Genomic DNA, 57,671 nt, shown 5'->3' with positions numbered 1-57,671 from the left:
AGCAGTTGCGCCGTGCCCGCGCCGGCGCTCAAGACGATGCGCTGGGCGCGGATCTCGCGCTCATCGACGATCAGGCCGACCAGCTTGCCACCCTCCAGCAGCGGTTCGATCTTCTGCCCGGCGAGCAAGCCGTCACCGGCGAGGTCGGCGAGGCGCTGGATCAGGCTCGGCACATCGATCACCAGTTCCGCCAGGCGATAGACCTTGCCCTTGAATCGCTTGTCCTGCAGCGCGGGCGGCAATTGGTCGCCCTTGACCTGATCGACGCGACCGCGCACGGCCTTGCTGGCGAAGAAGCTGGTCAGGTTGCCGGCGAGGGTGCCAGGGGACCACAGGTAATGGGCTTCGGAGAGCAGGCGCACACCAGACAGGTCCAGCTCGCCGTCACCGGCCAGGGCTTCCCGCCAGCGGCGCGGCATGTCGGCGATGGCTTCCGAAGCGCCGGTCAGGGCACCGTGCAATGCGTACTTGGCGCCGCCGTGGATAATGCCCTGGGACTTCACGGTCTGCCCGCCGCCGAGGCTGGCGCTTTCCACCAGCACGGTCGAAAAACCCTGGCGGCGCAGGCGCGCGTTCAGCCAGAGGCCGGCGACACCAGCGCCGACAATCAGAACGTCGGTGGAAATAACGGATGGCATGCAGCGACCTCTGTGTTCAAGACGAGGGCGCAGTATACAGAGCTGAGACGGGAAAAAAGATCGCAGCCTTCGGCAGCTCCTACAGGCGCACGCATTCCCCTGTAGGAGCTGCCGAAGGCTGCGATCTTTTCTTTCAGTGCCCCGCGGTTTTGGAAAAGAGTTGTATCACTACAACACCCAGCACAATCAGCGCCATCCCCAGCATCGCCGGCACGTCCAGTTTCTGCCCGTAGATAAACAGCGCCGCGACGCTGACCATCACGATCCCCATGCCGGCCCATACGGCATACGCCACACCCACGGGAACGCTGCGCACTACCAGGGTCAGCATCCAGAAGGCAATGCCGTAGCCGAGGATGACCAGCACCAGTGGCAGCGGGGTGCTGAGGCCTTTGACGGCTTTCATCGAAACAGTGGCAATCACTTCGGCGCAGATGGCAATGGCCAGGTAGTAGTAAGCGGTCATGGGTCAATCCTCGTGTGAAGTGTTGCTCTCTGAGGTCGGCATTCTAGTGATTTGCCAGATGCGGTAAAGTCATTACCTATCTGTTAAAGAGATGGGTTGAGCCATGAGCATGCAGTGGAATCTGGAGCAACTGCGGTTGTTTGTCAGCGTAGCGGAGCAGCGCTCGTTTTCGGCCGTGGCGCGGGATCAGCGCAAGGCGCAGTCGGCGGTCAGCAGTGCGATAGCGTTGCTGGAGGATGACCTGGGCGTCAGCCTGTTCGACCGCAGCAGCGGCCGTCAGCCGAAGCTCACTGAAGCCGGTACCGCTTTGCTGGACGAGGCACGGGAAGTGTTGCGTCAGTGTGAACGACTCAATGGCCGGGCATTGGCGATGATGCGCGGCCAGGAGGCACGACTGCGCGTGGCCCAGGATGAGGCGATGCCTTATCAGCCGATCATCGAAAGCTTCGAGGCCCTGGCGGAAAAATTCCCCAGCCTTGAAGTGCAACTGACCAGTGCCGCCCAGGGCGATGTCGCGCGCAAGCTGGTGGAGCGGCGTGCAGACCTGGGGTTGCTGTTCTTTCACGATCAGATTCCCGAGGCGCTTGAGCGTCGCGTGCTGGGCAGCGTGGAAATGGTCACGGTGTGCGGCAAGGATCATCCGTTGGCGGGCAGAGGCACGGTGGACGGCCAGCAATTGGCGCAGCATCGGCAGTTGCTGATGTCCACGGAGTCGAGCATTTATCCCGGCAGTGATCCCGCCAGCCCGCAAGTCTGGCGCGCCGACAGTTTCTATGTAATGGCCGAATGGCTGGTGCGCGGCCTTGGCTGGGCGTGGCTGCCGCGCCACGTGGTGCAATACCCGACCTATCAGAACCAGATGGTCGAACTGGTCAGCGAATGGACCCCGCCGGCCCTGGTGGTGGAATTGGTATGGCGCCGGGACGAGCCCCTCGGTCCGGCCGCGCGCTGGCTCGCCGAACGTTTTGCCGTGCACTTGCAGACGATTGGCGAAAAAAGCCGATAAACTCCGCCGCCATGAATAGAACTCTCTACACCGCGCTGTTTTATCTGGGGCTGCCATTGGTAGCGATTCGGCTTTGGCTGCGCGCGCGCAAGGCGCCGGCGTATGCCAGGCGCATCGGCGAGCGCTTCTCCTACGGGATGCCGGCGATGAAACCGGGCGGCATCTGGGTGCATGCCGTGTCGGTGGGCGAAAGCATTGCTGCCGCGCCGATGATCCGCGCCTTGCTGGCGCGTTACCCGAATCTGCCGATCACCGTGACCTGCATGACGCCGACCGGTTCGGAACGCATCCTCGCCCTGTTTGCCAATGAGCCACGCATCCAGCACTGCTATCTGCCTTACGATTTGCCGTGCGCCGCCCGGCGCTTCCTCGATCGGGTCCGGCCAAAACTGGCAGTGATCATGGAAACCGAGCTGTGGCCCAACCATATCCATCAATGTGCCAAACGCGGGATTCCCGTAGCGCTGGCCAATGCGCGACTGTCCGAGCGTTCGGCCAGGGGCTATGGCCGCTTGCGCAAACTGACCCAGCCGATGCTGGCCGAGATGAGCCTGTTCGCGGTGCAGACCGAGGCCGAAGCCCAGCGCTTCCGTGATCTGGGCGCGCGGACGGAAACCGTCGAGGTCACCGGTTCGATCAAGTTCGACCTGACCATCGGCCCGCAACTGCTCGAGCGCGCCAGCCAGTTGCGCGGGCAATGGCAGGCGCTGGAGCGACCGGTGTGGATCGCGGCCAGTACCCATGACGGCGAAGACGAGGTCGTGCTGGCGGCTCATCGTCAGTTGCTGGCCAGTCACCCCGATGCATTGCTGATTCTGGTGCCGCGTCATCCGGAACGCTTCAATTCGGTGTACGGGCTGTGCCAGCAACAAGGGTTTGCCACCGTCCGGCGCTCCAGTGGCGAAGCGGTCAGTGCCGATACTTCCGTGTTGCTGGGCGACACCATGGGCGAGTTGCTGTTTCTCTACGCCCTGGCTGACAGTGCTTTCGTCGGCGGCAGCCTGGTGCCGAACGGCGGGCATAACCTGCTGGAGCCGGCGGCCCTCGCCAAACCGGTGCTGAGCGGGCCGCATCTTTTCAACTTCCTCGAAATCGCTGCGCAGTTGCGCAGTGCCGGGGCGTTGCAGGAAGTGGAGGATGCCGAAGGGCTGGCGGTGGCGGTGCAGCGGCTGTTCGAACTGCCGCGTGATGCACAGCGCATGGCAGAGGCCGGGTTGAAGGTGATGCGCGCCAACCAGGGGGCGTTGCAGCGCTTGCTGGATGGGTTGGGGCGGTTGATCGAGCGCTAAGACCGAGTCGTATTCATTCGCGAGCAGGCTCGCTCCCACACTCGAAACACTGTGGGAGCGAGCCTGCTCGCGAAGCTTTTGCTTTTATTGCTCCGGTCGCGCCTTCAACTGTTCCTCTGCCGCCTTGGCCAGGTCCGGTGGCAGGAAATCCTTGTCCGGGTTGTAGTTGGGATTGAGCCAGCGTGCGAGGTTTTGCAGGTCCCCCGGATTCAACGTGCCGGCCTGTTGCTTCAGGCGCAGGTTGTCGAGGATGTAGTCGTAGCGGGTGTTGTTGTAGTCGCGCACCGAGTTGTAGAGCGAGCGCTGCGCATCCAGCACGTCGACGATGTTTCGCGTCCCCACCTGATAGCCGATTTCAGTCGCTTCCACCGCACTCTGGTTGGAGATGATCGATTGCTTGCGCGCCTGTACCTGCTCGACATCGGTGTTCACCGCGCGGTGCAGGTCGCGGGTGTTTTCCACGATGCTGCGGCGCAGGGCTTCGCGTTGCTGCTCGGTCTGGTCCAGTTGTGCATACGACTGGCGCACCTGGGAGTTGATCAGGCCGCCGCTGTAGATCGGGATGTTCAGTTGCAGGCCGACGGTGGTTTGATCGACGTCGCCACCGTACGCCTGGGGCAGGTTGTTCGGGTTGCTGAAGCCCAGAGCATCGTTGTCGCCTTTCTCGTACTTGGCGATCGCATCAACGGTTGGCAAGTGCCCGGACTTGCGTTGCTTGAGGGTTTGTTCGGCGGCGCTGACGGCATAGTTGCTGGCCAACAGATTGAGGTTCTGCCTGCCCGCCGTTTCGACCCAGGCCTTGGCGTCGTTCGGCACTGGTGGCAGGATCGGCAGGTTATGGCTGATGCCCCAGATCGAGTTGTACTGACGGTTGGTCAGGGTGATCAATGCTTCAAAGGCGTCGTCCACCTGGCGCTGCGCAACGATGCGGTTGGCGCGTGCGGTGTCGTAGCTGGCCTGTGAGTTCAATACGTCGGTCTTGTCCGAGAGGCCGACATCGAAACGCTCGTTGGATTGATCGAGCTGGCGTTTGAACGCCGCTTCTTCGGCCTTGGTCGAGGCCAGGTTGTCCTGGGTGCGCAGCACGTTGAAATAGCTGTCGGCGGTTTGCAGGATCAGGTTCTGCTCGGTCGCCGAGAGTTGCAGGGCGGCCTGTTCGTTGACTTCCTTGGCGGCCTGGAACTGGAACCAGCGGTCTGCCCGGAACAGCGGCTGCGCCAAAGTGGCCTGGTAGGAATGAGCATCGCGGTTGGTCGTGCCCGAAGGTTGATCGAGCGAGGTACGCACCTCGGAAACATTCGCGCCGCCCGAGAGGTTCGGCAGCAGCCCGGCGCGGGCCTGGGGCACGACTTCCTTCTGCGCGCCGTATTGGGCGATGGCAGCCGCCAGATCGGCGTTGTTGTTGACGGCTTCCTGATAAACGCTGACAAGGTCCGTCTTGTTCGATAAGGGCGCATCTGCTGCCCAGGCCAATCCGTTGGACGCACAAGACACGGCAAGGGCCAGTGAGAGTTTGCGCAGCATAGACGATCCCTAGAATTGATATTACAAAGGTAATTTGAGCGCCAAGGCTAAGGCCCTGCTTCGACAGCGTCAATGCGCGGCTCAGCGTAGCGAGTGTAGTTGCGCATTGGGGTGGCAACAATCCTGATACTGCGTGTTAATACGCCATTCATCATGGTATTTGCCGGGGGGTTGGCGTTCTCTGCCAGTTGTGTCTAGACTGGCCGGGTTCTTGTCGGGGTGCCTTGCTATGAGGCTGAGATCGAATAATTTCGGATCCCGTTGAACCTGATCAGGTTAGCGCCTGCGTAGGGAACAAGATTTCTCGTCACCCGGCGAGTCCTCTTGTGCTTCGTCCGGGAAATTGTTCGACAATCGAACGCTCCCCGTGTGACGACGCACAGCACCAGTCCTGGTGCGTCCGTGCCTTTCAGGTTCTGCTCCGACAATCCACTGCCTGGATGCTGTCTGGAGAGCCCGTGATGACCATAAAAGCAAAAAACGCGATCAACCTCAGTGAGTCGGCCAAGGTCGATGAGCAGTCGGTTCAACCCTTTACCCGTTCGCAAAAAGTCTACGTCCAGGGCTCTCGTCCGGACATCCGCGTGCCGATGCGCGAAATCACCCTGGACGTGACGCCGACTGACTTCGGTGGCGAAATCAACGCCCCGGTGACTGTCTACGATACCTCGGGCCCTTACACCGATCCCAACGTGGTGATTGACGTGCGTAAAGGCCTGGGCGACGTGCGCTCGGCGTGGATCGACGACCGTGGCGACACCGAACGCCTGAGTGGCCTGAGCTCGAACTTCGGTCAGGAGCGCCTTGCCGATCCAGAGCTGACCAAACTGCGCTTTGCCCACGTGAACAACCCGCGCCGCGCCAAGGCCGGGGCCAACGTCAGCCAGATGCACTACGCGCGCAAAGGCATCATCACCGCCGAGATGGAATACGTCGCCATCCGCGAAAACATGAAGCTGCAAGAGGCCCGCGCCGCCGGCCTGTTGAAGCAACAGCACGCCGGCCACAGTTTCGGCGCGAGCATCCCGAAAGAAATCACCCCTGAATTCGTCCGCGAGGAAATCGCCCGCGGCCGCGCGATCATCCCGGCCAACATCAACCACACCGAACTGGAACCGATGATCATCGGCCGTAACTTCCTGGTGAAGATCAACGGCAACATCGGCAACAGCGCCCTGGGTTCGTCCATCGAAGAAGAAGTGGCGAAACTGACCTGGGGCATTCGCTGGGGTTCGGATACGGTCATGGACCTGTCCACCGGCAAGCACATCCACGAAACCCGTGAGTGGATCATCCGCAACTCGCCGGTGCCGATCGGTACGGTGCCGATCTACCAGGCGCTGGAGAAGGTCAACGGCGTGGCCGAAGACCTGACCTGGGAGCTGTTCCGCGACACGCTGATCGAACAGGCCGAGCAGGGCGTCGACTACTTCACCATCCACGCCGGCGTGTTGCTGCGCTACGTACCGATGACCGCCAAGCGCGTGACCGGCATCGTATCCCGTGGCGGCTCGATCATGGCCAAGTGGTGCCTGGCGCACCACAAAGAGAACTTCCTCTACACCCATTTCGACGAAATCTGCGAAATCATGAAGGCCTACGACGTCAGCTTCTCGCTGGGCGATGGCCTGCGTCCGGGCTCGATTGCCGACGCCAACGACGAAGCGCAGTTCGGCGAACTGGAAACCCTCGGCGAGCTGACCAAGATTGCCTGGAAACACGACGTGCAGTGCATGATCGAAGGTCCGGGGCACGTGCCGATGCAGTTGATCAAGGAGAACATGGACAAGCAACTGGAGTGCTGCGACGAGGCGCCGTTCTACACCCTCGGCCCGCTGACCACCGACATCGCGCCGGGCTACGACCACATCACCTCGGGCATCGGTGCGGCAATGATCGGCTGGTTCGGTTGCGCCATGCTCTGCTACGTCACGCCGAAGGAACACCTGGGCCTGCCGAACAAGGATGACGTGAAGACCGGCATCATCACCTACAAGATCGCCGCGCACGCCGCCGATCTGGCGAAGGGGCATCCGGGTGCACAGATCCGCGACAATGCCTTGAGCAAGGCGCGTTTCGAGTTCCGCTGGGAAGACCAGTTCAACCTGGGCCTCGATCCGGACACCGCGCGTTCGTATCACGATGAGACCCTGCCGAAGGATTCGGCCAAGGTCGCGCACTTCTGCTCGATGTGCGGGCCGAAGTTCTGCTCGATGAAAATCACCCAGGAAGTCCGCGAGTATGCGGCCAACCAACGGATCGAAGCGGTCGACGTGGACGTCGCCCAAGGCATGGCCGAACAGGCCGAGCGCTTCAAGCAGGAAGGCAGTCAGCTGTACAAGAAGGTTTGATCTGACCCCCACCGTGGATTTGTGAACACGCCCTCCCTGTAGGAGCTGCCGCAGGCTGCGATCTTTTGACTTTGTCTTGAAGATCAAAAGATCGCAGCCTGCGGCAGCTCCTACAGTTCTGTGTGGGAGCCAGCCTGCTGGCGATTGATCAACACAACAACAAATGTCCCTCTGAGATAACCCCCTTGAGCATTCAACCCAGCACTTATTCACCCGACATCGCGGTGCCGACCGACAAACGTGTGTTCGGCGGTCGCGATCTGTTTTCCCTGTGGTTCTCCCTCGGCATCGGCCTGATGGTGTTGCAGACCGGTGCATTGCTCGCGCCGGGCCTGGGCCTGTCCGGTTCGTTGCTGGCGATTTTCCTTGGCACCCTGGTCGGCGTTCTGCTGCTGGCGGCAGTCGGGGTGATTGGCAGTGACACCGGCCTGTCGTCGATGGCCGCGCTCAAGCTCAGCCTCGGTACGAAAGGCGCGAGCCTGCCGGCGGTGCTGAACCTGCTGCAACTGATCGGTTGGGGTTCGTTCGAAATCATTGTCATGCGCGATGCCGCCAGCCTGTTGGGCGCGAAGGCCTTCAGCGAAGGCAGCCTGCTGTCCAATCCGGTGTTGTGGACCCTGTTCTTCGGCACCCTGGCGACCCTGTTGGCGGTCAGCGGTCCGCTGACTTTCGTTCGGCAGATCCTGCGCAAGTGGGGCATCTGGCTGCTCCTGGCCGCGTGCATCTGGCTGACCTGGAACCTGTTCGCCAAGGCTGACCTGACTGCGTTGTGGGCCCAGGCCGGGGACGGTTCGATGCCGTTTGCCGTGGGTTTCGACATCGCCATTGCCATGCCGCTCTCGTGGCTGCCGCTGATCGCCGACTACTCGCGGTTCGGCAAGCGGGCGAAAAACGTCTTCGGTGGCACCGCCATCGGATTCTTCATCGGTAACTTCTGGCTGATGAGCCTGGGCGTGGCCTACACCCTGGCGTTCGCGCCGAGCGGTGAAGTCAATGCCTTGCTGCTGGCGCTGGCCGGTGCCGGCTTGGGGATTCCGCTGCTGCTGATTCTTCTGGATGAATCGGAAAACGCCTTTGCCGATATTCACTCGGCGGCGGTGTCCAGCGGGATTCTGTTGCGTGCCAAAGTCGAGCATCTGGCCCTGGCCATCGGAGTCATCTGCACGCTGATTGCCCTGTTGGCGCCATTGGCCCAGTACCAGAACTTCCTGCTGCTGATCGGTTCGGTGTTTGCGCCATTGTTCGGCGTGGTGCTGGTGGACCACTTCATCCTGCGCAAGCGCAGTGGCCAGGTGGCTTCAGCCGCTTTGCGCTGGCCGGCGCTGCTGGCCTGGCTGGGCGGGATCAGCACTTACCATCTGCTCGCCAACCTGTATCCGGACGTGGGTGCAACCCTGCCGGCGCTGGTCCTGGCAGGGTTGCTGCAGCTGGTGCTGGGCCGGGCCTTCAGTTACGGCCGGGAAACAGCTCGGGCTTGATGATGCCGTTCAGGCGAGGGTAGGGGATCTTCAGTTCGACATGGCCCAGCGCGTAAGGCGCAATGGTGCTGGTTTCGTACTTGAGGATCACCCCGCCGTAGGTCAGCGCCACGTTCTGGGTTTTCTGGAACGGCCAGCTCTTCACGAACTCCGGTTCCTGATCGAGCTTGGTGCTGATCAGCCAGCTGTTGTGCGCCACTTGCGCGGCTTTCCAGAACGCGTCTTCCTGCCCCGGCACCAACATGTCGGACAACGTCAGCACTTTATGTTGCTGGCGCGAGTAGTTGATGAAACCCCGCCCCGGCGTGCCATGGGCGCCGCCGGTGTCCAGGTAGCTGGACAATTCGATGATCACCAAGCCGTCATGCTGCTCACGTACCTTTGCTTGCAGATAGCTGCTGTTGCGCGGGCCGGCGGTGCGCAAAAACTCTTCGCGATAGGCCGCCAGGGTCGGGGCGACCGGCGCGTCGGGCGAGGTGCGGGTCATTTGCAGCAGCCGTTTTTCGATGATGCCGTCCAGTGCAGGCTCGTCCGGAAAGTGCAGGGTGTCGATGTTGACCAGCGGGCATTCCGGGTTGCTGCAGCCGGGCTTGAGTTGCTCGGAAGCGTCGCGGGTGGTTTCCAGCGGCGTCCGGTAGTTGGGCTGGAACAGGCTCGCGCAAGCGCCCAGGGTCAGGGCGATGGCGGCCACGGAGGCGATTTTGAAAAGCGACATGGGCGTCCTTTCTGAAACAGGGGAAGGCAAAAAGTTACCGGCTTCGACTCTCAACAAAGCAATCAGTTCGCCACTAAGCTAATTAGAGAGGGTTTCGCCTTCACCGTCCATCCCGCTGACGGGAAAGGGGCTGCATCAAACATCACGGGCGCGTTAGGATGGCGCGAAGTCGAGGCCCAGGAAAAAAGCAGCCTCGTTCAGGATTTGCAGTAACGAGGATAATCATGACGGATTTTGCCAACGCCATTCCGACCGCCGTTGATATCGTGCGGCGCGAAAAATGCTACGAGGGTTTCTACAAACTCGAACGCGTGCACTTGCGCCACGAATTGTTCGCCGGGGGCATGAGCCGTGAGATCAATCGTGAAGTGTTCGTTCGCCATGATGCGGTCTGCATGCTGCCTTACGATCCGCAGCGCGATGAAGTGGTGCTGATCGAGCAGTTTCGCGTCGGCGCCATGGGCAAGACCGACAACCCGTGGCTGATCGAACTGGTCGCTGGTCTGATCGACAAGGATGAAGTGCCGGAAGCAGTTGCTCACCGCGAAGCGCAGGAGGAAGCTGGGCTGGAAATCGGGGCGCTCTGGCCGATGCTCAAATATTTTCCATCGCCGGGCGGCAGTAACGAATTCGTGCATTTGTACCTGGGGCGTTGTGACACTACCGGGGTTGGCGGCCTGCATGGGCTGGAGGAAGAGGCAGAAGACATCCGCGTCACGGTCTGGGCTTTCGAAGATGCCCTGCAAGCCGTGCGCGACGGGCGTATTGCCAACGCGGCGAGCATCATTGCCTTGCAATGGCTGGCTTTGAACCGCGTTGAAGTGAGGGGGTTATGGTCGTAAACAAGCTGCGCGATCGCTATCGGGTAGATCTGGTGGGGCTGCAAGCGTCCTGCGAGGCGAACTACGCGCGCCTGATGCGACTGCTGCCGGACATGCGCAGCGAGCCTGCCGCGCGGCGCATCGCCGTGACCCATGGCGACCAGATGCTCGGCGTGCTGGCCCTGGAGGTATTGCTGACCTGTCCTTACACCACGACCCTGCAAGTGCGCCAGGAACACAGCCTGCCGTGGCTGCCGGTGCCGCAACTGGAAGTGCAGGTGTATCACGACGCACGCATGGCCGAAGTGGTCAGCGCCGAACATGCACGACGCTTTCGCGGCATCTATCCTTACCCGAACGCCTCGATGCACCAGCCGGACGAAAAGGCCCAGCTGAACATGTTTTTGGGCGAATGGCTGAGCCATTGCCTGGCGCTGGGGCATGAGTACGAGGTCGTACGTTAACGGCGAAGCGCAGTTGTGAACTGCGTCAGGTTCACGGATTTCCCCTTTCGATCGTCCCCCAGCATAATTGCGGCACCTACCCATCCCCGTGATCACGCCCTGGGAGAACGCCTTGCCGAGCGTATCCACATTGACCACCGCCGATCCGGCGTTGCTGGTGCAACTCTCCGACAGCCATCTGTTTGCCGAAGCGGACGGTGCGTTGCTGGGCATGAACACCCGCGACAGCCTGCAAAAGGTCATCGAGCTGGTGCGCGCGCAACAGCCGCAGATCGATTTGATCCTGGCCACGGGTGATCTGTCCCAGGACGGGACGCTGGCGTCCTACCGGCAATTTCGCGAGATGACGCGCCAGCTCGATGCGCCGGCGCGCTGGATTCCCGGCAATCACGATGAGCCGCAGATCATGGCCGAGGCGGCGGTGCAGAGCGCTTTGCTCGAACCTGTGGTGGATATCGGCAACTGGCGGGTCACGATGCTCGATTCGGCGGTGCCGGGCTCGGTGCCGGGATATTTGCAGGATGAACAGCTGCAGTTGCTCGCCCGCTCGTTGAGCGAAGCGCCGGAACGCCATCATCTGGTGTGCTTCCACCATCACCCGGTGTCCATCGGTTGTGCCTGGATGGAACCGATTGGCTTGCGCAATCCCGAGGCGCTGTTCGCCGTGCTGGACCGTTTCGAACAGGTGCGCGCGGTGTTGTGGGGGCATGTGCACCAGGAAATCGATCAGAGGCGCAATGGTGTGCGATTGATCGCCTCGCCCTCGACCTGCATCCAGTTCGAGCCGGGCAGCGAGGATTTCAAGGTCGGGGAACAGGCGCCGGGGTATCGCTGGTTGCGACTGCTGCCCGATGGGCGGCTGGAAACCGGGGTAGAGCGTGTCACCGGGTTCGATTTCACTGTGGATTACGGTTCCAACGGCTACTGATAAATCCCCTGTAGGAGCTGCCGCAGGCTGCGATCTTTTGACTTTGTTGTTAAAAGCAAGATCAAAAGATCGCAGCCTGCGGCAGCTCCTACACAGGCGCATTCATTTCAATTCATGCTGGCCCAACATCCACGGACAGCCTGTAAACTGCGCCTTTTTAGCGACGCACAGGGAACTCAAATGTCCGGTTCGATCCTTTATATCCACGGCTTCAACAGCTCGCCGTTGTCGAAGAAGGCCTGCCAGTTGGTCGAGGTGATGGAACGTCTGGGCCTGAGCGAACAGTTGCGCGTTCCGGCATTGCACCACCACCCACGCCAGGCTATCGAGCAACTGGAGCAGGCGATCGCCGAACTGGGACGGCCACTGCTGGTCGGCAGCTCCCTCGGCGGCTACTATGCCACTCACCTGGCCGAGCGCCATGGCTTGAAAGCCCTGTTGATCAACCCTGCCGTCAGCCCGCACCGGATGTTCGACGGCTATCTGGGGACGCAGAAAAACCTGTATACCGAAGAGGCCTGGGAGTTGACCCACGACCACGTGACGGCCCTGGCCGAGCTGGAAGTGCCGGCACCCCGGGATCCGCAGCGTTATCAGGTATGGTTGCAGACAGCTGACGAAACGTTGGACTATCGTCTCGCCCAGCAGTATTACCGGGCATGCGCCTTGCGTATCCAGGCCGGTGGCGACCACAGTTTCCAGGGTTTTGCCACGCGATTGCCGGCCATGTTGAGTTTTGCCGGCATTGGTGCCGATTTGTATCAGGCAATCGATTTCAGCGCATTGTGAGCGATAGCCCCATGAATTCTTTTTTCACCGAACACTGACGACGAGACCCCATGGCCACTCCCAGCGCTAGCTCTTATAACGCCGACGCCATCGAAGTCCTCTCGGGCCTCGACCCGGTGCGCAAACGCCCCGGCATGTACACCGACACCAGTCGGCCGAACCACCTTGCCCAGGAAGTCATCGACAACAGTGTCGACGAAGCCCTGGCCGGGCATGCCTCATCGGTACAGGTGATCCTGCATGCCGACCATTCCCTGGAAGTCAGCGATGACGGCCGTGGCATGCCGGTGGACATTCACCCCGAGGAAGGTGTTTCGGGCGTCGAGTTGATCCTCACCAAGCTTCACGCCGGTGGCAAGTTTTCCAACAAGAACTACCAGTTCTCCGGCGGTTTGCACGGGGTGGGTATTTCCGTGGTCAACGCCTTGTCCACCGAAGTGCGGGTGCGGGTCAAGCGTGACGGCAACGAGTACCAGATGACCTTCAAGGATGGCTACAAGGCCACCGAACTGGAGATCGTCGGCACTGTCGGCAAACGCAACACCGGCACCAGTGTGTTCTTCGCACCGGATCCGAAATACTTCGACTCCCCGAAATTCTCCATCAGCCGCCTCAAGCACGTGCTCAAGGCCAAGGCCGTGTTGTGCCCGGGGCTGCTGGTCAGTTTTGAAGACAAGGCCACCGGCGAGAAAGTCGAATGGCATTACGAAGACGGCCTGCGTTCCTACCTGGTGGACGCGGTCAGCGAATTCGAGCGCCTGCCGGACGAGCCGTTCTGCGGCAGCCTGGCCGGTAATAAGGAAGCGGTGGATTGGGCGCTGCTGTGGCTGCCCGAAGGTGGCGACGCGGTACAGGAAAGCTACGTCAACCTGATCCCGACCGCCCAGGGCGGTACCCACGTCAACGGCTTGCGCCAAGGCCTGCTCGACGCCATGCGCGAGTTCTGCGAATTCCGCAGCCTGTTGCCGCGCGGCGTGAAGCTGGCGCCGGAAGACGTCTGGGAACGCATTGCCTTCGTTCTGTCGATGAAGATGCAGGAGCCGCAATTCTCCGGCCAGACCAAGGAGCGCCTGTCGTCCCGTGAGGCGGCGGCGTTCGTCTCCGGTGTGGTCAAGGATGCGTTCAGCCTGTGGCTCAACGCCCACCCGGAAACCGGCATGCTGCTGGCGGAACTGGCGATCAACAACGCCGGCCGTCGCCTCAAGGCCAGCAAGAAGGTCGAGCGCAAACGCATTACCCAGGGCCCGGCGCTGCCGGGCAAGCTGGCCGACTGTGCCGGGCAGGACCCGATGCGTTCCGAGCTGTTCCTGGTGGAAGGTGATTCCGCCGGCGGCTCGGCCAAGCAGGCGCGGGATAAAGAGTTCCAGGCGATCCTGCCGTTGCGCGGCAAGATCCTCAACACCTGGGAAGTCGACGGCAGCGAAGTGCTGGCCAGCCAGGAAGTGCACAACATCGCCGTGGCCATCGGCGTCGATCCGGGTGCGGCCGACATGAGCCAGCTGCGCTACGGCAAGATCTGCATCCTCGCCGACGCCGACTCCGATGGTCTGCACATCGCGACCTTGCTGTGCGCCTTGTTCGTCCAGCACTTCCGCCCGCTGGTGGATGCCGGTCACGTCTACGTGGCCATGCCGCCGCTGTACCGTATCGACCTGGGCAAGGAAATCTACTACGCCCTGGATGAAGCCGAACGCGACGGCATCCTCGATCGTCTGGTGGCCGAGAAGAAGCGCGGCAAGCCACAGGTCACCCGATTCAAGGGTCTGGGTGAAATGAACCCGCCGCAGTTGCGTGAAACCACCATGGACCCGAACACCCGGCGTCTGGTGCAGTTGACCCTGGAAGATTTCGAGGCGACCTCGGAAATGATGGACATGCTGCTGGCGAAGAAGCGCGCTGGTGACCGCAAGACCTGGCTGGAGTCCAAGGGCAACCTGGCCGAGGTGCTGGGCTGATGCGTCTGGGCTTTGCCCTGGCCTGTGCGTTGCTGCTGACGTCGATTACGGTATCTGCCGAGCCGGCGCCACAGCTGCGCCTGTTGTCCGGGCATGTCGTCGACAGCATGCGCGGTGGCAACCTGTCCGGGCTGGCGCAGTGCGGCAATGACCTGTGGGCTGTTTCCGACCGCGACGATGATCAGATCTATCGCCTCGATACCAGCGGACCCGCCTGGCAGGCCGAAGCGGTGCATATTGACGTACCGCCGGTGCCTGACAGCGGTTTGCCCTGGGGGTTGAGGTCTAGTGTCTGGGGGGCTTCGTTCGTGCGTGGCGGCGATCTGGACTTCGAAGGCATCACCTGCGACAGCGCCGGCAATCGCTACATCGTCAGCGAAGGCCATGCCGCGGTCTTGCAAGTGCCGCCCACGGGGCCTGCTACCTGGCTGAAAATTTCGCCGATGATGGTTCGCGAGGCGCGGGCCAGTGGCCTGTTGTTGCAATTCAACGCGCTGTTCGAAGGGCTGACGGTCAATCCGGCGGGTGATCAGCTGTGGCTCGCCGCCGAGCGTCAAGGCCGTGGGCTGCTGATGATCAAGCGCAAACAGACGTTGTGGGATTGCGACGGTGGCTGCGTGCTGCTGAGCGAGGCGGGCATGGAAATGCAACCCGAGCAGTTTCCCCGCGCCAAAGCTGTCTCGCAGGATTTCTCTGACCTGTCGCTGTTCAACGGCAAGCTGTTCACCCTTGAACGCAACGCCTATCGGATTTGTCGCCGGGATCCGCAGACGGCCAGGGTCGAGCGCTGCTGGTCGTACGCCGCCGAGTTGCTGCAGGAAAACCGTCGTTATCCACAGAACTACGGGTTGGAAGAAGCGTTGATCGTGGATGCCGATGGCGCCTGGATTGGTGTTGACAACAATTTTGGCGCCCGTGTCGATGGCGAAGTGCGTCCGGTGGTCTGGCGTTTCGCTGCGCCGGAAGGTGGCTGGAGTGCCAAGCCATGAGCCGACAAACGCCGGGTCAGCGCATCGGCCGGGTGTTCATGGTGCTGGCCTGGTGCGCAGCGCTGTTTCTGGCCACGCGGTTTTTCGCTCAGTGGGAAGCGCGGCAGCAAAATCCGAACGTGGTGGTCAGCTCGGAGCAGGGCGAAGGTTTCATCGAGGTGAAGCTGGTCAGCAATGTGCAGGGGCATTTCGTTGCCAGCGGTCAGATCAACGGCCAGCCGGTGGACTTCATGCTCGATACCGGGGCGACCGATGTGTCGATTCCGGCGGACCTGGCCAAGCGTTTGAAGCTCGAAGAAGGATTCGGCGTGACCCTGAGCACAGCCAATGGCCTGAGCCAGGGCTATCGCACCCGTATTGAACGCCTGCAACTGGGCGACATCGTGCTGCGGGATGTGCGCGCACTGGTGGCCCCGGGGCTGCATGGCGATCAGGTGTTGCTCGGCATGAGCGCACTGAACAAACTTGAATTTACCCAGCGCGGTGGCACCATGCTGCTGCGCCAGACAACGAACCGATGAGGCCCGCATGAGCGACTCCCTTGATCTCAGCCTTGACGGTGTAGAACGCCGGTCACTGGCTGACTTCACCGAAAATGCCTACCTCAACTACTCCATGTACGTGATCATGGACCGTGCCTTGCCGCATATCGGCGACGGTCTGAAACCGGTACAGCGGCGTATTGTCTACGCCATGAGCGAGCTGGGGCTGGACGCCGATTCCAAGCACAAGAAATCGGCGCGTACCGTCGGTGACGTGCTCGGTAAATTCCACCCCCACGGCGACTCGGCCTGCTACGAAGCCATGGTGCTGATGGCCCAGCCGTTCAGCTATCGCTACACGCTGGTCGACGGCCAGGGCAACTGGGGTGCGCCGGATGATCCCAAATCCTTCGCCGCCATGCGTTACACCGAAGCGCGGCTGTCGCGTTATTCCGAAGTGCTGCTCAGCGAGTTGGGCCAGGGCACGGCGGACTGGGGTCCGAACTTCGACGGCACGCTGGACGAGCCGCTGGTCCTGCCGGCCCGTTTGCCGAACATCCTGCTCAACGGCACCACCGGCATCGCCGTGGGCATGGCCACCGACGTGCCGCCGCACAACCTGCGCGAAGTCGCCACGGCGTGCGTGCGTTTGCTCGATGAGCCCAAGGCCACGGTCGAACAGCTCTGCGAGCACATCCAGGGCCCGGATTACCCGACCGAAGCGGAAATCATCACCCCGCGCGCCGACCTGCTGAAAATCTACGAAACCGGTCGCGGCTCGGTGCGCATGCGCGCCGTGTATCACATTGAAGACGGCGACATCATCGTCACCGCGTTGCCGCATCAGGTCTCGGGTGCCAAGGTGCTGGAACAGATCGCCGCGATGATGCAGGCCAAGCCGTCCAAGGCGCCGCAAATCGCCGACCTGCGCGACGAATCCGACCACGAAAACCCGTGCCGGATCGTGATCATTCCGGGGGCGCGCAAGAACTTCGACCACGATGCCTTGATGCAACACCTGTTCGCCAGCACCGAGCTGGAGTCGAGCTACCGGGTCAACATCAACATCATCGGCCTGGACGGCAAGCCGCAGCTGAAAAACCTGCGGGCGTTGCTGGTCGAATGGCTGGAGTTCCGGGTGCAGACCGTGCGTCGTCGCCTGCAATTCCGCCTCGACAAGGTCGAGCGTCGCCTGCACCTGTTGGACGGTTTGCTGATTGCCTACCTCAACCTGGATGAAGTGATCCACATCATCCGTACCGAGGAGCAGCCACGGGCCAAACTGATCGAACGCTTCGCCCTGAGCGAGATCCAGGCCGACTACATCCTCGACACCCGTCTGCGTCAGTTGGCGCGACTGGAAGAGATGAAGCTGCGTGCCGAGCAGGATGAACTGCTCAAGGAACAAGCCAAGCTGCAAGCCCTGCTGAGCAGCGAAGCCAAGTTGAAGAAACTGGTACGCACCGAGCTGATCAAGGACGCCGAAACCTATGGTGACGACCGTCGTTCGCCGATTGTCGAGCGCGCCGAGGCCAAGGCCCTGACCGAGCACGACCTGCTGCCGAACGAGAAAGTGACGGTCGTACTGTCGGAAAAAGGCTGGATTCGTTCCGCCAAAGGCCACGAGATCGATGCCACCGGGCTTTCCTACAAGGCCGGGGACGGTTTCAAGGCGCTGGCCGCCGGGCGCTCCAACCAGTTTGCCGTGTTTATCGACTCCACCGGCCGCAGTTATTCGGTGGCCGCCCATACCTTGCCGTCGGCCCGTGGCCAGGGCGAACCGCTGACCGGTCGCCTGACACCGCCGCCGGGAGCGAGTTTCGAATGCGTTCTGATGCCGGAAGATGACGCGTTGTACGTGATCGCCTCCGACGCCGGCTACGGTTTCGTGGTCAAGGGCGAGGACCTGCAAGCCAAGAACAAGGCGGGCAAGGCCCTGTTGAGCCTGCCGAACAACGCCAAGGTCATGCTGCCGCGCCCTGTGGCCGATCGTGAGCAGAACTGGCTGGCGTCGGTGACGACCGAAGGTCGCCTGTTGATCTTCAAGATCAGCGACCTGCCACAATTAGGAAAAGGCAAAGGCAACAAGATCATCGGGATTCCCGGTGAGCGAGTGGCCAGCCGCGAAGAGTATGTGACGGACATCGCCGTATTGCCGGACGGTGCAACACTGGTGTTGCAGGCCGGGAAACGTACCTTGTCACTGAAAGCGGACGACCTCGAACACTACAAGGGTGAACGTGGCCGTCGTGGCAACAAGCTGCCGCGTGGCTTCCAGCGGGTAGATGCGCTGCTCGTCGAAAACCTGAATTAGGCGACTTAGAAGCGCCGAACTACGATTTAACCCGTAGTTCGGCGCTTTGCGCTGGAGTCGGAACGAATATTCACGGATGATATGGCCTTTCAAGCGCCGGCACTGCCGCGCGTTCTTCATATTTGTTGAGTATTTTCACTGTGATCAGCCTTTTAGCGATCACCTGGATGGGACGATGACTGCTCTGCGCCTTCCTTTTATTCTTATGCTCGCCGGCATTCTTGGCCTGGCGGGTTGCAGCGTTCACCAACCGGTGTCGTTGTATCAGCTGGACGCTGGAACCCCGGTTCAGCCTGCACAGAACGCGGGCATGGCGGTATTGTTGGGCCCGGTTACCGTGGCCGACTACCTGCAGCGCGAAACCCTGTTGCAGCGTCAGCCGGATGGCAGCTTGCAAGCATCGACCGACGGTCGTTGGGCCGGGAGCCTTTCGTCGGATATCGATCAGTTGCTGCTGCGTCAAGTCGCAGGTCACCTGGACAGCCAGCGCGTAGTGCTGGCTCCGGCAACATTGGGCTTCACCCCGGACGTTCAGGTGCTGCTGACCATCACGCGCCTGGATTCCGGTGCAAAACAACCGGCGATCCTTGATGCGCAATGGCGCCTGATCGACCGTCGCGGGCAGGTCCGTGATAATCGCATCATCCATTTGCAGGAACAGCATGCCGGTAGTACGGCGGCTCAGGTCCAGGCACAGGGCGTGTTGTTGCAACGCCTGGCCGAGGAATTGTCGGTGGCGCTCAAGCCGCTGGCCAATCAGCCGCCGATCGCCGAAGTCCCGCGTAAAGCGCCAGCCAAGGCGCCTGCACCTGCGGTAGAACAGGAAAAGCAGCCGAAGATCCCAATGGCCGCGCCTATTCGTACGGATATGGAAGTGTTCCGCTTCTAAGCCTGAACTGAAGCTGCCTCCCTTATAAAGCCCGCCTTGTGCGGGCTTTATTGTTTTTGCAGGCTGGTGATCTTTAGTGTGGCTGGTGGCCTCATCGCGAGCAGGCTCGCTCCCACAGGGGATCTTCAGTGAGCACTCCGTTGTGGTAAGCCCGGATCAATTGTGGGAGCGAGCCTGCTCGCGAAGGCGTAGGTGCAGACAACAAAAAAGCCCGCAGACGATCACTCATCTGCGGGCTTCTTCATAACGGGGCGATTAAGCCCGGCGTTCGTGCATCCGCGCCAGTTGCCGTTCAAGCATCGATGGATACGGCTCCATCAACCGCTCCACGCAGCATGCACCTTCAGGGCTGGCAATCGGGCGGATCCGTGCGCGCTGACGGATCAACGCGTCGTCGCTGATCTTGCGCTCCACCAGCAGCAGGTTGCGGCTGTGCTGCGACAGGGCCAGGGCGTCCTGGGCGGAGTCGGTCAGCAGCAGGTCGATCTGGCTCAGGCCAAACAGTTCGTCGCCCAGGGTCAGGCCCAGCTGCAATTGCAGGGTGATGCCGCTGTCCGCGACTTCGATCTGCAGCTGGTGCCCCAGGGCCCGTAGCAGCTCGCCACAGCAAATGGCGTTGGTCAGGTAATCGTCGCCGCTGTCTTCGGTGTGGAACAGCATCAACGTGCTGCCATCGTTCAAAGTCTCCACTTCGCCTTGATACAGCGATGCGGCCTGGTCGAGGCAGTCGCGATAGCGCTCCAGCAGTTCTTCAAGGCGCGCCCGCGGCAGGCGTCGCAGTTGCTCCTGGGAACCCAGTTGTACCGCCAGTACCGCGCTGTGTTGCGGCACGCTCGGCGTGGCCTTGCGAATCACCGGTTGCGGGGTGCTGTCCAGCGACTCGTCGCGCAGATCGGCGAACGGGTCCTCGTCATCGTCGTCTTCGACGGTGCTGACGATCTGCCGTGGCGCCGGCTTGAGCGCCGCTACCGGGCGGCTCTCGTCGAAACTCGGATCGCGCAGGTTGCGGACTTCGAAGGCCGGGTCGGCCTCGTCATCGACGTCGTCGAATTCCGGTTCCGGCACAGGGGCGGGCTCCGGGGCGAAGTTGGCGTGCAGCTGACGCGCCAGGTCGCCGATTTCGTCCTGGCGGTCGGTGGCCGGGGTGTATTCATCGATATTGCGCAGCCACACCCGCAATTGCAGCAGGGGTGTTGAGAGATACCGCCCCATGCGCAGGCTCAGGGCCAGGGACAGGGCCAGCAGGATGGCGCTGAGGATGCCCATGCTTTGCAGGCTGATGGTCATCGGCTGCTGGAACTGGTCCATGTCCAGGCTGATGCGCAATTGCCCGGCGGTCACGTCCTGGAAGGTGATCTTGCTCTGGTACATGCCTTCGGCTTCGCCCAGCAGGCCATGCTTGGGACGCTGGCCGGATTCGGCAAGGATGCGGTTGTCCGGACTGTAGATGGCGGCGTGGGCCACCAGCTTGTTCTTGGTCAGGTTATTGAGCAGCACATTGAGGCTGAGGATGTCGTTGGACACCAACAGCTCCGTGGCCGAAGTGGCCGTCTGCGTCGTCAGGCTTTCGCCCAGCGCATCCGCCTGCTCGTGCATGGCCTGCTTGAACTGCAAGCCCATCACACCGGCATAGATGACCAGGGCCAGGGCGACCAGGATCACGTTATGGCTGGCGATGCGCAATGCAATCGGTACACGGCGGTGGCGCAGTGCCCGGAAGATCAGCAGGAAGAAGTTATCGGTTTTTACTGGCGTGGGCCGGTTCACTTGAGCTCGGCTCTTTTGTCCGTGAAGTTGACGCGCAGTATAGCGACAGGCCCTAGACCGTCAAAGCGCTCACGGTGCCCGATGGTCACTGAAAGTGGGTAGAATGCGGTTTTTTTCCACCTGCGGGGGTGCGCCTTGCGCGAAATCGTCCTGATAAACATCACGGGAGTCGACCGTCCGGGTCTGACTGCGGCCATTACCGGCGTTCTGGCCCAGGGTGGTGTGAACATTCTCGACATCGGTCAGGCGGTGATCCACGACACCTTGTCGTTCGGCATCCTGGTTGAAATTCCCGATACCGAACAAGGCAAGTCCGTGCTCAAGGACATCCTGTTCAAGGGCTACGAGCTCGATCAACAGGTACGTTTCACGCCGGTGTCCGAACAGGATTACCAGCAGTGGGTCGGCAACCAGGGCAAAAAGCGCCACATCGTGACCCTGTTGACCCGCAAGGTGACAGCCGGTCAGTTGCAGGCCGTGAGTTCGATCACCGCCAAATATGGCCTGAACATTGACCACATCGATCGTCTGTCCGGGCGCATGCCGCTGGACACCCCGGCCGACAAGGGCAAGGGCTGCATCGAGTTTTCAGTGCGTGGCGAGGCGGCTGATCCGCAGGCACTGCGGGCCGAATTCCTCAGCGTCGCCCAGGAACTGAACGTCGACATCGCCTTCCAGGAAGACTCGCTGTTCCGTCGCAACCGTCGCCTGGCGGTGTTCGACATGGACTCGACCCTGATCGAAGCCGAAGTGATCGATGAGTTGGCCAAGGCGGCTGGCGTGGGTGACAAGGTTTCGGAAATCACTGAGCGGGCGATGGCCGGCGAACTGGACTTCCGCGCCAGTTTCAAGGAGCGCCTGGCCCTGCTCAAAGGTCTGGACGTTGGCGTGCTGGACTCCATCGGTGCCTCGCTGCGCCTGACCGAAGGTGCTGAAACCCTCTTCGCCGAACTCAAGCGCCTGGGCTACAAGACCGCGATCCTGTCGGGCGGCTTCACCTACTTCGCCAAGCAATTGCAGGCCAAGCTGGGTATCGACTATGTGTTCGCCAACGAACTGGAAGTGGTCGACGGCAAAGTCACCGGCGTGGCGGTCGAGCCGATTGTCGATGCACAGCGCAAGGCGGATTTGCTGAAGGAGTTGGCACACAAGGAAGGCTTGCGCCTGGAGCAGACCATTGCGGTCGGCGACGGTGCCAATGACTTGCCGATGCTGGCGATTGCCGGGTTGGGCGTGGCGTTCCGCGCCAAGCCGCTGGTCAAGCAGTCGGCCAAGCAGGCGATTTCCACTTTGGGTCTGGATGGTGTGCTGTACCTGCTGGGCTTCCGCGATCGCGACGGCCAGCTGTAACACCGAAAAACACCTGTGGGAGCGAGCTTGCTCGCGATGAACCTGAGAACAACGCGGGTATTCAGGAAGCCCGCGTCATCGTTGGCGACCATCGCGAGCAGGCTCGCTCCTACAGTGAATGGCGGTGTCTATCAGGCTTTTGGTGAGCCCATGCCCTGACCCATCTGCACCGCTGTACCCGCAGTCATTTCCTCAGTCCACTTCACCTGATCCGGTCCGAACAGCACGACGGCGGTCGAACCCAGCTTGAAGCGACCCAGTTCCGCACCTTTTTCCAGATGGATCGGCGCGCGCGCGGCTTCGTCGTAGCGGAAGGTTTTCAGCTCGCGCTTCGGCGGCGTGACCAGGCCGGCCCAGACGGTTTCAATCGATGCAACGATCATCGCACCCACCAGCACCACGGCCATCGGGCCGCGCTCGGTGTCGAAAATGCACGCCACGCGCTCGTTGCGGGCGAACAGTTCCGGAACGTTTTCAGCGGTGGTCTGGTTGACCGAGAACAGGCGACCCGGGATGTAGACCATCTCGCGCAGGGTGCCGGCCAGCGGCATGTGCACGCGGTGGTAGTCCTTCGGCGACAGGTAGATGGTCGCGAAGTCACCGCCCATGAACGGCGCAGCATTCGCCGCATCGCCACCCAACAGTTCCAGCACGCTGAAGCTGTGACCCTTGGCCTGGAATACACGACCGTGCTCGATCGGGCCGAGCTGGCTGATCGCGCCGTCGGCCGGGCTGAGGATCGCGCCCGGCGTTTCGTCCAGCGGACGGGCACCGTCTTTCAGTGCGCGGGTGAAGAACGCGTTGAAGTGCTCGTAGGCAGTCAGGTCTTCGACCAGCGCCTGGGACATGTCCACCTGATAGCGCTTGGCGAACCAGGCGGTAAAGGCATTCTTGAACCAGCGCACGCGGCATTCGGCGATGCAGCCGGCCAGTCGCGAGAGCAAGTTGTGGGGCAGCAGGTACTGGCCGAGGAGAAACAGACGCTTGTTCATTAACAGTCCTTAAAAATCTTGAATTTCTACCGGGGTATCGGGATGGTTGCCCCATTCGCCCCAAGAGCCGGCGTAGCCCTTGACCCTCGGATAACCGAGAGCCTTGGCCACCAGATAGGTGAAGCCAGAACGGTGGTGGGTCTGGCAGTGGGTAATCACTTCTTTGTCTTTGCTGATCCCGAGTTGTTCGAGGATCTGCGGCATGTCGGTGCGGATGCGCAGCTGGCGCGACTGATCCATGCCGGCGGTCCATTCGAAATTGACCGCGCCGGGAATGTGCCCGCCCTTGGCCGCCAGGACCTTCTCGCCGGAATACTCCAGCGGCCCGCGTGCGTCCCAGATGGCCAGGTCGGCGGCGCCGAGGCGGCTTTGCAGGTACTCACGGGTGGCGGTGGGTTCGTCGTGCAAGGTCAGAGAAACCGGGCCGCCCACGGCTGGCGGGATCTGGATCGACATGGGCAAACCTTCTGCCAGCCAGGCCGTCAGGCCGCCGTCGACATAGTGGTACTTGCTGTGGCCGATGACATCCAGCAGCCAGATGAAGCGTCCGGCCCAACCGCCGCCTTCATCGTCATACACCACGTAGACCGCATCGGGATTGTGTCCCAGCTCGCCAAACAGTGTTTCGAGTGCTGCCTGCGGGGGCATCAGTCCCGGGGCGGGTGCCTGCCCCAGCTGTGTGCGTTTCGGATCGACAAAGCGCGCGCCGGGAATGTGCCCCTCGGCGTAGCGGGCGGGACTGGTCAAGTCCACCAGAATCAGTTCGCGGGCGTCGAGGCGAGGGAGCAAGTCGCTCGGCTCGATCACCAGCGGCAAGCCAGAGAAGTCAGACATGTGAGGTCTCCAGAGCACAAAAGGGAGGATTGTAGCGCAGCCTTATTGGCCTCGGTTGCTAAAGCTGTGCAGGGCTTTCTCGATGCACTGCGCGGTTTTGCCGAAGGCCTGTACGGAAACTTCCGAAAACGGCCCGCCGCCCTGATCCGCCACGACGATCATGATCACCCGGCCATTATTGACCAGCGAGCGCAGCAGCAGGTGTTCGCCACTGAACTGTAAGCGCAGGCTGTTGGGCAGCAGGGCCGAGAGTTGCGCGTTGTTGGCCGGCGTCAGGCGGACCTGGGCCTGTTGCGCGAGCAGGCGTTGCAATACGTTGCTCTGGCTGACTACGAAGTTCAGCCCGGCCGTTTCCTTCGGCAGGCCGGCCGTCTGGTGCACGCGCAGGTTGGCATGGGTACGGTCGGCCATCAGGATCATCACCCGACGCATGCCGCAGGCCACCAGAGCATCGCGGGCGGCGATGGTCAGGTGCATGGCGTTGGTGAACCGACTCGGCTCGACCAGCAATTCGGCGCATTGCTTGCGCCATTTCGCCAGATCTTCGGCGGTGGGTGCCGCGGCCGGTAGCAAACCTGAGTGGACACGGTTCATGCCCCACGGCCAGATCAGCGATTCGGCGGGGTGCCAGAGGTCGGGCATGGCGTGATGGCGCGCGCTGTTGGCGGCTTGCTGGTGCAGTTGTTGTTGCACCTCATCCATCGGCATTTGCAGGTAAAGGCTGGTCAGGTACTGCCAGCGTTCACTGTGCGGGCTGTCCCAGGCGTGTTGTGCCGACAGCGCCAGACCGTTGGCCAGCAGCACCGTATTGGCCGGTTGATTGAGCCAGCGGCGCAGGGTCGGATCGTCATCGAGGCGGTTCTGCTGGCGCAACGGGTGCTCGCTGTCACGGGCGATGCGCAGGACTTTCACCAGCTCCCGCTGCTCGGTGAGCAACAGGCGATAGCCCTGTTGCACCCAGATCGGCAAGCGCCAGACTTCCACCAGCGCCTGACCGATGTCCAGCAGGCGTGCGCCAAACAATTGCTTTTCGACTTTACGTGCCGACTCACCTTTATGGATGACCCGCAGCTCCCAGTCTTCGAGCAGTTTTGGATGGGTCAGCGCCAAAGGCCACAGGGGCGAAAGAAACAGCAGGCTGCCCCAGTGGATGTCCTGCCACAGGCGCGCCAGGCGACTGGCAAAAAAACCATTGGCCTGTTGCGTGGCGTGCTGGCTGATCATCTGCAGCTGACGCAAGGCTTTGGGGATTTCGAACTGGGGTTCGGCGGGCAGCCGCGCGAGCAATTCTTCGGTGCGTTTCAGGCCGAGGCGATTGATCGCAACCTCAAGGTTTTCCGCCGGCTCGGTCATGCCGCCGTGGGTGTGCCGGTTGGCTTCGCGAATCACGCTCAAGGCCAGGGCGGGGCTGCCTTGCATGAGGTCGGCGATATCGCGCAGCGAGCTGCGATTGTCGCGGATGGCCTTGCAGACACGGTCGTGGCTGGCTTGCGGGACGGGAAGGCGTACGCCATCGAGCAGCTTGACCCAGCCTTCGAGCGTCGTCGGTTTTGGTGTTGGAACGTTCGTTTCGTTAACCATGGTGGGAGGCGATCATCGTCAACAATACCTGTGCCCGGAAGGGGTCAAATTAGCTTTTCGCCTGAACTGGCTATAGTCTGGCGCAGTTTTGCCGATAAGTAGAAGAAGAGATTTTTTAACTTCCGAATATGACCTTGAACCCGACTCAGTAAGTGCTCTCCTAACCTATGGCTAAAATTATCGGCATCATCGTCGTATTCGCGAGCGTGCTCGGCGGATACGTGCTTTCCCACGGCAAGATTGCCGCTCTGATCCAGCCTTTCGAGGTCATGATTATTGGCGGTGCAGCCCTCGGCGCATTCTTGCAGGCCAACCCCGGCTACATGACGATGCACGTGCTCAAGAAGTCCCTGGGCATGTTCAGTTCGCGTTTCAACCACGCCTTTTACCTTGAAGTGCTGGGCCTGATCTACGAGATCCTCAACAAGAGCCGCCGCGAAGGCATGATGGCCATTGAGGGCGACATCGAAGATGCCGCCGCGAGCCCGATCTTCGCCAAGTACCCGGCGGTCCTCAAGGATGAGCGCATGACCGCGTTCATCTGTGATTACCTGCGCATCATGTCCTCCGGCAACATGGCCCCGCACGAGCTGGAAGGCCTGTTCGACATGGAGCTTTTCAGCCTCAAGGAAGACCTGGAACACCCCTCCCACGCGGTCAACGGCATCGCCGACGCCATGCCCGGTTTCGGTATCGTCGCGGCGGTACTGGGTATCGTGGTGACCATGGCTTCGCTGGGTGAAGGTGACCAGAAGTCCATCGGCCTGCACGTCGGTGCGGCACTGGTCGGTACCTTCTTCGGTATTCTCGCCGCCTACGGTTTCTTCGGCCCGCTGGCCCATTCCCTGGCCCACGATGCCAAGGAAGAACTGAACGTCTACGAAGCCATCAAGGCCTCGCTGGTGGCTTCGGCTTCCGGCATGCCGCCATCGCTGGCCGTTGAGTTCGGGCGCAAGGTCCTGTACCCGGCGCACCGTCCAAGCTTCGCCGAGCTGGAACAAGCGGTTCGCGGTCGTTAAGTCATGGAAAATAATCAGCCGATAATCATCAAGCGCGTCAAGCGCTATGCCGGCGGGCATCACGGCGGGGCGTGGAAAATCGCCTTCGCCGACTTCGCTACGGCGATGATGGCGTTCTTCCTGGTGTTGTGGCTGCTGTCCACCGCCACGCCGGAACAGAAGATCGCCATCGCCGGTTACTTCAAGGACCCGATCGGCTTTTCCGAAAGCGGTACGCCCTACATCATCGATCTGGGCGGTACGCCGACCATGGCGCCGGAAAACACCCTCAACCCCGAGGTGAAGTCCCAGCCGCAGCCAGACAAGGTCACTGTGGATACCGACCAGGTCGAAGGCATGGCCGAGCAGGTCGAAAAGGAACGCCTCGAGTTGCTGCTGCAGGAACTGCAGAACAAGGTCGAAGAAAACCCGCAGATGCAGAAGTTCAAGGATCAGATCCTGTTCGAAATTACCCCGGACGGCCTGCGTATCCAGATCATGGACGCGGAAAACCGCCCGATGTTCGACTCGGGCTCAGCTCGCTTGAAGCCGTATTTCGAAGACATCCTGCTGGCCATGGCCGACACCATCAAGGCGGTGCCGAACAAGATCAGCATCAGCGGCCACACCGATGCCAAGCCGTACACCGGCACTGGTGATTTCGGTAACTGGGAACTCTCGGCCAACCGTGCCAACGCCGCACGGCGTGCTCTGGTGGCGGGCAGCTATCCAGATGCACAGGTGGCGCGCGTGGTCGGTTATGCCTCGTCGGCGTTGTTTGATCGCGAACATCCGTTCAATCCGGTGAACCGCCGAATCGACATCGTGGTACTGACCAAGAAAGCCCAGCGGGCCATCGAAGGTTCGCAAGGCGCGGAGCCAGCTCCCGATGCACCGCAAGGTTCGGCTGCACCAGGTGCAGCACCGACCGCGCCGGTCGACCCGAATGCGTTGCCGGCGGACAAGGAACCGCTGCCGGCTCACGAACTGCGCGAGCGTCTGAACCTGTTCGATGACCCGGCACCGAAAACGGGTGAGCCAGCCAAACCGGGTGAAGCGCTCAAGCAGTGATGTCCAGTCCTGAAACAGGTTCACGCCTGCTTCAGGACTCGCCCCCGGTACCCACGTATCTACCGCCGCCCCCCAAAAAAACGTACAGGGCCACTAGGTCATTCGCGATTGCGCTGACAAATCCTCATCTAAAAAAGGAAGCGTCCTACATACAAGCTATTTCACAAGCGACTTAATTGCCGCCTTTGGGTTTCGCCAGGAGCATGGACGTGCAGGTCCTGGGGCGACCACGGGTTGCTTATGCCGCAGGAAGCTTGTTAATGGAACTGACAAAAATATCCTCGCCACAGAACCGGCGTCTGATCAAGTTCACCTCCCCGATTGCGAACCAGAAGGAGCTGTTGCTCGAGCACTTTTCCGGCGTCGAGGGCGTGTCGACACTATTCAGTTTCGAGTTGTCGCTGATCAGTCAGGATGCGCGACTGGAACTCAAGTCGTTAATGGGGCAGCCGGCGTCACTCGAGATTGAATTGGCGAGCGGCGAGGCGCGTTACATTCACGGCTACATCAGTCGATTCAGCCTGCAGAACAGTGACGGCGGTCTGGCTTATTACTCGGCCACCTTGAGCCCCTGGCTGTGGATGCTGTCACGACGTGTCGACTCGCGGATCTTTCAAGAGCAGAGCATCGAAGACATCCTGCGCACGGTGTTCGCCCACTATGGCGTGCTGCCCAGGTTCGAGTTCCGCCTGGAGCAGCCGCTCAAGTCCCACAGCTACATCACGCAATACCGCGAGAGCGATCTGGATTTCGTCCTGCGCCTGCTGGAGCGTGAGGGCTTGTTGTTCTACTTCGAGCATACGAAGCAAGAACACCGCCTGATCATCACCGACCATTCGCGCCACCTTGAGCCGCTGGCCCGGCAACCGCGGATCCGCTACCACAGCGCGGCGGTCACCGAGACCGCCGACTCGATCACCCGATGGAGCAGCCAGCGGATTTTGCAGTCCGGCAAGATGGCCATCCAGACCTTCGACTACCGGCAACCGCGCAATCCGCTGCCGGTCAGCATGCCCAGCCTTAACGTCCAGGGTGATGTGCCAGCCTACGAGATCTACGACTTTCCCGGTCATTACAGCCACGGTATGCCTGCAGATGGCGAAGCGCTGGTGCGGCATCGACTCGAAGCCCTGGAGGTCCAGGGCAAGACGTTTGAGGGCGCCAGCAACTGTCGCGCCATGCTGCCGGGCTACACCTTCGAACTGACCCAGCACTTCGATCACGATGCCGATCCCGTGGAGGAACGCCAGTTCCTCCTGCTCAAGGTGGAGCACCAAGGCCGCAACAACTACCTGACGGATCAACCGGCGAGCTACGACAACAGTTTCGTCTGCATCCGCCACAAGATTGCCTTTCGCCCACCGATCATTACCCCGCGGCCGACGATTTCCGGGCCGCTCACCGCCATTGTGGTGGGCCCGGAAGGTGAGGAGGTTTTCACCGACGAACTGGCGCGCGTGCAAGTGCGCTTTCATTGGCAGCGGGCGCAGGACCCGGCCCAGGGCACGACCTGGCTCAGGGTCGCCATGCCCAGTGGCGGCGCCGGCTTCGGCCACCAGTTTTTGCCGCGCATCGGTCAGGAAGTGCTGGTGACGTTCCTCGGCGGCGACATCGACCGTCCCCTGGTGACGTCGGTGCTCTACAACGCCGACCATTTTCCGCCGCACTTCAGTAACGCCACGGGGTTGCCGGGCAATCGAACCTTATCCGGGATCCAGACCCGGGAACATCAGGGCCAGGGCTTCAACGAACTGCTCTTCGACGATACACCCGGCGCGGTGCGCGCCCGACTGGGCACGACCCATCAGGCCACCGCGCTGAACCTGGGCAAGCTCGTCACGCCGCGAACCGACGGGCAGGCCCAGGCGCGCGGCCAGGGCGCCGAACTGCGCAGCGACGCCGCGATTGCCCTGCGGGCGGCCCAAGGGCTGTTGTTGACCACCTACGCTCGCCACGAGGCTCAGGGCTCACAGCTGGACCGCGAAGAATTGCTCAAGCTGTTGGCCGAGTGCGGCGAACTGTTCCAGTCCCTCGGCCAGACCGCCGCTGCCCGTGGCAGCCCGAAGATCGACACCCAGGGCATCGAGGCGTTGCGCCAGTCGTTGAGTCAATGGCCGGCACCCGAAAGCAACAGTCCGGGCGAGCCGGTGGTCGCGGTGGCGGCTGCAGCCGGCATTGCCAGCGCCACACCGCGCTCGCAGGTGCATTACGCCGGTGAAAACCATGACACCACCGCCCAGGATCATTTGCAGCTGAGCAGCGGCGCGGCCATGCGCCTGCAAGCCGGCAAAGGCATCAGCGCCTTCGCCCAGGACGAGGGCATCAGCGCCATCGCCAATCGCGGCAAGGTGCTGGTGCAGGCCCAGGACGACGACATGGTGCTCAACGCGCAAAAGAACCTGCACCTGTCGGCCGCCGAAGGCGAGGTGCTCATCACCGCCCCCACCATCCGCCTGGTGGCCGATGACGGCAGCTACATCAGGATCGGTGGTGGGGTCGAGATCGGTACCCAGGGCAAGGCGATTGTGCATGCCGGCGAGCATGACTGGGTGGGGCCCAAGACCGACAGTGCTGCCGTTCCTGTTTTCGGTCGGGACGGCGCGGACCAACGGCATCGACTGCACTACGACGGTGATCCAGCCGCAATTGTTCAAGGCCAACCCTACAAAATTGCCCTGGAAGACGGCAGCTCGGTGCAAGGCATCACGGGGACTGATGGACTAACCGAGTTGCTCCAGAGAACAGAGATGCAGCTCGCCAATCTCGAGGTTTTTCGCAATACATCCCACCTGGCAGCGAACCCGAGCTCCAACAGTACAGGGGTGGACGCATCAGGCCCTTTTGACCCCAGCATCGGACCAGACACCCGTACCGACGGCAGCTAAGGAAAGTGTCGACCCAGTGATCGACGACAGGAACATGATTTCAAAAGGATATGGAAAGCATGAGCTATACGGATAACGCAGTGATCGCCACCGGCACGAGTCGTTTGCTGCCGAATAGATCCACGGATCGCAACACTGCTGTGCCGCGAGACCTGCCTGGCGTGGTGATTTTCCTGCACGGCGTGAATGACCCCGGGGCGTCCTATGAGTCGGTGGAGACCGGGTTGTGCCAAGGGGTTAACGAGCGGCTGGATCGGCCGGATCTCAAGGCGGGGCGGTATGGGGCAGATTACAGTGCAGCCGAAGCGTTACCTCCTGAGCTGCGGGAGGATGAGCACAAGGCTGCGCTCGATGATCCGGACACCTACCTCTATCAGCGCGATACAAATGCCCCGAAGACCCGCAGCCTGTTGATTCCTTTTTATTGGGGCTACCGGGCCGAACCCGGGGAAATCAAACGCGATAAAAATGGCGATCCAGCCCGCTTGCGCGATCAATTCCTGGACAGGTTCGACAACCGTCTGGACCGCCATTTCGCCAAAGGCGGCGGATTTTTCGCTAACGCCACCAACAATTTGCTGGAAATGTACGAAGAAGGGTTCGGCAAATGGCTGCGCCATTGGGTTCAACCCACCATGCCTAACTCCCTGTACATGGGCAAGGCGCCGCATCGGCGGTACTTCGTGCTGGCCGCGACCCGGCTGGCGATGCTGGTCAGCGAGATCCGCCGCGTCTCACCCGACGAGACCATCACCATCATGGGGCACAGCCAGGGCACGCTGATCACCTTGCTCGCCCAGGCCATGCTGGTGGATCGCGGTGAACGCTGTGCCGACTGCGCAATCATGGTGGCCTCGCCCTATTCGGTACTGCCGGACGCGACGCCGAAAAATATGCGAACCCTGCAGACCCTGGTCGACATCGTGCAACACACCACTCAATCCCCCCATACGCAACCACCCCTCAGTGCCGTGCGCTGTGGCGTACCGGGTTATGGCGGTCGCACGGGGCCGCGCTGGTCACCCGAACAAGGCCAGCGCCTGGGCGCAGACGGGAACACCCTGGTGTTTCCCGAGCGCGACAACCGCGGCAAGGTTTACCTGTATTTCTGCCCGGACGACACCACCGTAGCGCTGGATGATGTGCAAGGCATCGGCACTTACGGCGTGCCGGACGAACTGCCCGATGGCCAGCCGGCCATGACCGCGCTGCAGTCCATGCGCTTCTACCAGCGCCTGTGGACCAAGCGCCTGCGTGACGGCGAGCCGGTACTGGTTGGCAAACCGCCGCAAGCGGACCTCACCCGTGCAGAAGGCGAGCCGCGCTATCCCGGTGGCGGCTCGGTCGCAGCGATAGCCTCGCAAACAGGGATCCGTGAAGGCCAGGAACGCACCATCAATGCCGAACAACTGCACCCACCCCATGCACCGCAGATGTTTGGCGGCGAAGCCGTGACGGGGTCTACCCATCAGGCCGGAAAGGATCGACCGGATGCGGTGTCGCAAAACGCGGCATTGGGCAACCCCGGTGCCACCTTCAAGTGGATTCACGTGACCAACAGTGACACGCGACTCGACCTGGACGAGGGGCTTGTTCGCTGGAATCACGGCAAAGAGCCGAACGACCAGACCCGGGCCCTGCGCCAGACGCCAGTGTCCGGCAACCCGATGCTCAATCGTAAGGACCACTACCGCATCTACCGTGAGGAAACTCCTAACGAAATCCGTGCACGCATGCAGGTTGATCAGAAGGAATGGACTGACAACAGCTATCACTCGGCTGTATTGCGCAGCCCGGAGAACCATCGTTGGGTGACGGCGATGGACATTGCAATTGGGCAGGCCAAGTGCCTGGATGATCCGGTGATGCGGGAGGTGTTGGTGGCGATTGCGGATTGGAAGATGGACAAAAAGCGGTTCGTTGATGAAGTCATGAAGATGCAGGGTTGGTCGCGACTGAGCGCAGAGGCTCAAGCATTGGTGGAGGCCAGCTATTTGAATTACGACAAAGGTAAGTTTCCTTCAATCGACCTGGTTTCACTGACGCCTCCGCGGTTGGTTGTAGCTTCATCAGGAAAAGGAGTACGTCCGTGAAGAGGCGCTGGCAGGACAAATCACAGCAGCCGAAGCTGAAGGGTTATCTCTGGACTGCCGGAGTACTGATAGCTGTTTGGCTTGTTTTTTTGCTCGTCATCATTTACTTGGCACAGGCTGAAAACAGGGAGCTTAGGGACATGGGAGCCGCTATGCGTTGGGGAGTCGCAAGTATTTTTGGCGCGCTGGCAATGATTTACAGCTGTCACTGGCTCGGCAAGACCGAAGCCTACCAAGACGCAGAACTCGAGGCCTACAAATCAAAAGTTATGGCCGAGAGAGCCGAGCACAATGCTACCCAGGAACGCACCTATGCGTTGGAAATACGGGGGGTGGGACTCGCGGTACAAGGGTGGCATCAATCATCGGTGTGGCAAAAAATAGAGAAGAAAGCAGACAACTTTGCTTCAATTTTTTCGAAGGACCCCAATGATTACAAAGCCTCATTAACATCCAGAACAAACACCAACCGCCTTGCTGTGCGAGCTGCTTTCACCTATTCAGCCAGCGACTCAGTGGCCTACTGGCCAATTCCGGTGTTTGCGATAGCACCACCCAAACAGCCTGAAGACGTGGGCGCCGCCGCAAATATTTCAGATGGACGCAACGCCGCGACTCTGGGCGTGACGCTGTTTCTCTGGCAAGACGCGGACAATACCCCGCATGCCCAAAACATGATCGAGCGGCTGTACAAGTTTTTCGACGACAATCCAGAGGTACCGCAAGCATTGATTGTGAGCGAGGATGGTGATGTTACTCGAAACGGCTATCGTGTGGCCGGCACGCCAGGATTGCAAAGCGTGCAGGTTGTGCCAGCGGTGTACACAAGCGTAACCGGTCTTCTGGTCACCCGTTCAGATCGGGTAGACCGCTACATCCGTCCCTTTGCCACCCAAGACTCGGAAGACAACCAGAACACAAGCACCGACATGGGCAAGTTGTGGGCGTTCTACTGGAGTCGTGATGATGCATTTCTTGATTGGTATAAAGAGAGTGAGCGTGCGAAAGGCACTACAGGTCATATTCGTCCTATTACCACCATGTCCTCCACCTACTGGCAATCCCAACTCCCCACTCTCTGGCAAACCCTGAGCAACCGAGGCCCCGGTCATTTCGAACCCTCCCCATGGCTACCGGTGCGCTGGGCCGAGCATCAAGTCAAGGAATTCGATAAAGCCCCGGTGTTGGGTTACCTGCACCGGCCGATCAAAGTCCCGATGCGTGACGAAAACGGCAAACCGCTCAAACCCGCGCTACAGGCCAAGGCCCTGCAAGCAGGCTGGCTGCAGGCTCTGGAAACCCTGCCCAACGGTGAAAAACCGGCGCGGGTGTTTTACGACAGCACCGACAACACCCCTGGCGAGATCGCTCTGACCATTGCGTTGCACGGTCTCAATGTCGATGGAGCCGGTCTCGAATTGGGCAATGTCGACGAGGGCTACGACATCGGCCGACGCTTGGGCAACACCGGCGTCAGTAGCGCCTTGGTCGAAATCAACCTCGCCACGATTGCCAGCTATCAGGAAGGTGGTGTCAGCGCGGTGGTGTACACCGGCGAAGACGGCAGTGTCACCGTGCAAATGGTCCGCCCGCCAGACGAAGCCCGCAAAGCGAAGAACCAGCAAACCCACGGTGTCGACCCGTTCAGGTTTCGTATGCCGGGAGACAAACCATGAGCCATCCCATTTGCCTGGGTGATGCCACCAGCAGCGGTGGCACCGTGGTTTCCTGCCAGCTCGAAGGCACGCATACCCTCAATGGAAAAACCCCGGCGGTGTTGGGCGACAAGGCTTACTGCCCGCTGCATCTGGGCGAGTTTGCCTTCGTCGAAGGGCATCCGCGCCGGCGTATGAACGGCATTCCGGTCGTATTGCAGGGCCATCTCCTGGCCTGCGGTTGTCATGGCGTGGCGGGTACTGCTCAGAATGTGCAGGTGGTCTAGGCCGAAACTCCGGGCTATCTCTTGATTGCGCGGCGGCTGGTGGCTTCAGTTTTTTGCAAAAAAGCCGACAACGATGTCGGCTTTTTTGTCGGCGTTGTCTGTATTAAAAGCCGCGGATGATTCGGGACTTGAGCTCGGCGTGAAAGCGATCCGCATTGGATCTGTTGACGCTGCGCACCGACTCGCTGCCGGTTATGGACTCCAGTGACATCGAGCGCTTGAGTGTCGCTTCATTTCGATAGGCATCGATAAAGAACTCGATGTCCCGGTCGCTGGTCAGCTTCGGCCATTTGTCCAGGTACAGCGGCAGCTCGGTCGGGCCGGTCTTGAAGGAGCAGATGCGTCGGTGGGTGATGGTCGCTTCGCCGATTTCGAACGGCACCCACCAGGACAGTGCGGTTTTCTCCGAGACCACTGCCAGCAGGTGCGTGCATTCGCTGATGTTGCGGGTAATCACCCCGGTGATGTCGTCGGTGGTCTGGGATTCGGCATCCAGCACATCGAGGTAGGTCTTGATGTTGGCCTGGATCAGGCGCGCGTTGATCTTGACCGCGTGGGCGCGGTCCATGTGGCGGTAGCTGATAAACACTGGCATCAGAAGTGTCCCTTGATCGCGAGTTCGCGGTAATAGGCGCCGAGGGCGGTGAGGCGGCAGCCGGTGGAGTGGATGGCGGCGTAGTACATGTGTTCGGCGTCCACCGGTTCGACCAGACTGTGGCGGTTGCACTTTTGCAACTGGGCGAAGACGTCGCCGTGTTCCGGGTTGAATTCAGGCTCGGTGGGCTCAAAGCTGGGGGCGAGGGGGTACACCGACTCCGCTTCGGCAAACCATTCGGGGAGTTTGCGCAGGATCTCCTTGGGGATCAGCGGCGACACTTCGCGCAGGGAAATAAACTGCGAGACGTTGGTCTTGAACACCGGGCGCTGTTCCCAGGCATCGAGGGCGTTGTCGACAAACGAGTAGAGGCTGCCGGGTGTGATCTTGCCCAGGATGTTCGCTGCTCCGCCGTGCAGGGCCTGGAGCAAAAGTCCGGTGAACACGCCGTGTTGCACACCCTCCATCGCCGGCTCTTCCTTTTTGCAGGCGGTCAGAATGGTCATGCCTTCGCCGACCACACTGCCCTCACTGCGCAAGGCGCGCAGTTCGCCGGCCGAGCCGCTCTGGCAGCAATCGAGGATGATCACTTTGTTTTTGATCTTCGTGGCCTTGCTCGCCCAGTTGAGAATGTCGCTGAGGCGAATCCCGTCCTTGGCGCTCTTGTAATCCTGCGGGATCAACATGCCTTCGTCGGTGTCGGTGTCGAAGCTGCCGTGGCCGGCGAAATACAGCAGCGCGACATTGCAGTCCCCGGAAAACAGCTCGCGGATCTGGTCTTCGAGCTTTTCCCGGCTCAGGTAGTCCTCGGCGGAGGTCAGCACGATGTTCTTGAAGTTCGGATCGCCATTGGCGTCGGTCTTCAGCACGGAAGCCATGGCCATGGCGTCATTGCTGCAACCGCTCAGCCGCGAAACGTGGGTGTAGTCGTTGATGCCGATAAACAGTCCCTTGCGCATGGTTACACCGCCGTATGCTGGCGAATTGCACTGATGATGCTGTTGGTGTTCCAGGCACACTCGGCATGTGCCGCCTCACGTACCACCGTGGAAATCCGCTCGGCGCCGAACGGTTTGATCGCAATGATCACCTTGCCCATGCGCTTGGCGATCTCGATTTCCTTGTTGATCCACTTGCTGTAGGTGGAATACATCCCGGCCATGATCAATACCGCCGAACACGGACGGATCTTGTTTTCGATGGCCTCCTCAAGTTGTTTGTCGGTTTTCGCGCCGACAATCGGGTTGTCCGGCGGTACCGAAAAATTCTTGTAGGTGAAACCGGGCTTGGCGTTGAGCAGGCGCACGAGATTGTCGTGGGCGTCGGAGTAGTTCCACGAGTGGCTGATGAACAGATGGTAGGTTTGCATGGGTGTCCCTCGGTGTCGCTGGAGTGCGAAGAGGGTTTGAAACTAGGCGATTACAGGGCGGCTACAAGAGGTCGGCGCGGAAAGAGAAATGTCCTACAAGCGAGCGTGCGCACGTCTTACAGAAAGGTCTGATGTTTAAGCGGGGGAAGATCCAGCCGCCGACCACCCCGCGTAAAGCTGGGCGGTCGGCACGTCTGTTTAGTAGCCGTTTTCCGGCAGACTGGCGATGATCGAGCGGTAGCTGTTCATCCGTTGCTGCTGCACGCGGCCATCTTCAAGGGCCTTGAGCAGGGCGCAACCGGGTTCGCGGTCATGCTTGCAGTCGCGGAAGCGGCAGGTGCCCAGCAGGTCGTTGAACTCGATGAAGCCGGCTTCGACGTCGGCACGGCTGACGTGGCCAAGGCCGAATTCGCGGATACCCGGGGAGTCGATCAACTCACCGCCGCCGGGGAAGTGGAACAACCGCGCGGTAGTGGTGGTGTGGGTGCCCTGGCCGGACAGCTCGGACAGCGGGCCGACGCGGGTCTCGACATCCGGCAGCAGGCTGTTGACCAGCGACGACTTGCCGACACCGGACTGGCCGACGAACACGCTGATGCGTCCGTCCAGTTGCGTCTGCAACTGCTCCATCCCGTTGCCGTGATGCGCCGACACTTCCAGCACCGGGTAACCGAGGGTGCGGTATACGGCGAGCAAGGCATTCAGCGCAGGGGCGTTGTTTTCGTCGATCAGGTCGAATTTGTTCAGCAGCAGCAGCGGTTTGATGCCCGCATGTTCGGCCGCCACCAGATAGCGGTCGATCAGGTTGGCGTGGGGCTCGGGCAGCGGTGCAAACACAATGACGATCATGTCGACATTGGCCGCCACCGGCTTGAGCTGACCACGGCTGTCCGGGCGGCACAGCTCGGTGTTGCGCGGCAGTTGCGCCACGATCACACCGATGCCCTGGTTGCCGGCGCGCCACACCACCTGATCACCGGTCACCAGCGCCGGCAGGTTCGCGCGCAGGTGGCAACGGAACACCTGGCCGGCGAGCTCGCCGTCGCGGGCCTCGACCTCAACCTGCACACCGAAGTGCGCGATCACCAGACCGTGCTGTTCCGGGCCCAGATCGCCGCCCTCAAGTGCCTCGACAGCCGAGGACTCGCGTTTGGCGGCGCGGGCAGCGCGTTCGCCCTGAATCTTTTCGATGCGCCAGTTTTGGCGGCGATTGAGTTGGCGTTTGGCCATGGGTGTTCCGTATAAAGAATGCAGCGATTAGGTAAAACGGCCGCGAGTTTAGCACGCCCGGCCACCGGCCTAGGCTAAACTGCGCAGCATTGCTTAGGAGCCGAACATGCAAAATCCGCAGAACCTGATCTGGATCGACCTGGAAATGACCGGTCTGAACCCTGACACCGACGTCATTATCGAAATGGCCACCATCGTCACCGACAGTGACCTGAACACCCTGGCCGAAGGCCCGGTGATCGCCATTCACCACAGCGACGAAATCCTCGCCGGCATGGACGAGTGGAACACCCGTCAGCATGGCGGTTCCGGGCTGACCCAGCGGGTTCGCGATAGCCGTATCAGCATGGCCGAAGCCGAAGCCGAAACCATCGCCTTCCTGGAGCAGTGGGTGCCAAAGGGCAAATCGCCGATCTGCGGCAACAGCATCTGCCAGGACCGTCGCTTCCTTTATACCCACATGAAATCTCTGGAAAGCTACTTCCACTACCGCAACCTCGACGTGTCCACGCTCAAAGAGCTGGCAGCGCGCTGGGCGCCGGACGTGCGTGACAGCTTCAAGAAGGGCAGCACCCACCTGGCGCTGGACGACATCCGCGAATCCATCGCCGAGTTGCAGCACTACCGCAAGCATTTCATCAAGTCCTGATCGGGCTCCCCTGTAGGAGCTGCCGCAGGCTGCGTTCTCTTGATCTTGATTCTTGAAAAACAGGATCAAAAGATCGCAGCCTGCGGCAGCTCCTACATGGGAATTGTGAAAGTGGGTAGACTGCGCGCCTTTTCGCAAGGACCGCCACCATGTTGCTGATGCTCTACCTGATCGCCATCACCGCCGAAGCCATGACCGGCGCCCTGTCTGCCGGGCGTCGTGGCATGGACTGGTTTGGCGTGGTGCTGATCGCTTGCGTCACGGCGCTGGGGGGCGGTTCGGTGCGCGATGTGCTGCTCGGGCATTACCCGCTGACCTGGGTCAAACACCCTGAATACCTGGTGCTGACCACGGCTGCGGCGATGATTACCGTGTTCACGGCACGCTGGATGCGGCATTTGCGCTCACTGTTTCTGGTGCTCGATGCCATGGGGCTGGTGGCTTTCACCCTGATCGGCTGCATCACCGCCCTGGAAATGGGCCATGGCATGTTGGTCGCGTCGGTCAGCGGCGTAATCACCGGAGTATTTGGCGGCATCCTGCGGGACATTTTCTGCAACGATATTCCGCTGATCTTCCGGCGTGAGCTGTATGCCAGCGTCTCGTTTGCGGCGGCGTGGTGCTACATGCTCTGTCTGTACCTGAACTTGCCAGGGGAACAGGCGATTCTGATCACCCTGTTCGGCGGTTTCCTGTTGCGCTTGTTGGCGATCCGTTTTCACTGGGAAATGCCCAAGTTCGTCTACAACGACGAGGCCTGACGCCGCGATCCCCGTAGGAGCTGCCGCAGGCTGCGATCTTTTGATCTTAAAGATCAAGATCAAAAGATCGCAGCCTGCGGCAGCTCCTACATGAGGCCGTGTTGTTTCAGGGCCCACTCGACGTGTTCGCGGACCAGTTCGGACGGATGCTCGCGCCGCGCTTTCAACGCCTCCAGCACCGGAATCGTCGAAGGCGCATTGCCCAGGCCTACCGCCAGGTTGCGCAACCAGTTTTCGTAACCGGTCCGACGCAGCGGCGAGCCTTCGGTGCTGCTCAGGAATTTCTCCTCATCCCACATGAACAGTTCCGCCAGTTCGGCGTTGTCCAGGTTGTGCCGCGGCTTGAAGTCGCTTTCACCGGACGGGCGGGCGAAGCGGTTCCAGGGGCAGACAATCTGGCAATCATCGCAACCGAACACCCGATTGCCGATCAGCGGCCGCAGGTCTTGCGGGATTGCGCCTTTGAGTTCGATGGTCAGATAGGAAATGCAGCGCCGGGCATCCAGCACGTAAGGTCCGACGAACGCATTGGTCGGACAGATGTCGAGGCAGGCACTGCAGCGACCGCAGTGTTCGGTGGCGTGGGGCGGGTCTACCGGCAGCGGCAAGTCAACGAACAGCTCGGCGAGGAAGAAATAACTGCCTGCCTTGCGATTCAACACCAGGGTGTTTTTGCCAATCCAGCCGAGGCCGGCCTGTTCGGCGATGGCTTTTTCCAGCACCGGTGCACTGTCGACAAAGGCACGGAACCCAAACGGGCCGATTTCTGCCTGAATCTTGTCCGCCAGTTGTTGCACGCGCTTGCGGATCAATTTGTGGTAATCGCGACCCAGGGCATAACGCGAGACGTAGGCTTTTTCCGGTTGGGCGAGCATTTTCGCCATGTGGGTGTCGCCCGCCAGGTAGTCCATGCGCAGCGAAACAACGCGCAAAGTGCCGGGCACCAGCTCCTCCGGGTGTGAGCGTTTGCTGCCATGGGCGCCCATGTAGTCCATCTCGCCGTGGTAGCCGGCGGCGAGCCAGCGCTCCAGGTGTTGCTCGTGCTCGCCCAGGTCGAGGCCGCTGATGCCGACTTGCTGAAAGCCCAGCTCGCGGCCCCAGTCCTTGATGGATTGGGCGAGGGCAGGCAGGTCTGTGGTAATAGAAGGCATGAGGCGAGAGAAACCGGAGCTGAGGTGCGTATAATTCTGCCAGACATCGGAGCCCGAAGACGCATGCCGCACACTAAAGATGAATTACCCGACGCGCTGTACAGTGCCGCCCAGGTGCGAGCACTCGACGCGAGCCTGATTGCCGCCGGCACACCGGGTTTCGAATTGATGCAGCGCGCGGCGCGGGCGACCTGGCGGGCGCTGGTGCGGCAATGGCCGACAGCGAACGAACTCAGTGTACTCGCCGGTCATGGCAACAACGCCGGGGACGGGTACCTGGTGGCCGCGCTGGCCAAGCGGGCCGGTTGGGCAGTACGGGTTTTGGCGGTAGGGGACCCGCAGCGCTTGCAAGGCGATGCAGCGTTGGCCCACGTCGAGGCGGTGTCCGAGAACGTGCTCATCGAGCCTTGGACCGCACAATCCGGATTGCGCGGCATCGTCCTGGATGCTTTGCTTGGCACCGGACTGAGCGGCGATGTACGTGAGCCGTATGCCAGTGCCATCGCCGCGATCAATGTGAGCGGGCTGCCGGTCGCGGCGGTGGATATTCCTTCAGGACTGTGCGCCGATACCGGTCGTATCCTCGGCGTGGCGGTGCAGGCCGACCTGACAGTGACGTTTATCGGCTTGAAATTGGGATTGTTCACCGGCGAGGCGGCGGATGTGGTTGGCGAACTGCTGTTCAACGACTTGCACGCAGACCCCCGGTTGATAGAAAACGCTGCTTTTACCGCCCGTCGCCTGACTGCGGCTAACCTGCCGCGTCCAGCGGCGCGGGCGCCGGCTTCCCACAAAGGCAAATTCGGCCATGTGTTGCTGATTGGCGGCGATCGCGGGTTGGGTGGCGCGATTCTGCTTGGCGCGCAAAGTGCGCTGCGCAGCGGTGCGGGCATGGTGTCGGTGGCGACCCGCAGCGAGCATGTCGCGGCCGCGCTGGCGCGGATCCCCGAGGCGATGGTGCTGGGCACTTCCTCGGCCAATCAGCTGATGGATTTGCTGCAAAAGGTTTCCGTGTTGGTTGTCGGTCCGGGGCTGGGGCAGGCGGGGTGGGGGCGCAGCTTGTTGTCGGCCGCCGCTAACGCAGCGTTGCCGCAAGTCTGGGACGCCGATGCGCTGAACCTGTTGGCCGGGGAGAGTGTGAGTTTGCCCAGGGATTGCGTGATCACCCCGCACCCGGGCGAAGCGGCGCGTTTGATCGGAATGAGTACGGCGCAGGTTCAAGCCGACCGACCGGCAGCAGCCCATGCATTGAGCAAGAAATATTCGGCAGTCGTGGTGCTCAAGGGGGCCGGGAGCCTGGTTGCCTGTCCCGACGGGCGGCTGGCCGTCTGTCATCAGGGCCACCCGGCGATGGCTACTGCCGGTTTGGGAGATGTACTGGCCGGTTTGCTCGGCGCATTGCTGGCCCAGGGCATGGAGCCCTTCGACGCGGCCTGCCTGGCGGTCTGGCTGCACGCCAATGCCGGCGAGCAACAAGGAAAATTGGGCCGTGGGCTGGCGGCCAGTGATCTGATTCCAGTCATTCGTCAGTTGTTGGAGGAGCAAGCACCGTGTCTGAAGTAACCCTGTACCTGGCTGATGAGCAGGCCATGAGCGACTTTGGCGCACGCATTGCCCGAATCACCCAAGGCCATGGCCTGATCTTCCTCGAGGGCAACCTGGGGATGGGCAAAACCACGTTGTCCCGAGGCATCATCCGCGGCCTGGGGCATGTCGGGGCAGTAAAAAGTCCGACCTTCACCCTGGTTGAACCCTACGAGATTGGCGACATTCGCGCCTTCCATTTCGATTTGTACCGTCTGGTCGATCCGGAAGAGCTGGAGTTCCTCGGTATCCGCGACTATTTCGAAGACGATGCCCTGTGTCTGATCGAGTGGCCCGACAAAGGTGCAGGCTTTTTGCCAAAGCCGGACCTGACCATTACCATTAGCCCGCAAGACAGCGGGCGTTCGCTGAAAATTTTATCCCAGGGCTCGCGTGGCGAGGCCTGGTGTGCCGCTTTGGCATTGGAATCCAAATAAATGATGGGGTTAGGTATGCGCTTTCGCGCGTTGGTTGCTGCCGTAGGGGTGTTGTTTCTGGCGGTGACCGTCGACGCTGTGGCCGATTCGAAGGTCAACAGTGTTCGTCTGTGGCGGGCACCGGACAACACACGTCTGGTGTTTGACCTGACCGGCCCGGTGCAACACAGCGTGTTTACCCTGACCGCGCCGGATCGCCTGGTCATCGACATCAATGGTGCGACCCTCGGTGCGCCACTCAACGTCAACACGTCGAACACCCCGATTACCGCCATGCGCTCGGCTCAACGCACGCCGACCGACCTGCGGGTGGTCATTGACCTGAAAAAGGCGGTGACGCCAAAAAGCTTCTCCCTGGCGCCGAACGCCCAGTACGGCAACCGGTTGGTGGTCGATCTGTTCGATAACGCCGCGGATGCCGCGCCTCCTCCAGCGCCGACACCGTCGGTCGCCACGGTGCCCGCCGTGCCGGTCACGCCTGCCGAACCTGCAATCAAGCTGCCACCGGCCCCGGCCGGCAAGCGCGACATCATTGTGGTGATCGATGCCGGACACGGTGGCGAAGACCCGGGCGCATCGGGTTCTCGTGGTCAGCGTGAGAAAGACGTGGTGTTGCAGATCGCCCGCGAATTGCAACGTCAGATCAACGGCATGAAAGGTTTTCGCGCTGAGCTGACCCGTACCGGCGACTACTTCATTCCGTTGCGCGGCCGTACCGAAATTGCCCGCAAGAAGGGCGCCGACCTGTTCGTCTCGATCCACGCCGACGCAGCGCCTTCTGCCGCCGCATTCGGTGCCTCGGTGTTTGCCCTGTCCGATCGCGGTGCGACCTCGGAGACGGCACGCTGGCTGGCTGACAGCGAAAACCGTTCCGACCTGATCGGTGGTGCCGGCAACGTCAGCCTCGATGACAAGGACCGCATGCTCGCCGGCGTGCTGCTCGACCTGTCGATGACGGCCTCCCTGACGTCCAGCCTGAACGTTGGCCAGAAGGTGCTGAGCAATATTGGCCGGGTCACGCCTCTGCACAAGCAGCGGGTTGAACAGGCCGGGTTCATGGTGCTGAAGTCGCCGGATATTCCGTCGATCCTGGTCGAAACCGGGTTCATCTCCAACGCCAACGAAGCCTCGAAACTCGCGGCATCGAACCACCAGCAGGCGTTGGCGCGTTCGATCAGCAGCGGCGTGCGCCAGTTCTTCCAGCAGAACCCGCCGCCGGGCACTTACATTGCCTGGCTGCGCGACTCCGGCAAGATCGTGCAGGGTCCGCGTGACCACCGCGTCAACCCGGGCGAGACCCTGGCGATGATCGCCGTACGTTATCAGGTGTCGCCCGCGTCCCTGCGCAGTGCCAACAACCTGTCGAGCGATGAGCTCAAGATCGGTCAGCACCTGACCATTCCGGGCACTGAACTGGCGGCCAAAGAATGAATCAGGTCGTGAACAGCGGCGCTCGCATCGAGCTGCTCAGCCCGCGACTGGCGAACCAGATTGCCGCCGGTGAGGTGGTTGAGCGCCCGGCTTCGGTGATCAAGGAGCTGCTGGAAAACAGCCTCGACTCCGGTGCCAGGCGCATCGACGTCGATGTGGAGCAGGGCGGCGTCAAGTTACTGCGGGTGCGCGACGACGGTAGCGGCATTTCCGCCGATGACCTGCCGCTGGCCCTGGCCCGACACGCCACCAGCAAGATCCGCAACCTGGAAGACCTCGAACAGGTCATGAGCCTGGGCTTTCGTGGTGAGGCCCTGGCATCGATCAGCTCCGTCGCGCGCCTGACCCTGACCTCCCGCACCCGCGACGCCGATCAGGCCTGGCAGGTCGAGACCGAGGGTCGTGACATGGCGCCCCGCGTGCAGCCTGCGGCGCATCCGGTGGGCACTTCGGTTGAAGTGCGCGACCTGTTCTTCAACACGCCGGCGCGGCGCAAGTTTCTCAAGACCGAAAAAACCGAATTCGATCACCTGCAGGAAGTGATCAGGCGTCTGGCCCTGGCGCGCTTCGATGTGGCGTTCCATCTGCGCCACAACGGCAAGACCATCCTCAGCCTGCACGAGGCCCATGATGATGCGGCCCGTGCCCGGCGCGTGGCGGCGATTTGCGGGCCGGGTTTCCTGGAACAGGCCTTGCCGATCGAAATCGAGCGCAACGGCCTGCATCTATGGGGCTGGGTCGGACTGCCGACCTTCAACCGCAGCCAGGCCGATTTGCAGTATTTCTTCGTCAATGGCCGTGCCGTGCGCGACAAGCTGGTGGCCCACGCGGTACGCCAGGCCTATCGCGATGTGCTGTTCAACGGTCGGCACCCGACCTTCGTGCTGTTTTTCGAAGTCGATCCGACCGGGGTCGACGTCAATGTGCACCCGACCAAACACGAAGTGCGCTTCCGCGAAGGACGCATGGTCCACGATTTCCTCTACGGCACCTTGCACCGTGCCTTGGGCGATGTGCGACCGGACGATCATCTGGCGGCACCGGTTGCCACGGCCATCGTCCGGCCTACCGGCCTCGAAGCCGGTGAATTCGGACCCCAGGGCGAAATGCGCCTGGCCGCCAATGCGTTGCTGGAACAGCCTCAGGCGCAGCCCTCGTTCAATGCGCCGGCGGGTTCGGGTGCTGGCGCGGGTTATCAGTATCAATACACGCCGCGCCCGCAATCCGGTGTGCCTGTCGCCGAAGCGCAGGCCGCCTACCGCGAGTTTTTTGCGCCGCTGCCCGAGGCCAATGCCGTCGCGCTACCGGCCGGGCAGGACGACATCCCGCCGCTGGGTTATGCGCTGGCACAACTCAAGGGCATCTACATCCTTTCGGAAAACGCCCAGGGCCTGGTGCTGGTGGACATGCACGCCGCCCACGAGCGGATCATGTATGAGCGTCTGAAGGTGGCGATGGCCAGCGAGGGCCTGAGTGGTCAGCCGTTGCTGGTGCCGGAGTCCCTGGCCGTCAGTCAGCGTGAAGCCGATTGCGCCGAGGAACATGTCGCCTGGTTCCAGCGCCTGGGCTTTGAGTTGCAGCGCCTGGGCCCGGAAACCCTGGCCATCCGACAGATCCCGGCACTGCTCAAGCAGGCCGAAGCCAACCGGCTGGTCGCGGACGTCCTGGCTGATCTGATGGAATTCGGCACCAGCGACCGCATTCAGGCGCACCTGAACGAGTTGCTCGGGACCATGGCCTGCCACGGCGCGGTTCGGGCGAACCGGCGTCTGGCCCTGCCGGAAATGAATGCCCTGCTGCGTGACATGGAAAACACCGAGCGCAGCGGTCAATGCAACCATGGCCGACCGACCTGGACCCAACTGGGCCTGGACGATCTGGACAAACTGTTCTTGCGCGGTCGTTGATGAGCCAGCTCCCACCTGCGATTTTCCTGATGGGCCCGACCGCCGCCGGCAAGACCGACCTGGCCATCGAACTCACCAAGGTCCTGCCTTGCGAGTTGATCAGCGTCGATTCGGCGCTGGTCTACCGTGGCATGGACATCGGCACCGCCAAGCCTTCCAAAGAGCTGCTGGCGCAATATCCGCACCGTCTGATCGATATTCTCGACCCGGCCGAAAGCTATTCGGCCGCGGATTTCCGCCGTGACGCCCTGCAAGCCATGGCCGAGATCACTGCGCGCGGAAAAATTCCGCTGCTGGTAGGCGGCACGATGCTCTATTACAAGGCTTTGCTTGAAGGCCTGGCGGAGATGCCGGCCGCCGACCCGCACGTGCGCGCCCAGATCGAAGAAGAGGCTGCACGCCTTGGCTGGCAAGCCCTCCACGACCAGTTGGCAGTGATTGACCCGGTTTCTGCCGCGCGTATTCATCCGAACGATCCGCAGCGTCTGAGTCGAGCGCTGGAAGTTTATCGGGTAAGCGGTCAGAGCATGACTGCGCTACGCTTGCAACAATCTGCGCAAAGTACCGAAGCAGCCGCTTCGGGACAGCAACAATTGCCCTATACTGTCGCGAACTTGGCTATTGCCCCGGCAAATCGCCAGGTACTGCACGAGCGAATTAAACAAAGATTCACTTTAATGTTGGAACAGGGATTCATTGACGAGGTCGTAGCCCTGCGTAATAGAGGTGACCTGCATGCCGGGATGCCGTCTATACGTGCAGTAGGCTACCGCCAAGTCTGGGACTACCTGGATGGCAAGCTGACGTCAGCCGAGATGCAGGAGCGTGGAATCATTGCCACGCGCCAATTGGCGAAACGCCAGTTCACCTGGCTGCGCAGTTGGACTGACCTGCATTGGCTGGACAGTCTGGATTGCGACAATCTGCCGCGCGCCTTGAAATACCTTGGGACCATCTCCATATTGAGCTGAGTCCTTGCAATTGCCGTCTATCCTTGGGGGTGTGGCGGCTAAAGCCATCTGTTTACCTATTTTTTATATTGAATCCTTAAAGGAGTGCGGCACATGTCAAAAGGGCATTCGCTACAAGACCCTTACTTGAATACTTTACGTAAAGAGAAAGTTGGGGTGTCCATCTACCTGGTCAACGGTATCAAACTGCAAGGAACGATCGAGTCGTTCGACCAGTTCGTCATCCTGCTGAAAAACACCGTAAGCCAGATGGTCTACAAACACGCTATCTCTACAGTGGTACCGGTTCGTCCAATTCGTCTGCCTAGCGCAACCGAATCCGATGCAGGTGATGCTGAGCCAGGTAACGCCTGATAGGAGTCTCCTTTGTTCTTTGAGCGCCACGGTGGTGGTGAGCGAGTGATCCTCGTTCACTTGGATGGACAGGACCCTGAGGCGCGCGAAGATCCGCAGGAGTTTCAGGAATTGGCTAATTCGGCCGGCGCCGAGACCGTTGCGTTTTTTAACGTGCCGCGTCATCGGCCAACCGCCAAATTTCTGATTGGCAGCGGCAAGGTCGAGGAGCTACGCGATCTGGTCCATGCCGAAGAAGCAGACCTGGTCATCTTCAATCACGTCCTCACACCCAGTCAGGAACGTAACCTCGAACGTGTCTTCGAGTGTCGCGTGATCGACCGCACCGGTCTGATTCTCGATATTTTCGCGCAACGCGCCCGCACCCATGAAGGCAAGCTCCAGGTAGAACTGGCCCAGCTTGACCACATGAGCACCCGGCTGGTTCGTGGCTGGACCCACCTTGAGCGCCAGGGTGGCGGTATCGGCATGCGTGGCCCGGGTGAAACCCAGCTGGAAACCGACCGTCGTTTGCTCCGGGTTCGCCTGCGGCAGATCAAGGGCCGCCTGGAAAAAGTGCGCAGTCAGCGCGAACAGTCGCGACGCGGCCGTTCGCGTGCGGATATTCCTACCGTGTCCCTGGTGGGCTATACCAACGCCGGTAAATCCACGCTCTTCAATAACGTGACGAAATCCGACGTATACGCGGCTGACCAGTTGTTTGCCACGCTGGACCCGACCTTGCGCCGTCTGGAACTGGACGACCTGGGGCCGATTGTCCTGGCTGACACTGTGGGTTTCATTCGCCACTTGCCCCACAAGCTGGTCGAGGCATTTCGGTCTACGCTCGAAGAGTCGAGCAACTCCGACCTGCTGTTGCACGTGATCGATGCGGCCGAACCGGATCGCATGTTGCAGATCGAGCAGGTGATGGTGGTGCTGGGCGAGATTGGTGCCCAGGACTTGCCGATCCTCGAGGTCTATAACAAACTCGATTTGCTTGAAGGCGTTGAGCCACAAATCCAGCGCGACGAAACCGGCAGGCCCCAACGGGTCTGGCTCTCGGCACGTGATGGCACAGGTCTGGAATTGCTTGAGCAGGCCATTGCCGAGTTGCTGGGCAGTGAATTGTTTGTCGGTACCTTGCGCTTGCCTCAGCGCTTCGCGCGTCTGCGTGCACAGTTTTTTGAGCTGGGCGCGGTACAGAAAGAAGAATACGACGAAGAAGGTGTCAGCTTGCTGGCCATTCGATTGCCGCGCGCGGAGCTCAATCGACTGGTCAGTCGTGAAGGCGTTGTGCCGACGGAGTTTATCGAGCAACACACTTTGCAATAAAAGCCTGAGAAAGCGGTTGTGCCGTGGTGACAGGCATTCTGTAGCATTGGTCGGCGCGCCGTGGGTGCGTCTTTGCTTTATCAGATGGAGAGCGCTATGGCTTGGAATGAGCCGGGTGGCAACTCGAATAATCAGGATCCTTGGGGTGGCAAGCGTCGTAACAACGGCGACCGCAAGGGGCCACCGGATCTCGACGAGGCCTTCCGAAAGCTGCAGGAAAGCCTGAACGGTTTGTTCGGTGGTGGTAAGAAACGTGGTGGCGACGACGGCGGTGGTCCGGGCAAGAGTGGCGGCTTTGGCGGCCTGCTCGGCATCGGCCTGGTCGTGTTGGCCGCCGTTTGGCTGTACAGCGCGGTTTATGTCGTCGACGAGCAGGAGCAAGCCGTGGTGCTGCGCTTCGGCAAGTACTACGAAACCGTGGGTCCTGGCCTGAATATCTATTTCCCGCCGATCGACAAGAAGTACATGGAAAACGTCACGCGTGAGCGTGCCTACACCAAGCAGGGCCAGATGCTGACCGAAGACGAGAACATCGTCGAAGTGCCGCTGACCGTGCAGTACAAGATCAGCAACCTGCAGGACTTCGTGCTGAGCGTCGATCAGCCGGAAATCAGCCTGCAGCACGCGACCGACAGCGCCTTGCGCCATGTGGTGGGTTCCACCGCAATGGACCAGGTACTGACCGAAGGTCGTGAGTTGATGGCCAGCGAGATCAAGGAGCGTCTGCAACGCTTCATGGACACCTATCGCACCGGCATCACCGTTACCCAGGTCAACGTTCAGAGCGCAGCGGCACCGCGCGAAGTCCAGGAAGCCTTCGATGACGTGATCCGTGCCCGGGAAGACGAACAGCGTTCGCGCAACCAGGCCGAAACCTATGCCAACGGCGTTGTGCCGGAAGCCCGTGGTCAGGCCCAGCGCATCCTTGAGGATGCCAATGGTTACCGTGACGAGACCGTCTCGCGCGCCAAAGGTGAGGCCGATCGCTTCACCAAGCTGGTCGCCGAGTACCGCAAGGCGCCTGAAGTCACCCGCCAGCGTCTGTACCTGGACACCATGCAGGAAGTCTTCAGCAACACCAGCAAGGTGCTTGTGACCGGCAACAAGAACGGACAGAGCAACCTGTTGTACCTGCCGCTGGACAAGATGGTCGAAAGTGGTCGCAACACCAGCACTCCGGTGACCAGTGCGGCAGCCACCAGCAATGAAGCGAATGCGCGTGCGGCAGCTGATCTGCAGCAACAGCAAGCACGTACCAGGGAGAGTCGCTGATGAGCAATAAATCGCTGATCGCCCTTATTGTCGGCGTCGTCGTGGCGATCGCTGCCTGGAACTGCTTCTACATCGTGGCTCAGACCGAGCGTGCGGTGTTGCTGCAGTTCGGTCGCGTGGTCCAGACCGATGTTCAGCCAGGCCTGCATGTGAAAGTGCCCTACGTTAACCAGGTGCGTAAATTCGACGCACGCCTGATGACGCTGGATGCACCGACACAGCGCTTCCTGACGCTGGAAAAGAAAGCCGTGATGGTCGATGCCTACGCCAAGTGGCGTGTGAAGGACGCAGAGCGTTACTACACCGCGACTTCCGGCCTCAAGCAGATCGCCGACGAGCGTCTGTCCCGTCGTCTGGAATCGGGCCTGCGTGACCAGTTCGGTAAGCGCACCTTGCACGAAGTGGTCTCCGGTGAGCGCGATGCGTTGATGGCGGACATTACTGCTTCGCTGAACAAGATGGCTGAAAAAGAACTGGGCATCGAAGTGGTCGATGTGCGGGTCAAGACCATCGACCTGCCGAAAGAAGTGAACCGCAGCGTGTTCGAACGTATGAGCACCGAGCGTGAGCGTGAAGCTCGCGAGCACCGCGCCAAGGGTAACGAGCTGGCCGAAGGCATCCGTGCCGACGCCGATCGTCAACGCCGCGTGCTGCTGGCTGAAGCCTATCGTGAATCCGAAGAGGTTCGCGGTGACGGCGATGCCCAGGCCGCTGCGATCTACTCCAAGGCCTACGGTCAGGATCAGGAGTTCTACGCGTTCTACCGTAGCCTGCGTGCCTACCGTGAAAGCTTCGCGAACAAATCCGACGTCATGGTCCTCGACCCAAGCAGCGACTTCTTCCACTACCTGGAAAAAGCCAAGCCTTGATACGGCGTTGACCTGATTTATCCCCCGCCGGGCGGCTAAAACCTCTGGCGGGGTGATCCTTTGGGAAAACGTGTGTATGATGCGGCAGCCGGGAAATTCCCGGCTTTTTTGCGTCTGCATGTTTGATTGCTGTTTTAAAGCAGATGCCGGGCCGATTGGCTCGACAGTTTTTCGAGGAAAGTGGTTGGCGAAGCCGGTAGAAGGGCTTTTCGCTCCGTCGCTCATGCGCGTGGTTTGTGCGCAAGCCGATCATTTTCTGCTTCACTCAAGGCTCGCCGACAGGCTGGTCGCCCGGAGATAGGGGAAGGCGTAATGGCAACGGTAGACCGCTGGCTTCTGCCAGATGGCATCGAAGAAGTACTGCCACCGGAAGCTGCGCGTATTGAAGTCGCGCGTCGTCAGGTGTTGGATCTGTTCCAGAGCTGGGGTTACGAGTTTGTCGTGACTCCCCATATCGAGTACCTGGAATCCCTGCTGACCGGCGCGGGCCAGGACCTGGATCTGCGCACCTTCAAGGTCATCGACCCGCAATCGGGCCGCCAGATGGGTTTCCGTGCCGATATCACGCCGCAAGTGGCGCGCATCGATGCGCATACCCTGCGTCGTGAAGGCCCAAGCCGCCTGTGCTATGCCGGCAGCGTGCTGCATGCTCAGCCGCGTGCCTTGTCGTCCTCGCGCAGCCCGATTCAGCTGGGTGCCGAGTTGTACGGCGACGGCAGCCCGAGCAGCGACGTCGAAGTCATCAGCCTGATGCTGGCCATGCTGCAACTGGCCGATGTGCCGGATGTGCACATGGACCTCGGTCATGTCGGCATCTATCGCGGCCTGGCCCGTGCGGCCGGTTTGTCCGGTGAAGTCGAGCAACAGTTGTTCGATGCCTTGCAACGCAAGGCCATCGACGAGGTCATTACCTTGACCGAAGGCTTGCCTGCCGATCTGTCGGGCATGCTGCGGGCGTTGGTCGACCTGTGTGGCGGCCGTGAAGTGCTGGCTGCGGCCCGCGAGCGCCTGGCCAAGGCGCCTGCCCCGGTTCTGGCGGCGCTGGACGACCTGCTGGCGATTGCCGAGCGGTTGTCCGTACGTTTCCCTGAGCTGCCGCTGTATTTCGACCTGGGCGAGCTGCGCGGCTACCACTACCACACCGGTGTGGTGTTCGCCGTGTTCGTGCCGGGTGTTGGCCAGTCCATTGCCCAGGGCGGTCGTTACGACGACATCGGCGCCGACTTCGGTCGTGCCCGTCCGGCGACCGGCTTTTCCACCGATTTGAAAACCCTGGTGACCCTGGGGCGTGCTGAGATCGAGCTACCGTCTGGCGGTATCTGGATGCCTGACAGTACGGATGCGGCACTCTGGCAGCAGGTTTGCCAGTTGCGCAGTGAGGGTCAGCGTGTCGTTCAGGCCTTGCCTGGACAACCTTTGGCCGCCGCCCGTGAAGCGGACTGCGACCGGCAATTGATTCAGCAGAACGGGCTTTGGCAAGTATCGCCACTGGCTTCTTGAGTTTTCCTGCCGGCTGCCGCCGGCACCAAGTTTGCGCGAATGAGGACAAGTGTTATGGGTAAGAATGTCGTAGTCCTGGGCACCCAATGGGGTGATGAGGGCAAAGGCAAGATCGTTGATCTGCTGACCGAACATGCTGCCGCCGTAGTGCGCTACCAGGGTGGCCACAACGCGGGTCACACTCTGGTGATCGATGGCGAAAAAACCGTCTTGCACCTGATCCCGTCGGGCGTGCTGCGCGAAGGCGTGCAGTGCCTGATCGGCAACGGCGTGGTGGTTGCACCTGATGCCCTGCTGCGCGAGATCACCAAGCTGGAAGAAAAAGGTGTGCCGGTGCGCGAGCGCCTGCGTATCAGCCCGTCCTGCCCGCTGATCCTGTCCTTCCACGTTGCGCTGGACCAGGCCCGTGAAAAGGCTCGTGGCGAGCTGAAGATCGGTACCACCGGTCGCGGCATCGGCCCGGCCTACGAAGACAAGGTTGCACGTCGTGGCCTGCGTGTGGGCGACCTGCTCAACATGCCGCGCTTTGAAGACAAGCTGCGTGAACTGGTGGATTACCACAACTTCATGCTGGTGGGTTACTACAAAGAGCCAGCCATCGACTTCGACAAGACCCTGGCCGAGTGCAAGGAATACGCTGAGCTGCTCAAGCCGCTGATGCTGGACGTGACTGCCGAGCTGCACGACCTGCGTCGCGCTGGCAAAGACATCATGTTCGAAGGTGCCCAAGGCTCCCTGCTGGACATCGACCATGGTACCTACCCGTACGTGACCAGCTCCAACACCACCGCTGGCGGCGTAGCTACCGGTTCGGGTGTCGGCCCGATGTTCCTGGACTACATCCTGGGCATCACCAAGGCTTACACCACGCGTGTAGGTTCGGGTCCATTCCCGACGGAGCTGTTCGACGAAGTCGGTGCGCACCTGGCCAAACAAGGTCACGAGTTCGGCGCGACCACCGGCCGTGCTCGTCGTTGTGGCTGGTTCGATGCTGTTATCCTGCGTCGTGCTATCGATGTGAACAGCATTTCGGGCATCTGCCTGACCAAGCTGGACGTGCTCGACGGTCTGGAAACCATCAACATCTGCGTCGGCTACAAAGACGCAGAAGGCAAGGCCGTTGCCCCGACTGATGCCGACAGCTACGTGGGCCTGCAGCCTGTGTACGAAGAAGTGCCGGGCTGGACCGAGTCGACCGTGGGTGCCAAGACCCTGGAAGAGCTGCCAGCTAACGCCCGTGCTTACATCAAGCGCGTTGAAGAGCTGATCGGTGCGCCGATCGACATTATTTCGACGGGCCCGGACCGCAACGAAACCATCGTTCTGCGTCATCCGTTCGCTTGATAAGTCGTTGATGTAAAACACAAAGGCTCCTTAATCGGGGCCTTTGTCGTATTTGTCTGCAGGACGGCATGACCTTTGCTGTAAATATCTTCAAAAGAATGCCATCAAATTAATGGCGTCCAAGTAGAGGGATTCACAGTGTCGGCCGTTCTCTCACTGTTACAAAGCCGTTTGTTGCGGCCTGTGTTCGTTACCCTGGGTATCGCCCTTTTGGTGCAGGTGCTGGTGGCTGTTGCTCTGACCCGGAGCACGGTGACCGCGCTCGAAGCCGATCTGGGCACGCGCCTGGGCGCGGACAGTCAAAAACTTTCCGCCGAGCTTGAGCAGGCCGGGCGTGAAGTCACGTCCAGTCTGGACAGCCTTTCTACCAGTACACGTCAGCGCCTCACGGCCGGTTTGTCCTCGCGTCTTGAGGAAGAGCAGGCGCAATTGCGTTCGACCCTGGAAAAGGACCTGAAGGACTCCGCCAACGATATGGCGCAGCTTCTGGCTTCGGTCGCGCCCCGCGCCATGTGGGACAACGACATTCCGACGCTGTCCGAATTCGCCCGCCGGGCCCAGCGTAATCCCAATGTGCTGTTCGTGGTGTATGACGACGCTACCGGTCAGCACCTGACGCGCTACCTCAACCGGGAAAACCCGATCAACAAGGCGCTGCTGGAAAAAGGCCAGGGCGAGCGGGCGCTCGACAAGGTGCTGGATGCAGCGAAGAACGATCCTTCGGTCTTCTACATCGAGGCCTCGATCAATCCCAATGGCGTGGAAATCGGCAAGGTCCTGATGGGGGTCTCGACGGCGTCGGTGGAGACTGATCTCGCGGCCCTCGACAAGCGCTTCTCGGCCTTGATCGCCAGCAGTGATCAACTGGTCGGCGACAGCCTCAAAGGCGCCGCCGCCGACAGCGCAACGGCGATGCGCGCGCGTCTGCAGTCGGCGCAGTCCACAGCGGCTGAAATGAAAGCCAACACCACCAGCACCGTACAGGAAGCCGCTGCAACACTGCGCTGGCGCATCGGCGTGTGTCTGGCAGTCGTGGGTTTTGGTGTCCTGCTGTTGCTGGCGGTGGTGCTCGGTCGTCGAGTGGTCAATCGCCTGAAAATGCTGATCGTTGCCATGGATGACCTGGCTGCGGGCGAGGGCGATCTGACCAAGCGTGTACAGATCAACAGCAAGGACGAAATCGGTGACATGGCCTCGGCGGTCAATCGCTTTGTGGATAAGTTGCAGCCGATCGTGCGCGAGGCGGGCGATGTGGCTCAGCGTACCGGCGTCGAGATTGGTGCCATGACCCTGCGCAACGCGGGTGCGGACGCAGCGGCTGGCATGCAGCGTGACGAAGTGGCGGAGAGCTTGCGTGCCCTGTCGCAAATGGCGGATGAGGCGCAGTCGGAAAGCCACGCCATGCAGGCGGCGCTGAAGCAGGTGGTGGAGATTCGTCAGGCCACCGATGAAAACACCCGGACCTCGGCGAAAGTCGGCAGCCTGATCGAGGAGTTGGCGGGGCAGGTCAATACCGGCGCCCAGGTGATCGAGCGCCTGGCGCAGCAAAGCCAGCAGATTGAAGTGGTGTTGACGGTGATCCACGGCATCGCCGAGCAGACCAACCTGCTGGCGCTGAACGCGGCGATTGAAGCGGCGCGTGCCGGCGAGACCGGGCGCGGGTTTGCGGTGGTGGCAGATGAGGTGCGGGCACTGGCGAGCAAGACGCAGAGCTCCACTGGCGATATCCAGGCGCATATCGTGGCCTTGCAGCAGGGCGCGCGCGAGGCGGTCGCGGCAATCGGTCAGGCCGGGCGCCAGGCCAACGAAGGTTTGGTGGTACTGCGTGACAGTGCACGGTTGCAGCAGTCGGTGCAGGTGTCGGTTGAGCAGGTGCATGCGGCGATCGGTCTGGCGACCCAGGCTGCGGCGCATCAGGCGCAGGGGGCGCAGGCAGTGCGTGGTCGGGTCGAGACCATTCATGCCCAGGCCGAGAAAGCGGCTCAGGCGGTGGTGGAGACCACGGCCAGCGGCAAGGTGCTGGATGGGTTGGCGGCGCAGTTGAAGGCGAGCCTGGGGCAGTTCAGGGCTTAAAAGATCAAAAGATCGCAGCCTGCGGCAGCTCCTGCATGGAAATATGCGTTTCCTTGTAGGAGCTGCCGCAGGCTGCGATCTTTTGCTTTGTCAGCGGCTCAAATACATCCGCGTCGTCAGTAGATAAACCGGTAACCCCGACACCACGATCAACAACGCCGCATAAGGCGCAGCCGCCGCAAACTCCACATTCGCGGTGTGTGCCCAGACTTCCGTTGCCAATGTATTGAGCCCCGTCGGACTCAGCAGCAAGGTCGCCGTCAGTTCTTTCATCGCATCCAGGAACACCAGGGCAAAAGCCGCGCCCAGTGCCGGGAAAATGATCGGCAGTGTCACTCGACAGAACGCACTGAAAGACGAGGCGCCCAGTGTGCGTGCCGCTTCTTCAAGCTGCGGTGCCGCCTTGTTCAGGGCGGTGCGAATCGGCGCCTGGGCCAGCGGCAGAAACAGCAGGGCGTACGCGATCAGCAGCAATGCCGAAGTCTGGTAAAGCATCGGCACGTAGTGCAGGGCGAAATACACCAGGGTCAGGGCAATGACCAGTCCGGGCAGGGCGTGCAGCAGATACGGCAAGCGCTCGGCCCAGATCGCCAGTTGGCCCTTGTAGCGCACGACCAGCAGGCCGACCGGCACCGCCAGCACCAGGCACACCGCAGCGCCACCCAACGACAGTGCGAGGGATGACAGCAATGCTTCGCCGATGGCTGCCATTGGAAAGGCCGCCGATGATCCGACGGCCAGCCAGTAAGCCAGCATGCCCAGCGGAATCCCGCTGCCGACGATTGCCAGCAGCAGGCAATAAAGCTGTCCTGCCACAGCCCAGGGTCCCAGTTGAACCTGTTCCGCGCGTCGCGCCGCACCCTGGCCAGTGCGCACGTGTCGCCCCTTGCCGCGCACGCGCAACTCCAGCCACAACAGCGCCAGGCACAGCATCAGTAGTACGGCGGAGAGCATCGCCGCATTGGCATTGCTGAATTCCAGCTCGAACTGCTGGTAGATCGCCGTGGTGAAGGTTTGCAGGCCGATGATCGACAGCGCGCCGAATTCCACCAGCATATGCAGGGCAATCAGCAAGGAACCGGCGAGCAGCGACGGCCAGAGCAGGGGCAGGGTGACCTTGAAGAATACGCCCCAGCGGTTTTGTCCCAGCGTGCGCGCCGACTCTTCCAGGGATGGGTCGAGGTTGCGCAGGGTCGCCGCCACCGGCAGGAAAATCAGCGGGTATTTAGAAAGCGTCATCACCAGAATCGCGCCGCCGAGCCCTTCGAAATGAGCGCTCAATGAAACCCAGGTGAAACTGCTGACAAACGCCGGTACGGCGAAGGGCAGGCACAGGATCACACCCCACAGGCGTCGCCCCGGCAGACTGCTGCGCTCCAGCAACCATGCCAGCGACAGGCCGATCACGCCGCAGGCCAGCGTCACGCCGACCATCAGCGCCAGGGTGTTGCGCAGCAGTCCGAACACATAAGGGCGCCACAGCAAATGCAGCGCCTCGGCCCAGCCTGCTTGCCAGGCCTTGAACCCGACATAGGCCAACGGCAGCAGGCTGAGCACCACCAGTAGCAAAACCGGCAGGACCAGCCATATCGACGGCCGCTTGCGCCGCGGCATGTACCCGCCATGCGCACAAAGCGATGCGCTCATCAGTTCAGGCCAACTTCACGTTCCAGGTCCAGGGCTTCTTCGGCATTGCCCAGGTCGGCTGGCGTGACTTTCGGTGCTTGCAGCTCGCTGAATGGCTTGAGCCCGCGATCAGATTCCATGCCTTTGTGCAGCGGGTATTCGGCGGTGGTCTGGGTGATCACGCGCTGGCCTTCCTCGCTGGCCATGTAGGCGAGCAATTGCTGTGCTTCTGTTGGGTGTTTGCTGGATTTCAGGACGGCTGCGCTGGACACGGTGATCAGCCCGCCGACGTCGCCGCCGGTGAAGTAGTGCAGTTTCGAATCGAGCTGGCCTTTTTCACGCTGCAAGGCGAACCAGTAGTAGTTGTTGACCAGCACGGTGGCCACTTCGCCATTTTCCACGGCTTTGAGCGCGACCATGTTGTTGCTGTAGGTCTTGCCGAATGCGCGCAGCCCGGTCAGCCATTCTTCGGCAGCGTCCATGCCGTGCACTTTGATGATGGCGACGGCTTGTTCCTGGAAGGCGCCGCTGGTGGGCACGAAGCCGACCTTGCCTTGCCATTTGGGATTGGAGAATTCCATCACCGAGGTCGGCAGGTCTTTTTCATCAATCAGCTTGGGGTT

General features: G+C 61.2%; 48 protein-coding genes, 1 pseudogene and 1 riboswitch (2 of these 50 only partly in view). Of the genes and pseudogenes, 34 read left to right on the top strand and 15 right to left on the bottom strand.

The genetic code is table 11. The features are described from left to right. Together AC3WJW_RS04575 and AC3WJW_RS04570 are read right to left on the bottom strand one after the other, a co-directional pair. Nucleotides 1-638: the 5' portion of an NAD(P)/FAD-dependent oxidoreductase gene (locus AC3WJW_RS04575; RefSeq protein WP_493725266.1), read on the bottom strand. 538 nt of this gene lie to the left of the window's left edge; the window shows 638 of its 1,176 coding nt (coding positions 1-638); it begins with the start codon at nucleotides 636-638; its stop codon lies beyond the left edge, outside the window. A 133-nt stretch (nucleotides 639-771) separates the two neighbouring features. Continuing rightward, nucleotides 772-1,104, bottom strand: coding sequence for a DMT family transporter (locus AC3WJW_RS04570; RefSeq protein WP_007977444.1), 333 nt, complete (start codon nucleotides 1,102-1,104; stop codon nucleotides 772-774). Between the two features lie 103 nt (nucleotides 1,105-1,207). Between AC3WJW_RS04570 and AC3WJW_RS04565 the strand changes: the two genes are divergently transcribed. Together AC3WJW_RS04565 and waaA are read left to right on the top strand one after the other, a co-directional pair. Further along, a complete protein-coding gene (locus AC3WJW_RS04565; protein WP_493725265.1) occupies nucleotides 1,208-2,110 on the top strand; it encodes a LysR family transcriptional regulator in 903 nt (300 codons plus the stop codon). A gap of 11 nt (nucleotides 2,111-2,121) precedes the next feature. Further along, complete coding sequence (waaA, locus tag AC3WJW_RS04560; protein WP_493725264.1) at nucleotides 2,122-3,399, top strand: lipid IV(A) 3-deoxy-D-manno-octulosonic acid transferase; 1,278 nt, start codon at nucleotides 2,122-2,124, stop codon at nucleotides 3,397-3,399. Nucleotides 3,400-3,483: 84 nt separating this feature from the next. Here the strand turns inward: waaA and AC3WJW_RS04555 are convergent, their stop codons facing one another. Beyond that, on the bottom strand, nucleotides 3,484-4,923 hold the full coding sequence (locus tag AC3WJW_RS04555) for a TolC family outer membrane protein (protein WP_095964678.1): 1,440 nt from the start codon (nucleotides 4,921-4,923) through the stop codon (nucleotides 3,484-3,486). Between the two features lie 205 nt (nucleotides 4,924-5,128). Continuing rightward, a riboswitch (TPP riboswitch) is annotated at nucleotides 5,129-5,234 on the top strand. A gap of 150 nt (nucleotides 5,235-5,384) precedes the next feature. Between AC3WJW_RS04555 and thiC the strand changes: the two genes are divergently transcribed. Both thiC and cytX read left to right on the top strand, forming a co-directional pair. After that, nucleotides 5,385-7,274 carry a phosphomethylpyrimidine synthase ThiC gene (gene thiC / locus AC3WJW_RS04550; RefSeq protein ID WP_007977453.1) on the top strand — a complete coding sequence of 630 codons (1,890 nt, stop codon included), beginning with the start codon at nucleotides 5,385-5,387 and terminating at the stop codon, nucleotides 7,272-7,274. 185 nt (nucleotides 7,275-7,459) lie between these two features. Then, nucleotides 7,460-8,752: a putative hydroxymethylpyrimidine transporter CytX gene (gene cytX, locus AC3WJW_RS04545; RefSeq protein WP_493725263.1), complete on the top strand. Its 1,293-nt coding sequence runs from the start codon at nucleotides 7,460-7,462 to the stop codon at nucleotides 8,750-8,752. Here cytX and AC3WJW_RS04540 read toward each other — a convergent pair. After that, nucleotides 8,721-9,467: an RsiV family protein gene (locus tag AC3WJW_RS04540; RefSeq protein WP_104451577.1), complete on the bottom strand. Its 747-nt coding sequence runs from the start codon at nucleotides 9,465-9,467 to the stop codon at nucleotides 8,721-8,723. The genes cytX and AC3WJW_RS04540 overlap by 32 nt on opposite strands. A 224-nt stretch (nucleotides 9,468-9,691) precedes the next feature. Between AC3WJW_RS04540 and AC3WJW_RS04535 the strand changes: the two genes are divergently transcribed. The 9 genes from AC3WJW_RS04535 to AC3WJW_RS04495 all read left to right on the top strand — a co-directional run bounded on the left by AC3WJW_RS04535 (nucleotide 9,692) and on the right by AC3WJW_RS04495 (nucleotide 19,098). Beyond that, a complete protein-coding gene (locus AC3WJW_RS04535; RefSeq protein WP_015093209.1) occupies nucleotides 9,692-10,309 on the top strand; it encodes an NUDIX domain-containing protein in 618 nt (205 codons plus the stop codon). Further along, nucleotides 10,300-10,752, top strand: coding sequence for a DUF1249 domain-containing protein (locus AC3WJW_RS04530; protein WP_007977461.1), 453 nt, complete (start codon nucleotides 10,300-10,302; stop codon nucleotides 10,750-10,752). Before AC3WJW_RS04535 ends, AC3WJW_RS04530 begins: the two co-directional genes overlap by 10 nt. A 112-nt stretch (nucleotides 10,753-10,864) precedes the next feature. After that, nucleotides 10,865-11,680: a 3',5'-cyclic-AMP phosphodiesterase gene (gene cpdA, locus AC3WJW_RS04525; protein WP_493725262.1), complete on the top strand. Its 816-nt coding sequence runs from the start codon at nucleotides 10,865-10,867 to the stop codon at nucleotides 11,678-11,680. A gap of 180 nt (nucleotides 11,681-11,860) precedes the next feature. Next, nucleotides 11,861-12,469: a YqiA/YcfP family alpha/beta fold hydrolase gene (locus AC3WJW_RS04520; RefSeq protein WP_007977463.1), complete on the top strand. Its 609-nt coding sequence runs from the start codon at nucleotides 11,861-11,863 to the stop codon at nucleotides 12,467-12,469. Between the two features lie 50 nt (nucleotides 12,470-12,519). Next, nucleotides 12,520-14,424: a DNA topoisomerase IV subunit B gene (gene parE / locus AC3WJW_RS04515; protein ID WP_007977465.1), complete on the top strand. Its 1,905-nt coding sequence runs from the start codon at nucleotides 12,520-12,522 to the stop codon at nucleotides 14,422-14,424. Further along, on the top strand, nucleotides 14,424-15,413 hold the full coding sequence (locus AC3WJW_RS04510; protein WP_493725261.1) for an esterase-like activity of phytase family protein: 990 nt from the start codon (nucleotides 14,424-14,426) through the stop codon (nucleotides 15,411-15,413). Before parE ends, AC3WJW_RS04510 begins: the two co-directional genes overlap by 1 nt. Continuing rightward, nucleotides 15,410-15,934, top strand: a complete 525-nt coding sequence (locus AC3WJW_RS04505; RefSeq protein ID WP_493725260.1) for a retropepsin-like aspartic protease family protein — start codon at nucleotides 15,410-15,412, stop codon at nucleotides 15,932-15,934. Before AC3WJW_RS04510 ends, AC3WJW_RS04505 begins: the two co-directional genes overlap by 4 nt. A gap of 7 nt (nucleotides 15,935-15,941) precedes the next feature. After that, nucleotides 15,942-18,209: a DNA topoisomerase IV subunit A gene (parC, locus tag AC3WJW_RS04500; protein WP_015093214.1), complete on the top strand. Its 2,268-nt coding sequence runs from the start codon at nucleotides 15,942-15,944 to the stop codon at nucleotides 18,207-18,209. A 175-nt stretch (nucleotides 18,210-18,384) separates the two neighbouring features. Continuing rightward, complete coding sequence (locus AC3WJW_RS04495) at nucleotides 18,385-19,098, top strand: PqiC family protein (RefSeq protein WP_493725259.1); 714 nt, start codon at nucleotides 18,385-18,387, stop codon at nucleotides 19,096-19,098. A gap of 255 nt (nucleotides 19,099-19,353) precedes the next feature. Here the strand turns inward: AC3WJW_RS04495 and AC3WJW_RS04490 are convergent, their stop codons facing one another. Next, nucleotides 19,354-20,865 (bottom strand): AhpA/YtjB family protein, encoded by a 1,512-nt coding sequence (locus tag AC3WJW_RS04490; RefSeq protein ID WP_493725258.1) that lies wholly within the window; start codon nucleotides 20,863-20,865, stop codon nucleotides 19,354-19,356. 135 nt (nucleotides 20,866-21,000) lie between these two features. Here AC3WJW_RS04490 and serB point away from each other — a divergent pair, with 135 nt between their 5' ends. Further along, the gene (serB, locus tag AC3WJW_RS04485; protein ID WP_007977477.1) at nucleotides 21,001-22,215 is read left to right on the top strand and encodes a phosphoserine phosphatase SerB; all 1,215 of its coding nucleotides are present in this window, start codon (nucleotides 21,001-21,003) and stop codon (nucleotides 22,213-22,215) included. 131 nt (nucleotides 22,216-22,346) lie between these two features. Here the strand turns inward: serB and asd are convergent, their stop codons facing one another. Genes asd through AC3WJW_RS04470 form a run of 3 tightly spaced genes read right to left on the bottom strand, consistent with a single transcriptional unit; the run spans nucleotide 22,347 to nucleotide 25,622 of the window. Then, on the bottom strand, nucleotides 22,347-23,207 hold the full coding sequence (gene asd, locus AC3WJW_RS04480) for an archaetidylserine decarboxylase (protein ID WP_493725257.1): 861 nt from the start codon (nucleotides 23,205-23,207) through the stop codon (nucleotides 22,347-22,349). A 9-nt stretch (nucleotides 23,208-23,216) separates the two neighbouring features. Continuing rightward, entirely contained in the window at nucleotides 23,217-24,041 is an 825-nt protein-coding gene (locus AC3WJW_RS04475) for a rhodanese-like domain-containing protein (protein WP_493725256.1), read from the bottom strand. A 42-nt stretch (nucleotides 24,042-24,083) separates the two neighbouring features. Then, nucleotides 24,084-25,622, bottom strand: a complete 1,539-nt coding sequence (locus tag AC3WJW_RS04470) for an HDOD domain-containing protein (RefSeq protein WP_493725255.1) — start codon at nucleotides 25,620-25,622, stop codon at nucleotides 24,084-24,086. Between the two features lie 167 nt (nucleotides 25,623-25,789). Between AC3WJW_RS04470 and motA the strand changes: the two genes are divergently transcribed. The 6 genes and pseudogenes from motA to AC3WJW_RS04440 all read left to right on the top strand — a co-directional run bounded on the left by motA (nucleotide 25,790) and on the right by AC3WJW_RS04440 (nucleotide 34,611). Next, nucleotides 25,790-26,641 (top strand): flagellar motor stator protein MotA, encoded by an 852-nt coding sequence (gene motA / locus AC3WJW_RS04465; protein WP_493725254.1) that lies wholly within the window; start codon nucleotides 25,790-25,792, stop codon nucleotides 26,639-26,641. A 3-nt stretch (nucleotides 26,642-26,644) separates the two neighbouring features. Further along, complete coding sequence (gene motB / locus AC3WJW_RS04460) at nucleotides 26,645-27,691, top strand: flagellar motor protein MotB (RefSeq protein WP_493725253.1); 1,047 nt, start codon at nucleotides 26,645-26,647, stop codon at nucleotides 27,689-27,691. Nucleotides 27,692-27,951: 260 nt separating this feature from the next. After that, nucleotides 27,952-30,301: pseudogene (locus tag AC3WJW_RS04455) on the top strand (type VI secretion system Vgr family protein); the annotation flags it as partial. A gap of 334 nt (nucleotides 30,302-30,635) precedes the next feature. Further along, nucleotides 30,636-32,669 (top strand): T6SS effector phospholipase Tle3 domain-containing protein, encoded by a 2,034-nt coding sequence (locus tag AC3WJW_RS04450; protein WP_493725252.1) that lies wholly within the window; start codon nucleotides 30,636-30,638, stop codon nucleotides 32,667-32,669. Next, a complete protein-coding gene (locus tag AC3WJW_RS04445) occupies nucleotides 32,666-34,345 on the top strand; it encodes a type VI lipase adapter Tla3 domain-containing protein (protein ID WP_493725251.1) in 1,680 nt (559 codons plus the stop codon). The genes AC3WJW_RS04450 and AC3WJW_RS04445 overlap by 4 nt, the downstream gene beginning before the upstream one ends. After that, on the top strand, nucleotides 34,342-34,611 hold the full coding sequence (locus AC3WJW_RS04440; RefSeq protein WP_007978801.1) for a PAAR domain-containing protein: 270 nt from the start codon (nucleotides 34,342-34,344) through the stop codon (nucleotides 34,609-34,611). Before AC3WJW_RS04445 ends, AC3WJW_RS04440 begins: the two co-directional genes overlap by 4 nt. A gap of 103 nt (nucleotides 34,612-34,714) precedes the next feature. Here AC3WJW_RS04440 and AC3WJW_RS04435 read toward each other — a convergent pair whose 3' ends face one another. The 4 genes from AC3WJW_RS04435 to rsgA all read right to left on the bottom strand — a co-directional run bounded on the left by AC3WJW_RS04435 (nucleotide 34,715) and on the right by rsgA (nucleotide 37,805). After that, nucleotides 34,715-35,206 (bottom strand): toll/interleukin-1 receptor domain-containing protein, encoded by a 492-nt coding sequence (locus tag AC3WJW_RS04435; protein ID WP_493725250.1) that lies wholly within the window; start codon nucleotides 35,204-35,206, stop codon nucleotides 34,715-34,717. After that, nucleotides 35,206-36,165, bottom strand: coding sequence for a caspase family protein (locus tag AC3WJW_RS04430; RefSeq protein ID WP_493725249.1), 960 nt, complete (start codon nucleotides 36,163-36,165; stop codon nucleotides 35,206-35,208). Before AC3WJW_RS04430 ends, AC3WJW_RS04435 begins: the two co-directional genes overlap by 1 nt. 2 nt (nucleotides 36,166-36,167) lie before the next feature. Then, nucleotides 36,168-36,575, bottom strand: coding sequence for a TIR domain-containing protein (locus tag AC3WJW_RS04425; protein WP_007978807.1), 408 nt, complete (start codon nucleotides 36,573-36,575; stop codon nucleotides 36,168-36,170). A gap of 198 nt (nucleotides 36,576-36,773) precedes the next feature. Further along, complete coding sequence (rsgA, locus tag AC3WJW_RS04420) at nucleotides 36,774-37,805, bottom strand: small ribosomal subunit biogenesis GTPase RsgA (RefSeq protein ID WP_007978809.1); 1,032 nt, start codon at nucleotides 37,803-37,805, stop codon at nucleotides 36,774-36,776. A 106-nt stretch (nucleotides 37,806-37,911) separates the two neighbouring features. Between rsgA and orn the strand changes: the two genes are divergently transcribed. Together orn and AC3WJW_RS04410 are read left to right on the top strand one after the other, a co-directional pair. After that, nucleotides 37,912-38,454 carry an oligoribonuclease gene (orn, locus tag AC3WJW_RS04415; RefSeq protein ID WP_493725248.1) on the top strand — a complete coding sequence of 181 codons (543 nt, stop codon included), beginning with the start codon at nucleotides 37,912-37,914 and terminating at the stop codon, nucleotides 38,452-38,454. Between the two features lie 149 nt (nucleotides 38,455-38,603). Continuing rightward, on the top strand, nucleotides 38,604-39,215 hold the full coding sequence (locus AC3WJW_RS04410; RefSeq protein ID WP_007973246.1) for a trimeric intracellular cation channel family protein: 612 nt from the start codon (nucleotides 38,604-38,606) through the stop codon (nucleotides 39,213-39,215). A gap of 86 nt (nucleotides 39,216-39,301) precedes the next feature. Here AC3WJW_RS04410 and queG read toward each other — a convergent pair whose 3' ends face one another. Next, nucleotides 39,302-40,366, bottom strand: a complete 1,065-nt coding sequence (queG, locus tag AC3WJW_RS04405) for a tRNA epoxyqueuosine(34) reductase QueG (protein WP_493725247.1) — start codon at nucleotides 40,364-40,366, stop codon at nucleotides 39,302-39,304. Between the two features lie 63 nt (nucleotides 40,367-40,429). On the opposite strand from queG, the gene AC3WJW_RS04400 reads away from it, so the two are divergent. From AC3WJW_RS04400 to AC3WJW_RS04345, 12 genes are all read left to right on the top strand, one after another. Then, nucleotides 40,430-41,929 (top strand): NAD(P)H-hydrate dehydratase, encoded by a 1,500-nt coding sequence (locus AC3WJW_RS04400; protein ID WP_493725246.1) that lies wholly within the window; start codon nucleotides 40,430-40,432, stop codon nucleotides 41,927-41,929. Beyond that, complete coding sequence (tsaE, locus tag AC3WJW_RS04395) at nucleotides 41,917-42,387, top strand: tRNA (adenosine(37)-N6)-threonylcarbamoyltransferase complex ATPase subunit type 1 TsaE (RefSeq protein ID WP_007973252.1); 471 nt, start codon at nucleotides 41,917-41,919, stop codon at nucleotides 42,385-42,387. Before AC3WJW_RS04400 ends, tsaE begins: the two co-directional genes overlap by 13 nt. Beyond that, nucleotides 42,388-43,818 (top strand): N-acetylmuramoyl-L-alanine amidase, encoded by a 1,431-nt coding sequence (locus tag AC3WJW_RS04390; RefSeq protein WP_493725245.1) that lies wholly within the window; start codon nucleotides 42,388-42,390, stop codon nucleotides 43,816-43,818. Further along, complete coding sequence (gene mutL, locus AC3WJW_RS04385; protein WP_007973255.1) at nucleotides 43,815-45,725, top strand: DNA mismatch repair endonuclease MutL; 1,911 nt, start codon at nucleotides 43,815-43,817, stop codon at nucleotides 45,723-45,725. The genes AC3WJW_RS04390 and mutL overlap by 4 nt, the downstream gene beginning before the upstream one ends. Then, nucleotides 45,725-46,696: a tRNA (adenosine(37)-N6)-dimethylallyltransferase MiaA gene (gene miaA / locus AC3WJW_RS04380; protein ID WP_493725244.1), complete on the top strand. Its 972-nt coding sequence runs from the start codon at nucleotides 45,725-45,727 to the stop codon at nucleotides 46,694-46,696. Before mutL ends, miaA begins: the two co-directional genes overlap by 1 nt. A 93-nt stretch (nucleotides 46,697-46,789) precedes the next feature. Beyond that, entirely contained in the window at nucleotides 46,790-47,050 is a 261-nt protein-coding gene (hfq, locus tag AC3WJW_RS04375) for an RNA chaperone Hfq (protein WP_003221112.1), read from the top strand. A gap of 12 nt (nucleotides 47,051-47,062) precedes the next feature. Continuing rightward, a complete protein-coding gene (gene hflX / locus AC3WJW_RS04370) occupies nucleotides 47,063-48,364 on the top strand; it encodes a ribosome rescue GTPase HflX (RefSeq protein WP_493725243.1) in 1,302 nt (433 codons plus the stop codon). A 96-nt stretch (nucleotides 48,365-48,460) separates the two neighbouring features. After that, nucleotides 48,461-49,636, top strand: coding sequence for an FtsH protease activity modulator HflK (hflK, locus tag AC3WJW_RS04365; RefSeq protein ID WP_102698659.1), 1,176 nt, complete (start codon nucleotides 48,461-48,463; stop codon nucleotides 49,634-49,636). After that, nucleotides 49,636-50,505 carry a protease modulator HflC gene (gene hflC / locus AC3WJW_RS04360; RefSeq protein WP_007973264.1) on the top strand — a complete coding sequence of 290 codons (870 nt, stop codon included), beginning with the start codon at nucleotides 49,636-49,638 and terminating at the stop codon, nucleotides 50,503-50,505. Before hflK ends, hflC begins: the two co-directional genes overlap by 1 nt. A gap of 312 nt (nucleotides 50,506-50,817) precedes the next feature. Continuing rightward, nucleotides 50,818-52,005: an ATP phosphoribosyltransferase regulatory subunit gene (locus tag AC3WJW_RS04355; RefSeq protein ID WP_007973265.1), complete on the top strand. Its 1,188-nt coding sequence runs from the start codon at nucleotides 50,818-50,820 to the stop codon at nucleotides 52,003-52,005. Between the two features lie 54 nt (nucleotides 52,006-52,059). Then, complete coding sequence (locus AC3WJW_RS04350) at nucleotides 52,060-53,349, top strand: adenylosuccinate synthase (protein ID WP_007973267.1); 1,290 nt, start codon at nucleotides 52,060-52,062, stop codon at nucleotides 53,347-53,349. A 138-nt stretch (nucleotides 53,350-53,487) separates the two neighbouring features. Then, nucleotides 53,488-55,422 (top strand): methyl-accepting chemotaxis protein, encoded by a 1,935-nt coding sequence (locus AC3WJW_RS04345; RefSeq protein WP_493725242.1) that lies wholly within the window; start codon nucleotides 53,488-53,490, stop codon nucleotides 55,420-55,422. Nucleotides 55,423-55,512: 90 nt separating this feature from the next. Here the strand turns inward: AC3WJW_RS04345 and AC3WJW_RS04340 are convergent, their stop codons facing one another. Together AC3WJW_RS04340 and AC3WJW_RS04335 are read right to left on the bottom strand one after the other, a co-directional pair. Beyond that, nucleotides 55,513-57,069 carry an ABC transporter permease gene (locus AC3WJW_RS04340; RefSeq protein WP_493725241.1) on the bottom strand — a complete coding sequence of 519 codons (1,557 nt, stop codon included), beginning with the start codon at nucleotides 57,067-57,069 and terminating at the stop codon, nucleotides 55,513-55,515. Beyond that, on the bottom strand, nucleotides 57,069-57,671 hold the 3' portion of the coding sequence (locus AC3WJW_RS04335; protein WP_429391044.1) for an extracellular solute-binding protein. The gene runs 408 nt beyond the window's last position; 603 of the gene's 1,011 nt are visible here — the last part of the coding sequence; its start codon lies beyond the right edge, outside the window; it ends in the stop codon at nucleotides 57,069-57,071. The genes AC3WJW_RS04340 and AC3WJW_RS04335 overlap by 1 nt, the downstream gene beginning before the upstream one ends.

The organism is Pseudomonas sp. GW821-FHT07G06, from assembly GCF_058986625.1.
Note: the sequence above shows the minus strand (reverse complement) of the source record. Positions and strands in the feature narration are given on the sequence as shown.

Coding starts and splice junctions, on each gene's coding strand:
- AC3WJW_RS04570 (WP_007977444.1), bottom strand. CDS start 1,104: ATGACCGCTTACTACTACCTGGCCATTGCCATCTGCGCCGAAGTGATT.
- AC3WJW_RS04565 (WP_493725265.1), top strand. CDS start 1,208: ATGAGCATGCAGTGGAATCTGGAGCAACTGCGGTTGTTTGTCAGCGTA.
- waaA (WP_493725264.1), top strand. CDS start 2,122: ATGAATAGAACTCTCTACACCGCGCTGTTTTATCTGGGGCTGCCATTG.
- AC3WJW_RS04555 (WP_095964678.1), bottom strand. CDS start 4,923: ATGCTGCGCAAACTCTCACTGGCCCTTGCCGTGTCTTGTGCGTCCAAC.
- thiC (WP_007977453.1), top strand. CDS start 5,385: ATGACCATAAAAGCAAAAAACGCGATCAACCTCAGTGAGTCGGCCAAG.
- AC3WJW_RS04540 (WP_104451577.1), bottom strand. CDS start 9,467: ATGTCGCTTTTCAAAATCGCCTCCGTGGCCGCCATCGCCCTGACCCTG.
- AC3WJW_RS04535 (WP_015093209.1), top strand. CDS start 9,692: ATGACGGATTTTGCCAACGCCATTCCGACCGCCGTTGATATCGTGCGG.
- AC3WJW_RS04530 (WP_007977461.1), top strand. CDS start 10,300: ATGGTCGTAAACAAGCTGCGCGATCGCTATCGGGTAGATCTGGTGGGG.
- AC3WJW_RS04520 (WP_007977463.1), top strand. CDS start 11,861: ATGTCCGGTTCGATCCTTTATATCCACGGCTTCAACAGCTCGCCGTTG.
- parE (WP_007977465.1), top strand. CDS start 12,520: ATGGCCACTCCCAGCGCTAGCTCTTATAACGCCGACGCCATCGAAGTC.
- AC3WJW_RS04510 (WP_493725261.1), top strand. CDS start 14,424: ATGCGTCTGGGCTTTGCCCTGGCCTGTGCGTTGCTGCTGACGTCGATT.
- AC3WJW_RS04505 (WP_493725260.1), top strand. CDS start 15,410: ATGAGCCGACAAACGCCGGGTCAGCGCATCGGCCGGGTGTTCATGGTG.
- parC (WP_015093214.1), top strand. CDS start 15,942: ATGAGCGACTCCCTTGATCTCAGCCTTGACGGTGTAGAACGCCGGTCA.
- AC3WJW_RS04495 (WP_493725259.1), top strand. CDS start 18,385: ATGACTGCTCTGCGCCTTCCTTTTATTCTTATGCTCGCCGGCATTCTT.
- asd (WP_493725257.1), bottom strand. CDS start 23,207: ATGAACAAGCGTCTGTTTCTCCTCGGCCAGTACCTGCTGCCCCACAAC.
- AC3WJW_RS04475 (WP_493725256.1), bottom strand. CDS start 24,041: ATGTCTGACTTCTCTGGCTTGCCGCTGGTGATCGAGCCGAGCGACTTG.
- AC3WJW_RS04470 (WP_493725255.1), bottom strand. CDS start 25,622: ATGGTTAACGAAACGAACGTTCCAACACCAAAACCGACGACGCTCGAA.
- motA (WP_493725254.1), top strand. CDS start 25,790: ATGGCTAAAATTATCGGCATCATCGTCGTATTCGCGAGCGTGCTCGGC.
- motB (WP_493725253.1), top strand. CDS start 26,645: ATGGAAAATAATCAGCCGATAATCATCAAGCGCGTCAAGCGCTATGCC.
- AC3WJW_RS04450 (WP_493725252.1), top strand. CDS start 30,636: ATGAGCTATACGGATAACGCAGTGATCGCCACCGGCACGAGTCGTTTG.
- AC3WJW_RS04440 (WP_007978801.1), top strand. CDS start 34,342: ATGAGCCATCCCATTTGCCTGGGTGATGCCACCAGCAGCGGTGGCACC.
- AC3WJW_RS04435 (WP_493725250.1), bottom strand. CDS start 35,206: ATGCCAGTGTTTATCAGCTACCGCCACATGGACCGCGCCCACGCGGTC.
- AC3WJW_RS04430 (WP_493725249.1), bottom strand. CDS start 36,165: ATGCGCAAGGGACTGTTTATCGGCATCAACGACTACACCCACGTTTCG.
- AC3WJW_RS04425 (WP_007978807.1), bottom strand. CDS start 36,575: ATGCAAACCTACCATCTGTTCATCAGCCACTCGTGGAACTACTCCGAC.
- rsgA (WP_007978809.1), bottom strand. CDS start 37,805: ATGGCCAAACGCCAACTCAATCGCCGCCAAAACTGGCGCATCGAAAAG.
- orn (WP_493725248.1), top strand. CDS start 37,912: ATGCAAAATCCGCAGAACCTGATCTGGATCGACCTGGAAATGACCGGT.
- AC3WJW_RS04410 (WP_007973246.1), top strand. CDS start 38,604: ATGTTGCTGATGCTCTACCTGATCGCCATCACCGCCGAAGCCATGACC.
- queG (WP_493725247.1), bottom strand. CDS start 40,366: ATGCCTTCTATTACCACAGACCTGCCTGCCCTCGCCCAATCCATCAAG.
- AC3WJW_RS04400 (WP_493725246.1), top strand. CDS start 40,430: ATGCCGCACACTAAAGATGAATTACCCGACGCGCTGTACAGTGCCGCC.
- AC3WJW_RS04390 (WP_493725245.1), top strand. CDS start 42,388: ATGATGGGGTTAGGTATGCGCTTTCGCGCGTTGGTTGCTGCCGTAGGG.
- mutL (WP_007973255.1), top strand. CDS start 43,815: ATGAATCAGGTCGTGAACAGCGGCGCTCGCATCGAGCTGCTCAGCCCG.
- miaA (WP_493725244.1), top strand. CDS start 45,725: ATGAGCCAGCTCCCACCTGCGATTTTCCTGATGGGCCCGACCGCCGCC.
- hfq (WP_003221112.1), top strand. CDS start 46,790: ATGTCAAAAGGGCATTCGCTACAAGACCCTTACTTGAATACTTTACGT.
- hflK (WP_102698659.1), top strand. CDS start 48,461: ATGGCTTGGAATGAGCCGGGTGGCAACTCGAATAATCAGGATCCTTGG.
- hflC (WP_007973264.1), top strand. CDS start 49,636: ATGAGCAATAAATCGCTGATCGCCCTTATTGTCGGCGTCGTCGTGGCG.
- AC3WJW_RS04355 (WP_007973265.1), top strand. CDS start 50,818: ATGGCAACGGTAGACCGCTGGCTTCTGCCAGATGGCATCGAAGAAGTA.
- AC3WJW_RS04350 (WP_007973267.1), top strand. CDS start 52,060: ATGGGTAAGAATGTCGTAGTCCTGGGCACCCAATGGGGTGATGAGGGC.
- AC3WJW_RS04340 (WP_493725241.1), bottom strand. CDS start 57,069: ATGAGCGCATCGCTTTGTGCGCATGGCGGGTACATGCCGCGGCGCAAG.